The following is a 57,671-nucleotide window of genomic DNA, read 5'->3' as shown; positions in this document are numbered from 1 at the left end:
GAACGCTTGTTCATAAGGATGTCCCTGAGGGCGCATTTGTCGGGGGGAACCCGATGCAATTGATCTATACCAAGGAAGAACAAAGGGAGCGTAAGAATAGGGATTAACAGAGGGGGATATGCGGTGAATGAAGAAATCATTGACCACTATCATTGCTGTGCATCATGCCGCCATTTTCGTATCCAGACAGGAGAAGGCAAAAGGGTGACGATGTGTTCCCGGCTTGGCTATGAAACAAAACCGGGTTATCAATTTAATTGTTGGGACCCGAAGCCCCGTGTCAAGCGGGCAATGGAACGAAAACTGAATAAAGGGTAGAAAAAGGTGTCTGACAATGTGTGCCAGACACTTTTTTCTCGTTTAAATAACAGAATCTGAGTCCTAAATTGGATGAGTGAAGCTGTTATTCCAGTTTGGAAGTTCTTTCGCGTCTCTTATTAAAGTAAGAAAAACCCAAATCCCATAATGAGGTAGGCTGCTAAGAGGATGGCGCCTTCAAACCAGTTGGTGTCTCCATCATTGGTAATGGCAATCGTTAGGAAAACAGCTAGGATCATTACGATAAGCTCCGGCACTGAGAAAATCAGCGGCATAAATGTCGGGAACGCGAGTGACAGCAAAACAAGCAGAGGTGCAACAAACATGGCGATCTGCAAGGTTGAACCTATGGCAATTTCTACTGTCACCGTCATACGGTTCTTGTAAGCCATCAGAATAGCCGAAGCATGTTCTGCCGCATTGCCGACGATAGCAACAATTATGACCCCGATAAACAATTCCGTCCACCCAAACGATTTGGCAACAGGCTCGAAGGTATGGACAAGATTTTCACTAATATAACCAACAGCGATTGTTGCTCCAGCCAGAACGGTGATCGCCTTCCAAGCGCTCCACTCGGGTTCCTCTTCACCGTCATGTTCAGCCTCATCCGCCGATTGTTTATAAACACCCCGATGTGTGACAAGCTTGAAAAATAACGCAGCCAAATAAATAATAATCATGACAATTGAAATTCCAATGCTTAAAATTTTGGCGTCAGCTTCCCCAAGCTCCATGGAAAAAATTAGCGGGAAAACAAAAGAAACAACAATAGCAAAGATCAGCATCCCCGCATTATGCCTTGCCTCGTAAATATTAAAGCGCTGGCGTTTATATTTTAAACCGCCAACGAAAAAGGACAGCCCTCCAACCAAAAGCAGGTTGCCGATGATCGAGCCTGTAATTGAAGCCAGCACAACGTTGATCAAACCCGCTTTTATGGCAAAAATTGAAATGATCAATTCCACCGCATTTCCGAACGTTGCATTCAGCAGCCCGCCAATTGATGGGCCTGCAACAATAGCTAAGCTTTCGGTAGCCCGGCCCATAAAGCTTGCCAGCCCAACAATCGTAACGCAGTCCAATATAAACATTAAAATCGGCGGCCAATGCAAGAAACTTCCGACAACTGAAACGGGTACACCAATAATAATCAAAATTAAAAATATCCGGTTCAACGTTTTACCTCCTTCATTCCTTTTCCCGTAAATAATAATGCATTTGATATGTAGTTTTTTTTCAATAAACATGAAAGATAACCAAAAAAAGGGGCACTCTTATTATAATACTTTAAGAATGATTATATAAGGTAAATTGGAAAAGTCTGATTTAGTATAAAATGGCGCTTTTCTTTAAAAAACTATTGACAGATAACAAGAGTTCTTGTAATATACAATTTATCTTTATTGTATTAGCATATTAGCGAACTAAAGCATTTGGATTATTAAATATAAGGATGATAGCTATGACAACACCCTTCATGTTTGAAAAACCGTTGGGCCTGCGCGACACATTGCCCGCAGTGCAAAGCATTCTTAATAAAATAAAGCAGGAATGCCACACAGAGGTTGAAAAGTGGGGATATGATTTTATGGCAACGCCGGCTTTAGAATACGATGACACCGTTGGAAGGGTTTCAGCGATCACAAATAATCAGCTTTTCAAACTGCTTGATCGCCAGGGACATACGGTTGTTCTAAGACCTGATATGACAGCCCCCATTGCCCGTGTCGCTGCATCAGGCCTAAAAGAGCATCCGTTGCCGCTGCGCCTCGCCTATACAGCAGCGTTATTTCGCGCTCAACAAAATGAAGGCGGCCGTCCGAGTGAGTTTGAACAGATTGGCGCTGAACTTATAGGGGACGTCACACCGTATGGCGATGCTGAAATGATTGGTCTTATGGTCAAATTGTTAAAACTAAGTGGACTGGAAAATATAAGCATAGCAGTAGGGCATATCGGATTTGTTGATGCCTTGCTGAAGGACGTTGCACCCGACCAGGACTGTGTCAATAAGCTGAAGAACTTTTTATATGAAAAAAATGACGTTGGTTTTAAGGAATATACGTCTTCTTTAAAGTTATCCAAGGACAATAGAAAACGGCTGTTGACCTTCGTTGAATCAAGGCGGTGTGACAATCAAGAGACACTTGCTGCAATACAAGAGCTGCTTCCACAGCCATACGGCCAAAAGGTTTATCAAGACGCAACTGAACTATTAAGGCTGTTAAAGGTCTACGGTGTGAGTGACATGATTGATTTGGATGTGACATTAGTCAGTCACCTCAGCTACTATACTGGCTTTGTTTTCGAAGGATATGGCGGGAACGGCGGCTTTGCTGTATGCAGCGGAGGCAGGTATGATGAATTGCTGGCAAAATTCGATCGGCCGGCACCTGCCACAGGCTTTGGCATTCGCCTTGATCGGCTGATGGAAGCAGTCGGGTTTGTTTCTAAGGAATCGTACTCAACAAAAACGGCAGTTATTTTCAGTCCGGAGCATTATGCGGAGGCCTATTATACCGCAACCAAAATGCGTTCCGAGGGGGAAGCTGTCGTCTTGCAGGAGCAAACTGGCATTGCGGATTTGAAAACATATACAAAAGGATTCGACCGCGTTTTATTCTATACAGAAAACAGCAAGAGCTGATGAAAGGGGTGATTTTATGTCTGAAACACTGACCATTGCTATGCCCAAAGGCCGGATATTTGAAGAGGCAGCGGACCTTTTAAAAAAGGCCGGATACGAGCTTCCCGTTGAAATAGAAAAATCACGAAAGCTTATTTTAACGGAGGAGTTGACCGGCTTCCGTATCATTTTAGCAAAACCGATGGATGTTCCGACATACGTTGAACATGGTGTGGCGGATCTTGGCATTGCTGGGAAGGATGTTTTACTTGAAGAAAAAAGGGATGTCTATGAGGTTCTTGATCTTGGCATTAGTGTTTGCCGTCTAGCCGTGGCAACCCTTCCCGATTTAAAGCCGGACCCCGTCATGCCAAAGATAGCGACAAAATATCCACATGTTGCCTCAAGATTTTTCCGGGAACAAGGTGAGCAGGTTGAGATCATTACATTGAACGGATCCATCGAGCTTGCTCCGCTGATTGGACTCGCGGACCGTATCGTTGATATCGTATCAACAGGGCGGACACTAAAGGAAAATGGTTTGGTTGAGACAGAAAAATTAGCGGACATAACATCAAGGCTGATCATTAACCCAGTAAGTTACAGGTTAAAGAAAAATAAAATTGACGCGATGATCAAAAGCCTGTCAGCGGTTGTGGAGGGAAATGCTTATGCAATGGATCGAAAACGGTGATTTGTCTTTTTTAGATAACAGGGGCATGAATGGATTCTTGGAGTATGAAAAGGCGGTAAGGGAAATTATCGCTAAGGTCAGAGTGAACGGTGATAAAGCATTGCTTTCGTATACTAAGCAATTTGATCACGTTGATTTAGAAACGTTGCATGCTGACAGCGAACACATTGCAACAGCCTATAGGGATCTGCCGGGCACTTTCATAGAGGTGATAAAAGAAGCAGCGGGCAATATTCGCAGCTTTCACGAGAAACAGAAACCTGATTCATGGGATGTGACACATGCTGACGGGTCACGCCTTGGACAAAGGGTCACCCCCTTGGATGCTGTCGGAGTGTATGTTCCGGGCGGAACAGCCGCCTATCCATCCTCTGTATTAATGGGCGCTATTCCCGCACTCGTTGCCGGTGTCAAAAGAATAGTGCTCGTATCCCCGCCACAGAAGAATGGGGAAATTTCTGATGGTGTGCTTGCTGCAGCTAATGAAATCGGCATAAAAGAAATCTATCAGGTTGGCGGCGCCCAGGCTATCGCGGCCTTGGCATACGGGACTGAGACCATAAAACCGGTAGATAAAATTGTCGGCCCGGGAAACATCTATGTTACGGCAGCGAAAAAAGAAGTATTCGGGACCGTGGCCATTGATAGTTTGGCAGGCCCAAGTGAAATCGTTATTTTAGCGGACGATTCAGCAAACCCTGATTGGCTAGCAGCAGATTTGCTTTCCCAAGCCGAGCACGATCCTTTATCAATGGCTATTCTTGTGACCACATCAAAATCGCTCGGAAAAGCGGTAGAAAGTCATATTCAGAAGCAGGTCCGAAGCCTCCCGAGAGCGGAGATTGCCAAAAAGTCATTAGACGACTTCGGGAAAATTATCCTCGTTGAAGACTATGATGATGGCATTAAAACGGTCAACAAACTGGCACCAGAGCATTTAGAGATTGTTGTTACAAACCCGGAACAGATTCTGCCGGAAGTTAGGCATGCAGGTGCCATTTTCATAGGAGCTTATAGCTCAGAGCCGGTCGGAGATTATTTTGCCGGACCGAATCATATCATACCGACGAATCGAACGGCGAGGTACTCAAGTCCTTTAAGTGTAGAAAGCTTTGTTAAAAGATCAAGCATTATCCAATACAGTTTTGAGGCTATGCAAAACAACGGCCGCAAGATTGCCGAATTTGCCCGGTATGAAGGGTTAGAGGCTCATGCCCGGGCGATTGAAAAAAGGATCCAGGAGTGATTTGAATGACCCGAGACAGCCAAATAGAAAGAACGACATCTGAAACAACCATTGCGTTAAAATTCGACATTGATGGGGAAGGGATCGCTGCGATCGAAACAGGTGTCCCCTTTCTGACGCACATGCTGGATTTATTCACAAAACACGGACTATTTAATTTAAAGGTTAAGGCATCGGGTGATACTGAAGTTGATGACCATCATACAACTGAGGATGTTGGGATTTGCCTCGGACAGGCACTCAAGCAAGCCCTTGGCGATAAAAAAGGGATAAGGCGTTATGGGCACGCCGTAGTCCCTATGGACGATGCCCTTGCGGAGGTTGTTATCGATTTAAGTGACCGTCCTCATTTTGAATGCCGTGGGGAAATCCCCTCACAAAAGGCAGGAACATTTGATACCGAACTTGTCGATGAATTTCTTTGGAAGCTTGCTCTTGAGGCAAGAATGAATCTTCACGTGATCATCCATTACGGCAAGAATACCCATCACATCATCGAAGCTGTCTTTAAAGCATTGGGCAGGGCGCTTGATTCCGCAACACAGATGGACCCAAGGGTGAAAGGGATTCCTTCCACGAAAGGGACACTCGGATGATCGGCATACTGGATTATGGCATGGGTAATCTTCACAGTGTTTGTTCAGCGTTGAAACGTTTGCATGTTCCCTACATTGTTTCATCTAACCATGATGAATTAAGACAATCAAACGGAATAATCCTTCCCGGCGTTGGAGCATTTCGGGATGCTATGGTTTGTCTAAAAAGGGACGGACATATTGCCTTTTTGCGGGAATATGCAGAGAGCAAACCAATGCTGGGGATTTGCCTCGGTATGCAGCTGCTCTTTGATGAAAGTGAGGAAAACGGGCTTACACCGGGATTATCCTTATTAAAAGGACGGGTCATTCGATTTACAGGAAGTGATGTGATGCGTGAGACATATAAAGTGCCGCATATGGGATGGAATCACCTTGATTTTAAAAAGCCTGAGTCGCCGCTTCTCCAAGGTCTTTCAGAGGACTATGCCTATTTTGTCCATTCCTATTATGTCATGACGTCTGATGAAAGCTTATTGATTGCTACGGCCGGATACCATGTTGAGGTGCCAGCCATAGTAGGCAAAGGCCATGTTTTCGGCACCCAATTTCACCCGGAAAAAAGCGGACCGAGTGGACTGGCCATATTAAAGAACTTTTGCAGTTTAGCACAAGGGGGAGTTAGGACATGACATTTACAATATATCCGGCAATTGATCTCCGCGGCGGGAAGTGTGTCCGCCTATATCAAGGTGATTTTCGTCAAGAAACGGTATATCATGATGAGCCGATAGAAATGGCTCGTTCATTTTATGAACAAGGAGCAGAATGGCTTCATCTCGTCGATTTGGATGGTGCAAGATCCGGCAAACCGGTAAATGCCGATATCATCAAAGACATTTCCGCAGCTGTGCCGGTCAAAGTTGAGGTCGGGGGCGGAATTAGATGTATTGAAAATGTTGAGGATTATTTAAAGGCAGGGGTTGACCGGATTATCCTTGGCAGCTCGGCTATTTCTGATCCGGAATTTGTAAAAGAGGCACTAAGGCGGTTTCCGGAACAGGTTGCGATTGGCATCGATGCCAGGGATGGCAGGGTCGCTGCGGAAGGATGGCTCAAAACGTCTGATGTGTCAGCTGTTGATTTAGGAAAAGAACTGGCAGCTGCGGGCGCGAAAACCTTTATTTATACGGATATTTCCCGTGATGGGGCTCTAAAAGGGCCGAACGTGGAGGAAATACAGAGCTTCGCACAAGCAACGGGACAACAAGTGATTGCCTCTGGGGGCGTCTCGGCAATTAGTGATGTGAAGGAGCTTGCTGCCAATGTGTCAGCCGGCATTGCTGGAGCGATCATCGGCAAGGCGCTTTACACGAATGTTTTAACATTGGCGGATGCTTTAGAGGTGGCAAACCATGCTGGCTAAGAGAATCATCCCCTGTTTGGATGTCAAGGATGGCCGGGTTGTTAAAGGCATTCAGTTTGAAGCATTACAAGAAGCCGGAGACCCTGTTGAACTCGCCAAATTTTATAATCGTGAAGGGGCTGATGAGCTCGTATTCCTTGATATTTCTGCATCTTCTGAAGGGCGCGAGACAATGGTTGATGTTGTTCGCCGCGTGGCTGAGCAATTATCCATCCCTTTTACAGTAGGCGGCGGCATAAAGACTTTGGATGATATCAAGCGCATGTTAAGAGCAGGGGCTGATAAGGTATCATTAAACTCATCAGCCGTTCTTAATCCAAGGTTGATTGAAGAAGGTGCCGCATACTTTGGCAGCCAATGTATTGTTGTTGCAATTGATGCGAAATATCATCCCGCAACAGAAAGCTACCATGTGTACACTCATGGCGGGAAACAATTAACCGAGCTTGATGCTATTGAGTGGGCGCAAAAGGCCGTCACATGCGGAGCGGGGGAAATTTTGCTGACGAGCATGGATAAGGACGGCGAGAAATCAGGCTTCCATAGGGAGCTGACACGGGCCGTCAATGATGCAGTCAGTGTCCCGGTCATTGCGTCCGGCGGGGCTGGCAAGGCTAAGGATTTTTACGATGTTTTTACGGATGCTCATGCTGATGCGGCATTGGCCGCCTCTATTTTTCACTTTAAGGAAACATCGATCAGCCATGTAAAGGACTACTTAAAAGCTAAAGGAGTCGTTGTAAGATGACATTAGACAATCTTCAATATGATAGTGACGGCTTAATTCCGGCGGTTGTTCAGGATGCACAGAGCAAAGAAGTGCTGACCGTCGCTTATATGAATCGGGAATCGGTAAAGAAATCGCTTGAAACTGGTGAAACATGGTTCTTCAGCCGTTCTCGTGGGGAGCTATGGCATAAAGGCGCAACATCGGGAAACAAACAGGCGATTGTTGATATTCGCTTTGATTGTGACAAAGACGCTTTAGTTGTAAAAGTGGATCCCCAAGGTCCAGCTTGTCACACAGGTTCATATAGCTGTTTTTCAGGATCTTTATTTGAAGAGCGGGATGAGAAAGATGGCGAGCTTAGTGGAGGACGATTTGACATTTTGAACGAACTTGAGGAAACTATTGCCAAAAGGGAAACTGAAAGACCTGAAGGGGCATACACGACGTATCTTTTCGATGAAGGTGTGGACAAAATCCTAAAAAAGGTCGGGGAAGAAGCGGCCGAAGTCATCATTGCCGCTAAAAACCGTTCAGTCGAGGAACTTGAATGGGAAGCAGCGGATTTATTGTATCACCTCATGGTTCTTCTAAGGGAACAAAAGGTAGGCTTGGATCAAATCTTGAAAGTGCTGGAAAAACGGCATCACTCAACTGCCGAGGCTGGAAATTAAGCTTCGGCTCTTTTGGTTAATCAGAAAGTATAACTTTCAGACGCACATAAGTGCACTGGCTAAAGACGTAACATCCTATTACAACGCCAGTACTAGCACGTCCTGTGCGCCGCAACTACTAATTAACAAAGTTCCAATAAAAAGTATGATTGGTGTCCTTACTTAAAAGCATATGTGTGTTATACTTTTAAAAGAATAAATTTGTCGTTTGATACGGAGGACGTCGTCGATATGAAATCGGAACGGATGTCAAAAAAAGCACGTGTGATTACCTTTCATCCAGATGGAGAATATTACTTTCAAAAAGGAATCACGGCTTATCAAAAGGGGGATTTGCTGCGGGCTTCCAAATATGTAGACCGGGCGATCGCTTTTGAACCAGAAGAAACAGAATACTTATGCCAACAGGCCGCAATATTGTCAGAGCTGGAGGAATATGAAGCGTCGATCGATATATTGCGAAAAGTTGTTATGGAATTAGATGAACATTTAACGGAATGTTATTTTTTTATGGCCAACAATTACGCCTATCTTGGGCGGTTTGAAGAAGCTCTTAAGGAAGTTCGGACTTATATATCCCTAGAGCCTAAAGGCGGTTTCATTCAGGAAGCAAGAGAGCTTTATAAGCTCCTGACGATCGAATCCGGCGGCCTGCACGAGGAAGATGAAGGCTATGTTGCCGAGCATGAGAAAGGACGCCAGGCTCTGGAACGGGGACAATATAAAAAGGCGGTCACGTTGTTTAAAAAAGTGATTGTGGACAGACCATCATTTTGGGCGGCTTATAATAATCTCGCCGTTGCCTATTACTCCCAAGGTAACACACCACAAGCTTACAAGACGATCGAAAGGGTTTTAGAGCAGGATCCGGGTAATGTGCATGCTTTGTGCAATTTGACTACTTTTTACTATCAGCTTAATGAAACGGAAAAGCTTGAAGCATTGCTTCCAAAGATTGATAGTTTGTATCCATTTTTCCCTGAACACCGCAGTAAGCTTGGATCAACCTATCTATTTATAGGTGAATATGAAAAAGCCTTTCATTGGCTGATGTCTGCAGAAAAGGCAGGCATTTACGGAGATCAGGCATTTTATTTTTGGCTTGCACTTGCCAGCTTTCGTGTCGGGCTAAAGGAGCTTGCCATACGGACCTGGAATCAAGCAAATTTCTTTAAGGATCAGCCATTCCACCCATACCAATACGGAAAAGTCAGGGAAATGTTTCTTGCCGATGATGCCAAGGATAATCCTATGGTCCGTTCACTTGTGCATCAGCAGCTTGCGGAAGCAGACAGCAGTACTCATAAGGTCTATTCGCTCTTTTATCTTAGATATTTAGGTGATCAAGCTGCCTATGACCAAATCAAGGCGATAAGCCAAACTAAGGAAAGCCCGCTTGTTAGTGCCATTGCCGCTCGCTTATTAAAGTCAAATGATGACAGCGTTGATATTATGCTGATTCTTGAGGAGCATTTTGGCAATAGCCGGCCGATGATGCAGTATTGTGATTTGTATGGATGGTGGGCGATTGTCTTTGATTTGATTCAGACTGATGATGACATTGAAGCCAAAGCTTGGGCAGCAGCGCTGGCCTATCTTTGGAAAAAGGAAAACGAGATGGCCGAGACCCAATCTCGGATCGCCAAACAATTTGACACGACGGTTTATCAGTTAAGAAAGCATGTTAACCGCCTGCGTGACGGGTTGGACGATCTTAGTTAACAACCGGAATGAGCAGCAACAAGCAGCGTTTTAATAGAAAACCCGCCGCGCTAAATCCTGGAGGGTTTTCTTTGATGTTCAGGAAAAAAAGGCCGCCGTGTGGCTAACTCATTGTGACTTTTGGGTGTTTGCCCGTATATTTTTCCCTTTACCCAAATAGGGAGATACATTTCTTGTGAATTGCGATAAATTGGAAACAGAAACATCTGCTTTTATTTTATCGGACCGTCATTCCGCTATTTGTGCCAAAATGCTATATTTGATGATCGAATAGGACTGTGGTTCCGTTATTCGGGGATTTAAGGGGTCAAATGAGTGGATTTTGAGCAAATAATGGAATCTAAGTCCTATAATGAATGAGTGAAGCTTTTATTGTAGTTTGTAAGGTCATCGGTCATCGTCCGCGCTATGTTCGATAATGACTTAACTAAATATGGTGTGTAAAAATAAAATAATTCCTTCTCTAATTTCCCCTGAGCAAATTTGTAGACGACACGTGGCGTCTCTTATAGCATAGAATTGTAATTAGAAGAAAAAATAAAATGCACAGAAGATGGTTAACATGGGAATGATCCATCATCTTGTAAAGGAATGATCTGACATGACAACAGAAAAAATTTATGACGTGATCATTGCAGGCGCAGGACCTGCCGGAATGACAGCTGCTGTGTATGCCTCCCGTGCCAATTTAGATACACTGATGATTGAACGCGGTATTCCAGGTGGGCAAATGGCTAATACCGAGGATGTTGAAAATTACCCTGGTTTTGAGCAAATCCTGGGACCCGACCTCTCAAACAAAATGTTTGAGCACGCGAAAAAGTTCGGTGCGGAATATGCCTACGGCGATATTAAAGAAATCCGGGACGGTGAAGATTACAAAACTGTTGTGGCCGGGAATAAGGAATATAAGGCCTTGTCGGTTATTATTGCAACCGGTGCGGAATATAAAAAAATTGGTGTCCCTGGTGAACAAGAACTCGGCGGACGCGGTGTTTCTTACTGTGCGGTTTGTGATGGCGCCTTTTTCAAAAATAAAGAGCTGATTGTTGTTGGCGGCGGCGATTCTGCCGTTGAAGAAGGCGTTTACCTTACCCGCTTTGCAAAGAAAGTCACTATTGTTCACCGCCGTGATGAATTAAGGGCACAAAAGATATTGCAGCAACGCGCATTTGACAATGAAAAAATCGACTTTATTTGGAATCACACTGTAAAAGAAATTCATGATGTAAACGGCAAGGTCGGCAAGGTCACTTTAGTAAATACTCAGGATGGCACAGAGCAGGATATGGCTATTGACGGCGTATTCATTTATATTGGCATGCTGCCGCTAAATCAGTCCGTATTAAATCTCGGCGTAACGAATGAAGCCGGATATGTCGTCACAAATGAACAAATGGAGACAAAAGTCCCTGGGATTTTCGCAGCAGGCGACATCCGCGAAAAAGAACTTCGTCAAATTGTAACAGCTACTGGAGATGGGAGTATCGCTGCTCAATCTGCTCAAAAGTTTGTCGAAGGGTTTAAAGAAAAGTCAAAAGTCTCATGACTTTAATACGTAAAAGCCTTAAAAAGTTACCCTCCCTTAATCCAGTTGTAACACGGATGAAATATACATGGGTTATAGTAGTAAATAAGAAATTGACCCCCTTTTAATAAAATTTTTTTAAGACATGGGCTTCCGCGCTCATGTCTCTTTTTTTACCTTAAAAAACCCGTTTACACCGAGGAATGGCCCTAAAGAAAACTCGCCGATTGGCGAGCCTTTGGTGAAGACAGAGGCGTAGTTGCGACGCATAGGACGTGCTAGTACTGGCGTTGTAACAGGATGTTACGCCTTTAGCCAATGCACTTATGTGCGTCAGAAAGGCTACTACTGCCTGCCACCTCGTCTACGGTGCCTTGCGACGAAGCGAAGTGGAGGAGCACTATACTTTCTGATTAACCTATGAAAAACAAGGTGTCTGTCTCTTTGTGAAGGCCAATTGTTTTTAGTATAATAAAACAGAGGTGAGTCTTGTGCAAAGAGTAACCAACTGTTTATTACAAAAAGACGATCATGTCTTAATGTTAAAAAAACCAAGACGGGGCTGGTGGGTGGCGCCCGGCGGGAAGATGGAAAGCGGAGAATCCGTCAAGGATACCGTGATTCGTGAATTCCGGGAAGAAACAAGCCTTTACTTGCAAAACCCTGTATTAAAAGGTATTTTTACGTTTGTCATAAAGGAAGGTGAACACATCGTTTCCGAATGGATGATGTTTACTTTTTATGCAGACCAATTCGAAGGCCAAATGGTGGAAAAAAGTGTGGAAGGTGATCTGGAATGGCAGCAGACTGACCATTTTCAAGAATTGCCGATGGCAGAGGGTGACCGTCATCTCCTGGACTATGTCCTGCGCGGTCACGGCATGATCTTTGGCACCTTTCATTACTCACCAGATTTTGAGCTTTTAAGTTATAGATTGGACCCAAGCTAGATCATGTTTTTACAACAAAGGGGGTAGGAATGATGAGTGAAGATATTCAAGTTGTCATTATAACAGGGATGTCTGGGGCGGGGAAGACAGTTGCGACCCAAAGCTTTGAAGACCTCGGCTTTTTCTGCATCGATAATTTGCCTCCGACACTGCTGCCAAAGTTCATTGATCTTATTGAGGAATCAGGCGATAAACTAAATAAGCTTGCTCTAGTGATGGATTTGCGCGGCAGAGAATTTTTCGATTCGCTTTTTGAATCCATTGACGGATTGAGCAAAAACGAAAATATTAAGCCCAAAATTCTTTTTTTGGATGCAAAGGATCAGGTGCTTGTTCGCCGCTACAAAGAGACAAGACGGACCCATCCTCTGTCACCAACAGGGCGGCCTGTTGAAGGGATCAAGCTTGAGCGTGATATGCTCGAACAAATGAAAGGCATTGCGCAAAATTATATAGATACCACCGAGTTAAAGCCGGCAGAGCTGCGTGAAAAAATCATAAGTCAATTCAGCAGTAACAAAACACAGTCTTTCTGTGTCAACGTGCTGTCTTTTGGTTTTAAATACGGCATACCTATCGACGCCGACCTTGTCTTTGATGTCCGTTTTTTACCAAATCCATATTATATTGAACATATGAGGGACAGGACGGGATTAGAAGCCGATGTAGCTGATTATGTTTTTAAATGGACGGAAGCAAAACAATTTTTGCAGAAATTAATGGATTTGTTAACCTTCATGCTGCCGCAATATAAGCGTGAAGGCAAAAGACAGCTCGTTATCGCCATCGGCTGTACGGGAGGAAAGCATCGTTCTGTTGCTTTAGCGGAGCAGATTGCCCGAAACATCTCATCAGACTATCCGACACATGTTTCCCACCGTGATGTCACCAAAGGAAACATTAAGTTATGACAAAGCAATATAAAGTGGTAGCTATTGGCGGTGGAACCGGTTTATCGGTCCTCCTTAGGGGTTTGAAGAAGCAGCCATTGGATATTACTGCTATTGTAACTGTGGCAGACGATGGCGGAAGCTCTGGGCTTTTGCGCAATGAGCTGCAGATTCCTCCCCCCGGAGACATTCGTAATGTCCTTGTCGCATTGTCCGAAACCGAACCAATGTTCGAACAATTATTGCAACATCGGTTTGAAAATGGCAACGGACTTAGCGGCCATTCACTCGGCAACCTTTTAATTGCCGCATTAACATCGATTACTGGCGATTTCGTGATGGGAATACGGGAATTAAGCCGAATTTTAAATGTGAAGGGCAAGGTGCTTCCTGCGGCAAACCAGAGCATTGTATTGGGCGCGGTGATGAGTGACGGCTCAATCGTTGAAGGTGAATCACAAATCCCAAAATCCAACAAAAAAATCGAACGCGTTTTTTTAAAGCCTAGGAACATCGAGCCTCTGCCCGAAAGTATCGAGGCAATCCGCGAGGCTGATCTGATTGTCCTCGGACCTGGAAGTCTGTATACAAGTGTATTACCAAATTTATTGGTTCCTGAACTGGCGCACGAAATAGGCAAAGCGAAGGCGAAGAAGGTCTATATTTGCAACGTGATGACCCAACTTGGGGAGACTGACCGATTTTCTGCATCAGACCATGTTAAGGTACTGATGGATCATGTATCGGATGATTTTCTGGATTATGTCATCGTCAATAACACGACGATCCCGAAACGCATTCAAGATCGCTATGCGTTAGAAGGCGCCCGTCCGGTCATGCATGACAAAAAGAAATTGCAGGAGCTGGGGTTAAATATTGTTAGTGATCGCATTATTAAATATGATCATTCAGTCATAAGACACGATGAAGAAATTGTCACAAAGTGGCTCATGTCACTTTTGCCGGCTATTAAAGTCAGGTAAAGCAAAATTTAAGGGGTGGACCCATGTCTTTTGCAGCCGAAACAAAAAAGGAACTCACCCAGATGGACGTCAAGGCATGCTGCGCTAAATCGGAGCTTGCTGCTTTAATCCGAATGAATGGTTCCATATCTATTATGAATAAACAATTAAGTCTAGATATTTCAACAGAAAATGCAGCGATCGCAAGGCGAATATATACGCTAATAAAAAAGAGTTATGATTATTCAATTGAATTGCTTGTCAGACGAAAAATGCGGTTGAAAAAAAATAATGTTTACATCGTCAGGGTTAAGGAACATGCGAAAGCAATGCTGCACGATTTGAAAATTATAGATGATCACCTTATGTTCACAAGAGAGATAGACCCGTCATTGATTAGGAAGCCATGCTGCCGCCGCTCCTATCTGCGGGGCGCCTTTCTGGCAGGAGGTTCGCTCAATCATCCCGAGTCCTCATATCACCTTGAGATTTTTTCAAGCTACGAAGAATATACAAAGTCACTTGCTGAATTAATGAATCGCTTTGATTTGAATGTAAAGATGTTGCCGCGGAAAAACGGTTATATCATTTACATGAAAGAGGGCGAAAAGATTACCGAATTTTTGAGTATCATTGGCGCCCATCAGGCCCTTCTTTATTTTGAAGATATCAGGATTGTTAAAGACATGCGAAATTCAGTGAACCGTCTCGTGAACTGTGAAACAGCCAATTTGAATAAAACGGTCAGCGCTGCAATGAAGCAAATTGAGAATATTCGTCTCATTGAGCAAGAAATGGGACTTGACCAGCTGCCCGAGAGGCTAAGAGAAATTGCTGAGTTAAGGGTCAAGCATCCTGATGTCACACTTAAAGAGCTTGGGGAACTGGTACAGGGTGAACGAATTAGTAAATCTGGCATTAATCACCGCTTCCGCAAAATTGAAGCGATTGCCGATAAAATACGAAAAGGGGTGCCTATTCTAAAAGGAAAAGGCATATAGGAGGTTAAGGTCATTGGTAGAAAAAGAAATGACGGTGAATTTGAAAAGTGGTTTGCAAGCGAGACCCGCAGCCTTATTCGTTCAAGAAGCGAACAAATTTAATGCCTACATCTATTTGGTTAAGGGTGGAAAGAAAGTCAATGCTAAAAGCATCATGGGCATTATGAGCCTTGCTGTGGGAGCTGAAGCGCCGGTTACTCTTATTGCTGAAGGTGCTGATGAAACCGAAGCTGTGGCGGCATTACAAGCTTTTGTAAGTCAAGAACATATTTAAGGCAAAGAAAAAGCCTTCCGGTTTCGGAAGGCTTTTCTATCTGTTATTTTGTTAATACGTCATCAATCAGACCGTATTTTTTTGCATCCTCTGCGCTCATGAAGTTGTCGCGGTCTGTGTCGCGGTCAATGACCTCGATAGGTTGACCGGTTCTCTCGGAAAGAATTTTATTAATCGTTTCGCGCATTTTAATAATGCGCTTGGCATGGATCTCGATATCGGTTGCTTGACCTTGGGTTCCGCCAAGCGGCTGGTGTATCATGACTTCACTGTTTGGCAGACCAAACCGTTTGCCAGGCTCGCCGGCTGCAAGCAAGAATGCCCCCATCGATGCAGCCATACCGATACAAATGGTAGATACTTTCGGTTTGATATGCTGCATGGTGTCATAGATTGCCATGCCCGCGGAGATTGATCCGCCTGGGCTGTTAATATAAAGGGAAATATCCTTTTCGGGATCTTCCGCAGCCAAGAATAACAGCTGAGCAACGATGGCGTTTGCTACATTGTCATCAATTGCGCTCCCAAGCATTATAATCCTATCTTTTAATAGACGGGAATAAATATCATATGCGCGTTCTCCCCGGTTTGTTTGCTCAATGACTGTAGGAATTAAAGGCATCGAACATCCTCCTTTTCATTATCTTTTTCATTTTTTGGCATCTTTTTCTTAACTTGATTTCATCATACCCTATTGGTCAGGATAGGTCAAATTAAACACTTGAAATTATGTAAGGTTTTTCTCTAGGGGGGCCTATAAACCATCTTACCCTGATTGTATCGCTTTTAAACAGGGGCCAAGCCCGGGTTTTTAGCCCCGGGCTTGGCCCCTCTTTGCTGGTTTATTTTGGATCAAATCCTGCTGCCTTTAGGGATTGCTCAATCCACTCAGGCTGCATGATTCTATGGTTAAACACAACAGTCACTGTTTTTTTCTCGGGATTCATTTTGTAGTCTTTAATGCCGATGATTTTGCTTAAGGCATTTTCCATTTTCTCCTCACAGCCGCTGCACGATAAATTCACGCCGGTGAAAACAGTTTCATCACTCGTGGCTTGTGTATTGTGGCTGTGTTCAAGACCAAAGAAAACACCAAGCCCCAATAGAGATGCACATAACATACCGATCATCAAACTTTTTTTGGACATGCTGATTCCTCCGTTTCGTTGGTATGCATTTATAGGTAGGTTGGTTTTGATTTGTCATTTTTATTCAATATCAATCATTTTCCAAATTAATGAATATTAAAAAAGCCCTTTCCATAAATAAAAATTTTCAGTAAAATAGGAAGGTAACTTTTTTTTTTAATGGGTATGGCAACATGAAAAAGTTGTAAGCGCTTCATAATTGGCAAACATCCTAGAACAACATGGAGGGATTGAAGGAGATGCAGCAGCAAAGACAGGAAAACCTTGACTTACAACAGTCAACAGGAGGATCAAATAGTTTAAAACGCGGTTTGAAATCGCGGCATTTAACAATGATTGCAATCGGTGGGTCCATCGGTACTGGGCTATTCCTTGGAAGCGGGTCCGCCATTCATACGGCCGGTCCCGGCGGGGCGTTGTTAGCCTATGCTGTTATTGGCATGATGGTTTATTTCGTTATGACAAGCCTTGGGGAGATGGCGGCCGTCATGCCGACAAGCGGTGCCTTCAGTACGTATGGCACTAAGTTCATTGATCCGGCTTTTGGGTTTGCCCTTGGCTGGAACTATTGGTACAGCTGGGCGATGACTCTGGCGGCAGAGCTTTCAGCGGCAACGCTTGTCATGAAGTTTTGGTTTCCTAACAGCCCGTCGTTTCTTTGGAGCGGTCTGTTTTTAATAATTATTTTTGCGCTGAATTATTTATCTGTAAAGGGTTATGGTGAAGGAGAGTATTGGTTCTCCTTTGTCAAAGTGACAACCGTCATTATCTTCATTATCGTGGGATTATTGATGATCTTTGGTATCATGGGAGGCAAAGCCATTGGATTCAGTCATTTTACTGCCGGCGATGCGCCTTTTTCTGGAGGGTTCTTTGCGACTTTAGGGATCTTTCTAGCCGCGGGTTTTTCTTTTCAAGGGACTGAAATTGTCGGTGTAGCTGCCGGTGAAAGCGAGAATCCCGCAAAGAACGTTCCAAAGGCGGTCAAGAGTACTTTTTGGCGGATTTTCCTTTTTTATATTTTGGCGATCCTGATTATCGGGTTAATCATCCCCTACACAAGTAAGAGTTTGCAGAGCGACAGCATAATGGTAAGTCCTTTTACTTTGGTTTTCCAAAGAGCTGGACTGGCCTTTGCGGCTTCAGTCATGAATGCCGTTATCTTAACTGCTGTATTATCCGCCGGCAATTCAAGCCTTTATGCGTCGGCACGCATGATTTATGCTATGGCAAAGAATGGACAGGCACCGCGTGTTTTTGGCCGGCTTAATAAACGCGGCGTTCCTGGTGCAGCCATTATATTGACCGCGGTTGTTGGTATGTTTGCCTTCTTTGCCTCAATCTATGGGGATGGGGAAGTCTATATTTGGCTGATGAACTCAGTTGGTGTAACCGGATTTATTTTCTGGGTGGGCATTGCAGTCAGCCACTACAGGTTCCGAAAGGCCTATTTAGCACAGGGATATACTCTAGATAGGCTGCCTTATCATTCAAAGTTTTATCCTTTCGGTCCAATTTTCGCATTCGCGGTCTGTTTAATTGTTATTTTGGCACAGGACTACCAAGCCTTTCTTTCCAATAATATTGATTGGGGCAGCGTTATTGCTGCATATCTAGGTATTCCGCTCTTCCTTATCCTATGGTTCGGTTACAAATTCATAAAGAAAACAAAAGTAGTGCCATTGAAAGAATGCGAGTTTGATTTTGACGAGACATTTTAAATAAATTTAAAAGGGCGGCATCCGGGAAATCCGAGATGCCGTCCTTTAAATTAAAAAAATCCTTTCATCGGCGAAAGGATTTGATGTGTATGTATAATATGGCGCGCTCGGAGGGATTCGAACCCCCGGCAGACGTGGTACCGGAAACCACCGCTCTATCCAGCTGAGCTACGAGCGCTTATTGTATAAAGGTTAAAAGGCTGACAACGACTATTATACGATAAAATTCCGTTTTGCACAAGCATAATTTTTCTTTCTTCAAATTGGGCTAATGCTATGCAAGGCAGGGGCCCCTTTTGTAACACACAGAGTAAAAATAGGTTAACGTATTAGACAAGATGACCCGCTCCAACATAGTTTAGTAGTGTATTAACTATTTAAGGGGGAATTAAAATGACTTGGTGCCCGCCAAAACAATTACAAAACACAGCACAATGCCCGCCAAAACAACTAGAAGGCATAACCGATCCTACAAAACAAAATGTATTAGATGTTTATCAGCCATACGTTCTGAATCATTTCCATCCAGAGCATACACAGGTAAATGTGCACCAAATTTATCAGCATCAGCACCATTACCCGCATACAGTTTCATATTGCTGCGATGTTCAGCATCAGCATGTGAATTGCGGATGTCCAACCGCCATTTCGCCTGATCAGTTTTGTAGGTAAGGTTAAGTAACAAAGTGGAGATTAAGGTGTGGGAGTAGCAACATGACTGCCACACTTTTTTTCTTACACTTGTGGACAACCCTAGATCTAAGGACCTATTGGCCATAAATCCATTTAAAAATCCAGTAGCAAAACAACCATGATCAACGACCTAATATTTTACAATTGGGTGACGTTTTAACGGCATCCATTGAAAAATAGTGTTAAGAGGATCAACAATGGAAAGTGCAGACGAAAGCTAAAGCCTGCAAAAAAAATAGGAGATGGTAATGATGTGTGGTATTGCTGGATGGATTGACTTTACGAGAAATCTGACACAAGAACAAGCTATATTAAAAGACATGGCAAATACCATAGAGCACCGCGGACCGGATGCTGAAGGCTATTGGTTGAACGATCATGCCGCTCTGGCGCACCGCCGGTTGATTGTTATTGATCCTGAAGGCGGCACCCAGCCGATGACCTGCAGGGAAGGTGGCGAGCTTTACACATTAACCTACAATGGGGAAATTTATAATTATAAAGAATTAAAACGGAAACTTGAAGCAAAAGGGCACAGGTTCCAAACAACATCGGATACCGAAGTGCTCCTGCACGCGTACATAGAATGGAAAGAGGCATGTGTAGAACACCTAAATGGCATTTTTGCCTTTGGTATTTGGGATGATCAACGCAGGCAATTTTTTATGGCGCGCGATCACCTCGGTGTTAAGCCCCTTTTTTTCGCGCAAAGAGAGCAATCAATGATATTTGGTTCTGAAATCAAAGCGATACTCACACATCCAATGGTTGATGCTGAAGTCGACAAAGACGGCCTTGCCGAAATCTTTGCTTTAGGGCCAATGCGCACCCCTGGTGTGGGTGTATTCCGCGGGATTAACGAGCTTCGGGCAGGCCATTATATGGTCGTTAAGAAAAGCGGTGTTTGCATCAAGCCTTATTGGCAGCTCAAGAGCAAGCCTTTTGAAGATACAGTTCATTCAAGCACGGAGAAAGTTCGTGAGCTTTTGTTAGATACTACCCACAGGCAGCTTTTATCTGATATGCCTTTAGTTACGATGCTTTCGGGGGGACTTGATTCGAGTGCTCTAACAGCGATTGCCGGGGATATTTTTCAAAAAGAGGGCAGGACCCTCCATTCTTATTCGCTCGACTTCGTTGACAGCGAAAAGCACTTTGAGCAGGATCTTATGCACGTTGACCGTGATACACCATACATTTATAAGGTGGCCGAATCGGTCGGAACTGAACATCACGAAATGGTTCTTGGTGCCGGTGAACAGGTTGATCATCTTTTAAAACAAATGTATGCACGGGATTTGCCTGGTTTGGGTGAGATGGAGACATCTCTCTACTTGCTTTTCAGAGAAATGACAAAGGACGCAACCGTCGCCTTATCCGGGGAATCTGCTGACGAAGTGTTCGGCGGCTATCCGTGGTTTTATAAAGAAGAGTTCCTGAATGCTGATACCTTTCCTTGGATGATCCAGGCAAAGGGGCGGAGTGGCATCTTAAATAAAGAAGCTTTTGACCATATTAGACCGGAAGCCTACGTCAAACGGCGATATAATGAAGCTATATCTGAAGTTCCTGAGCTTGCTGGCGAGAGCAACATCGATGCGAAGCGCAGGCAGATGCAATATCTAAATTTGACGAGATTTCTTCCATTTATGCTTGATCGGAAAGACAGGATGAGCATGGCAGTAGGGTTTGAAGTCAGGGTGCCGTTCTGTGATTATCGGATCGTTGACTATTTGTGGAATGTGCCGTGGGAAGTTAAGTCGGTGGACGGTATGGAAAAAGGGTTGTTAAGACGAGCGCTTGACGGCTTGTTAATCGACGACGTCCGTACAAGAAAGAAAAGCGCCTACCCATTTAATCAGAACCCCGCTTATTTGAAAGGGGTATCTGATTGGATGAAAAATATTTTAAACGATACGAACGCTCCGGTCTTTGGTCTTATTGATAAGGCGATGATATCAAAGATCGCCGAGGGACGGGGTGAGATGAAACCCCAGCTAGCTGCAAGGATGTTTGACTACCTTATTCAAGTGAATGAATGGCTGAAGACTTATCAAATAAAACTAGTTTAAAAAATTCACCCCTGGATACCTGTCTAGGGGCTTTTCCTCCTTACAGAAAAAAACTGTTTGTCATCCTAAAAAAAGCGTTGTATGATAGAGGATATTGCCCAAATCGTGATGTAAAGGAGATGATGACTTAATGAGTTCTGACAGTCCTTCGAGTCCTGAACCCGAAACCGAACATGAGGAAGTTTTCGTACCGGCTGTAATTTGCCGCTCTTTAAGTTTTCACCCTTTGAAGAGTTGGGTATCGATGTGCTTCCTCTCATCATGAGGAGGTGGCCAAATGTTAGATATTTATTTGACTGATGAACTTGGCAAGTTGAACAAAACCGAAACATTAACTAAAGGATGCTGGATTAATTTAACCAATCCTACTGAAGAAGAAATTAGCTTTGTAGTTGAAAACACAGAAGTGCCGCTCGATTTTATCAAAGACCCTTTGGATGATGATGAACGGTCGCGTATCGAGAAGGAAGAGGACAGTGTTCTAACGATTGTGGATATTCCTGTAACAGTAAAGGACGAAACGGACTCAGCGCTGTACGATACGATCCCTCTCGGCATTATCGTGACACCATTTTACTTTATTACTGTCTGTCTTCAAGAAAACCTTATTATTAATAGCTTTATTGAGAAAAAAGTAAAAGGCTTTTTTACTTATAAAAAAACCCGGTTTACCTTGCAGCTTTTATATGTTATGTCAAGCTTTTATTTGAAATATTTGCGGCAGATTGACCGGAAAACAACGACGATTGAACACGAACTTCGCCAATCAATGAAAAATAAAGAGCTTTTCAGCCTGCTAAGCTTGGAAAAAACGCTTGTATACTTTATGACATCGCTTAAAGCGAATAACATCGTGATGGAGAAAATGACCAAACAGCATTTTCTCAAAATGTACGAAGATGATCACGATCTGTGGGAGGATGTCATTGTAGAGTTAAAGCAAGCCATCGAAATGTCAGAAGTCCATAGTAATATCCTTAGCGGCATGATGGATGCCTATGCTTCTGTTATTTCAAATAATGTGAATGTTGTCATGAAGTTTTTGACGACTGTCACGATTGTGCTGTCATTGCCGACCATGGTTGCCAGTTTCTTCGGCATGAACGTGCCGGTGCCTTTTAAAGAAAATCCGCATGGCTTTGCAATAACAATGGTTATTGCTATTTGTCTATCAAGTATTACAGCACTTATATTCTGGAAGAAAAAATATTTTTAGTATTAAGCAGCTCCTCTTTTGGGGCTGTTTTTTTTAGATTATTTCACCGGGATTTCCCGACATTTTGGCATTTTTCAATACATCCATGCATAGAAAGGAAACAAATGGCACCATTTTTGTTGCCCTTTTTATTAGACAAAGAATAGCCAGAAGAAATGTAAGCGTTTATAATAATGATAGAGGGTGATGTGCATGGCATTAGATATGATGCAAACACAGACACTGAAGCTTAAGATGGCGCCGGCTTTGTACCAGTCCATTTCTTTGCTTCAGTACAATAATCAAGAGCTCTATCATTTTGTTCGTGAACAAGCGTTGGAAAATCCTTTGCTTCAGGTTGATGATTCACCGTATACACCGGTGAAATCGACTGTTGAGTGGCATTCGGATAAAAGCAAGACGGATATTATTGAGGAAACAGCCACGGGCCATTCCGATTTTCGTGATGTCCTGTTTACTCAGCTTCGCCATATAACGAAAGATCAGAACATTATAAAAGCTGCTGCCTATCTGATTGACAGCCTAAATGACTACGGTTATTTGGATGAGCCGCTCGAATTGCTCGCAGATGATTTAAATTTGGATGAGTCGATTATGGAGCAAGCATTAGAGGTTATTCAGCAATTTGAACCTGCCGGAGTAGGCGCGCGTGACCTGCAGGAGTGTCTGCTTTTACAGCTTTCTAATAATGTGAATAGCAGTGAAGTCGCTGAAGATATCGTTAGGGATTTCATAGATGTGTTTTTGACAGAAGATTGGGAAACGCTTGCGGATCAGCTCCAAGTCCCGCTGGAAGACATCCATTCTGCGGTTGAAGAAATAAAGTCACTCGATCCTAATCCAGTGGGTGAACTTGATCAGAAGCCTGTTGAATATGTGAGCCCCGACGTGATAATAGATAAAGTAGAGGGTCGCTTTTATTGTACGATGGCGGATCGCTGGTTTCCTAATGTAACGATTGACTTGCAATATTATAAAAACTACCGTTCGGCGGATGATCGGGAAACACGGCGCTTCTTGCAAAAAAAGCTTGATGAGGCGAAGTGGCTGCTGTCAGGCCTCTCAAGAAGAAAGCAAACATTGCTTGCGGTCACTGAGGCCATCGTCCACCGGCAACATGACTTTTTAAAGAACGGGGTTCTGGAAATGCTGACGCCGATGACGTTAACCGTGATCGCGGACGATTTGGGAATCCATGAATCAACGGTAAGCCGGACTGTTAAAAACAAGTATATCCAAACACCTTATGGATTGATGGCATTGAAGGATTGGTTTGTAAAAGGAATGAGAGCGGCCGGCGGTGATATATCGGTCCATCGGATTAAATCATTGATTGAACAGATGATCTCATTTGAAAACCCGGCAAAACCGTTATCAGACCAAAATATTGCCACACAATTGGCCGAGAAAGGCTTGAACATATCAAGGCGGGCGGTGGCAAAGTACCGCGGAGAATGCGGGATCCAATCATCGTCGAAACGCAAGCGGAAGGAAAAGTAGTATGGCAAAGCAGGAAAGAGAGATTATTCTATACACCAAGCGGGATTGCCCTTTATGTGAAGAGGGAAAGGCTGTCTTAGCCATCCTTTGCAATGAATCCGGCGAGACATTTCGAGAAGTGGATATATACACAAATGATACATTTCTGGAAAAATACCAACTCATGATTCCGGTTGTAGCTGTTGATGGCAAAGATGTTGCGTGGGGGCGATTATCTTTTGCATCGCTTGTTGAATACTTTAATTAAAAAGCACCGGCTGCAGAGCCGGTGCTTTTACACATGATAAAAAATTTTAAAAAAATAATAAAGATTGATACTAAGGGAAAGAAAACGCTTTAATTATCACAAGCTTTAATAGTTGTAAACATTTGGCTTGAAAAGTTCATAAAAAGTTTGGTATTATATTTTTGTAGTTGATGGGACATAATTTGACTGCGTGGGACCTTTTAAGTCCATAATGTGTGGGCCAAATGATCTTCGCCTTCAAAGGAGGATGCTATGGAGCGTTTACTTGATATGCAGAAAAAGCTTATACCTGACGTTTTGGATGTCATGTCGACACGTTACCGCATCCTTCAGTCGGTCCATTTTCTTCAGCCGATCGGCAGAAGGACGCTGTCGGTGAACCTTGGCATTACAGAACGGGTTCTTAGAGGCGAAGTCACCTTTCTTAGCCAGCAGGGTCTGATTCACATGTCCAAAAATGGTATGAGCTTAACATCGGAAGGAGAAAAGATGGTGCTTTCCTTAGAAGATGTTATGAAGGATGTATCAGGCTTGAAACATTTGGAGAAACAATTAGAGACTGTTTTGGATGTACCCAGTGTCGTTATTGTACCCGGTGACAGTGATCATAATCCTGAGGTCAAGAACGAAATGGGGTTGGCATGTGTACAAGAAATGGAACGGTGTCTTAAGCCGGAAAGCATTATTGCTGTAACAGGCGGCACGACCCTGGCGGCTGCGGCGGAAATTATGCATCCTCTAAAAAAGAAGGCACTGGAGAATGTACAATTTGTGTCAGCAAGGGGAGGTCTTGGTGAGCAGGTTGAAAATCAAGCCAATACAATTTGCGCAAAAATGGCTGAAAAAGCGGAGGCAAGTTATCATTTGCTCCACGTTCCCGATCAATTAAGTGAAGAATCCTATCTTACCTTAATTGAGGAACCAAGTGTTCAAAAATCAAACCAGCTGCTTCAATCAGCTACAATGATCATTCATGGGATCGGTGATGCTAAGACCATGGCGCTTCGAAGAAATTCAAGCCAGGCGTTGCTTAACAAGATTGACCATGAACACGCTGTTGCTGAAGCTTTTGGCTACTACTTCGATCAAGATGGAAGGGTTGTCCACAAAGTAAAGACGATCGGCATGCAGCTTGAAAGCTTGTATGATAATCGGACGGTGATCGCTATCGCAGGCGGCCGCTCTAAGGCTAGAGCTATCCAGGCTTATTTTAAGAAAGGCCCCGATTCGATCCTTATTACTGATGAAGGTGCCGCAGAAGAAATACTTAGTTTAATTTAAAAATTTATATATAATCCTAAGGAGGACATAAATTATGACAGTTAAAGTTGGTATTAATGGTTTTGGACGAATAGGACGTAACGTTTTTCGCGCAGCATTAAATAATCCCGATGTTGAGATTGTCGCGGTGAATGACCTGACTGATGCAAACATGCTTGCACATCTTTTGAAATATGATACGGTACATGGTGAGCTTCCGGTAAGTGTCACTGTTGACAACGATAATCTTGTTGTTGACGGCAATGTCATTCAAGTATTAGCCGAACGTGACCCTGCACAGCTAGGCTGGGGTAATCTTGGAGTTGACATCGTGGTTGAATCGACTGGCCGCTTCACAAATCGTCAGGATGCAGCTAAGCACATTGAAGCCGGAGCAAAAAAAGTTATCATTTCAGCCCCTGCAAAAGAAGAAGATATTACGATTGTTATGGGGGTTAACGATGACCAGTATGACCCCGCTAAGCATGATGTGATTTCTAACGCTTCATGTACAACAAACTGTCTCGCACCATTCACTAAAGTGCTAAATGATAAATTTGGCATTAAGCGCGGCATGATGACAACGGTTCATTCTTACACAAATGATCAGCAAATTCTCGATTTGCCGCATAAGGATTACCGCCGTGCCCGTGCAGCAGCGGAAAATATTATTCCAACATCAACAGGTGCTGCCAAAGCCGTTTCTCTTGTTTTACCTGAACTGAAAGGTAAATTAAACGGGATGGCGATGCGTGTACCGACACCTAACGTCTCAATTGTTGATCTTGTTGCTGAGCTTGACAAGAACGTAACAGTCGACGAAATTAACGCGGCACTTAAAGAAGCTGCTGAAGGCGAACTGAAAGGTATCATGGATTACAGTGAAGAACCGCTCGTGTCCAAAGACTATAATGGCAACACGTATTCATCAATTGTTGATGCACTGTCAACCATGGTTATTGAAGATAATATGGTAAAGGTTGTTTCATGGTATGACAATGAAACAGGTTACTCAAATCGTGTTGTCGATTTAGCCGATTATATTGCTAAAAAAGGTTTATAAAGAAAACTTGCCGATTGGCAAGCCATTAATAGACGAAAGCCTTAGTTGCGACGCACAGGACGTGCTAGTACTGGCGTTGTAACAGGATGTTACGCCTTTAGGCAGTGCACTTATGTGCGTAAGAAAGTGTATACTTTCTTATTAACTAGGAGAAAGTTTTTCACTTTCTTGATGTATAATATACAATGGTAAAGAGGAGACACGCTCTCCTCTTTATCACATTCATAAACCATTTTGACAAGGCTAAAAGGAGGTCCGCTTTTCATGCAAAAGAAATCGATTCGTGATCTTGATTTAAATGGCAAGACGGTATTTTGCCGTGTTGATTTTAATGTGCCATTAGATGACGGGGCCATCACTGATGATACAAGAATCAGAGCCGCTGTGCCGACGATTCAATATCTATCAGAACATGGCGCCAAGGTCATTCTTGCATCGCATTTAGGTCGCCCTGATGGGGAAATAACAGAATCCTTGCGTCTTGATCCAGTTGCTAAGCGACTTAGCGATTTACTTGGAAAAGCTGTTATCAAGACGGATGAGGTAATCGGAGAAGAAGTACATAATGCGAAGAGAGAGCTTGAACTAGGGGATGTCATGCTGATTGAAAATGTCCGATTCCATCCTGGTGAGAAGAAAAACGATCCCGAACTCAGCAAAGCTTTTGCAGATCTTGCAGATATCTACGTCAATGATGCATTTGGCGCTGCCCACAGAGCCCACGCATCAACCGCGGGCGTTGCAGAACATCTGCCTGCAGCGGCTGGCTTGCTATTAGAAAGAGAGCTTGAGGTTCTCGGCAAAGCGCTGGAGAATCCTGAACGTCCGTTTACAGCAATTATTGGCGGCGCAAAGGTCAAAGATAAAATCGGTGTGATTGACCATCTGCTGGACAAAGTGGATAATCTCATTGTCGGCGGCGGGCTTGCCTACACATTTATTAAAGCAAAAGGCTATGAGGTAGGTAAATCTCTTCTTGATGAAGAAAAAGTCGATTTGGCAAAATCCTTTATGGAAAAGGCTGAAAAAAAAGGTGTCCGTTTTTATACACCGGTTGACGCCGTTGTGGCGGACGACTTCTCGGAAAGCGCGAATACCCAAGTCGTTTCCATAGAAGCGATCCCGGAAGATTGGGAAGCGCTCGACATTGGACCCAAAACCTCTGAGTTATACAGTGATGTTATTCGTAAGTCTAAGCTCGTCGTTTGGAACGGCCCAATGGGTGTATTTGAAATGGACAAGTTTTCCAAAGGGACAAAAGCCGTTGCTGAAGCATTGGCAAACGCCGAAGATGTCTATTCTATTATTGGCGGAGGCGACTCAGCAGCAGCGGTTGAAAAGTTCCATTTAGCGGATCAAATGAGCCACATTTCAACGGGCGGCGGTGCGTCGCTTGAACTCATGGAAGGCAAGATCTTACCGGGCGTTGCTGTTTTAAATAATAAATAAATTTTGAATGACTATAAAGGAAGGTGTAACCATGCGGAAACCAATCATAGCAGCAAACTGGAAAATGCATAAAAAGCTTTCTGAAGCCAAAGCCTTTGTAAAAGAAGTAAAGGGGCTTGTTCCTCCTGCGGATTCAGTTGATGCTGTCGTGTGTGCTCCAGCACTATTTTTAAGTAACCTAATTGAAGAAACTGAAGGACGGGACTTGAAGGTTGGCGCACAAAATATGCATTTTGAAGAATCAGGCGCCTTTACCGGTGAAATCAGCCCGATGATGCTGGCTGATATTGGGGTTGACTATGTTGTCATCGGCCACTCAGAGCGGCGCGCCATGTTCGCTGAAACGGATGAGTCAGTTAACAAAAAGGTCCACGCTGCCTTCAGACACAATATCATCCCGATTGTTTGTGTCGGCGAGAGCCTGGAAGAACGGGAAAACGGTGATATGAAACAGGTTGTCAAACAACAGGTAACAAAAGCGTTAGACGGACTAAGCGCCGATGAGGCAAAAGTTGTCGTTGTTGCCTACGAACCCATCTGGGCGATCGGCACCGGAAAATCCGCTTCGGCCGAAGATGCCAATGAAGTGTGCCGTTTCATTCGTCAAACGCTCGTGGACCTTTATGATCAAGTGACAGCAGACGAGGTGCGAATTCAATACGGCGGCAGCGTCAAACCGGAAAATATTCAAACGTTTATGGCCCAATCTGATATTGACGGTGCGCTTGTTGGCGGAGCGAGTCTCGTAGCGAAATCATTTTTACAGCTATTAGAAGGTGCCCATAATGACTAAAAAGCCTCATGCACTCATCATTCTCGATGGCTTCGGTCTTCGTGAAGAGGATAAGGGCAATGCGGTTGCACAAGCTAAGAAGCCGAATTTCGACCGCTATTGGACTCATTATCCCCATGCTACATTAAGAGCCGACGGAGAATATGTCGGACTGCCGAAAGGGCAAATGGGCAACTCTGAAGTCGGGCATATGAATATCGGCGCTGGCAGGGTCGTTTACCAGAGCCTAAGCCGTGTGAATCTATCCATTGAAAAAGGTGAATTCTTTGAGAAGGATACCTTTTTGGAAGCAATGAAATGGGTTAAGGAGAAGGGAACGAATCTCCATCTTATCGGTCTTCTATCTGACGGTGGTGTGCACAGCCATATTGACCATATGTTCGCACTAATGAAGCTTGCAGGTATGGAGGATGTCAACAATCTTTACATTCACGGCTTTCTAGACGGCCGCGATGTAGATGAAAGATCCGCAAAGAAATACATCGAGCAAACACAAGAGAAATGCGCTGAATATGGTGTCGGCGAAATTGCAACGCTGTCAGGACGCTATTATGCTATGGATCGGGATAACCGCTGGGACCGGATTGAGAAAGCCTATTGTGCAATGGTCTATGCTGATGGGCCGGATTATACTGATCCGATAGAAGCAGTTAACGATTCTTACAAGAATGGCATTTATGATGAATTTGTCATCCCATCCGTTATGAAAAAAGAGGATGGTTCACCCGTGGCAACTATTCAAGATGGCGATGCGATCATCTTTTTCAATTTCCGGCCGGATCGAGCCATTCAAATTTCTCAAGTGTTTACGAACGATGATTTCCGGGGATTTGACAGGGGTAAGAAATTTCCGAAAGACATTCATTTTGTCACACTTACACATTTCAGCGAAACGGTTAAAGGAACAGTGGCTTTTAAATCCTCGAGCCTTGACAATACTGCTGGTGAAGTGATCTCACAAAATGGGTTAAACCAATTGAGAATCGCGGAAACCGAAAAATATCCGCATGTTACCTTCTTCTTCAGCGGCGGACGCGAGGAGGAATTTCCGGGTGAAGAGCGAATACTTATTCCATCGCCAAAAGTAGCGACTTATGACCTGCAGCCGGAAATGAGTGTCTACAAAGTGACAGATGCGCTGTTGAAAGAAATCGAGGCGGACAAGCATGATGCGATTATTTTAAACTTCGCTAATCCTGATATGGTCGGCCATTCGGGTAAGCTTGAACCGACGATCAAGGCGATTGAAGCTGTGGATGATTGTCTTGGTAAAGTTGTGGATGCCATTATTGCAAAAGGCGGCGATGTTATCATTACCGCTGATCACGGTAATGCTGACGAGGTTGTTACGCTCGAAGGCAACCCGATGACAACCCATACAACCAACATCGTTCCATTGATTATAACGAAAGATGGCCTTAATCTTAGAAAAGATGGCATTTTAGCAGATTTATCACCAACCTTGCTTGACCTTTTGAATGTTGAACAGCCGAAAGAAATGACAGGCAAAACCTTGATTAAACATAATGAATAGGAGAGATAACACATGTCTATGATCGTTGATGTATACGGCCGTGAGGTGCTGGATTCCCGCGGTAACCCGACTGTTGAAGTTGAAGTTTATTTGGAATCAGGAATTGTTGGGCGCGCTTTAGTGCCAAGCGGGGCCTCTACAGGTGAATATGAAGCGGTGGAACTGCGCGACAATGATAAAGACCGTTATATGGGTAAAGGTGTCCTGAAAGCTATCGAAAATGTGAATGACATCATTGCGCCGGAATTAGCGGGTTTCGATGCCCTTGACCAGGTTGCGGTTGACGAAGCGCTAATTGAGCTTGACGGCACTGATAACAAAGGCAAGCTTGGCGCCAACGCCATCCTTGGCGTATCAATGGCTGTCGCTCATGCCGCAGCAGCTTACCTTGATTTGCCGCTTTATCGATATCTTGGCGGCTTTAATGGCAAGACATTGCCGACACCGATGATGAACATACTTAATGGCGGCGAACATGCTGACAATAATGTTGATATTCAAGAATTCATGGTTATGCCGGTGGGTGCGGAAAGCTTCCCCGAGGCACTTCGTATGGGAGCAGAAATCTTCCATAACCTGAAAAAAGTACTTAAAGATAAAGGCCTGAACACGGCTGTCGGGGATGAAGGCGGCTTTGCGCCGAACCTTTCTTCCAACGAAGAAGCGATTCAAACGATATTAGAAGCTATTGAAAAGGCGGGATACAAGCCTGGCGAACAGGTGAAGATCGCCCTTGATGTTGCTTCCTCTGAACTTTATAACAATGGCAAATATGAATTTAAAGGTGAGGGTGTAACAAGAACGTCCGACGAAATGATTGCTTTCTATCGAGATTTGCTTGATAAATACCCAATCGTTTCAATCGAAGACGGCCTTGATGAAAATGACTGGGACGGTTGGCAGAAGCTTACTCAAGAGCTTGGCAGCAGAGTTCAGCTTGTCGGTGATGACTTATTTGTTACCAACACAAATAAGCTTTCTGAAGGGATTGAGAAAGGCGTCGGCAACTCTATTCTGATTAAAGTGAACCAAATTGGCACGCTGACAGAAACGTTCGATGCGATTGAAATGGCGAAGCGGGCCGGCTATACAGCTGTTGTTTCTCACCGTTCGGGTGAAACGGAAGATACAACCATCGCTGACATTGCCGTCGCAACGAATGCGGGGCAAATTAAGACAGGCGCTCCTTCACGAACTGACCGGGTGGCCAAATACAACCAGCTGCTTCGGATCTCTGACGAATTACTAGGGCAAGGCCAGTTCGCAGGCGAATCTGCCTTCTATAACCTTAGATAGATCTTTAGATAAGGGTCAGGCCCGGGTCTTTATACCTGGGCCTGGCCCTATAAACTATTGCTTTATCCTTTATTTTATGGTAAATTCAAGTTAGTTTTTGCTATGGAGGTGGAGCGGAATGCATGCCGCTTTAATTACCGTACTGGTCATTGCAGCCATTGGAATTATCCTTTTTGTATTATTACAATCTAGTAAGAGCGACGGTTTATCAGGGGCCATTACTGGCGGGGCTGAGCAGCTCTTTGGAAAGCAAAAAGCGCGCGGAATGGATGCCGTGCTCAATCGCATTACTGTAGTGCTTGTCGTTATTTTTTTCGTAGATGCCTTTCTATTAGGATATTTTTTTTAATAAAGCAGCAGCCGCCAGGCATGCTGTTTTATTTATCCAAAAAATAAAATAAATCAATGAAAATTGTGTCATGCTATAGATAGATAAAAGGAGAGAAATCACGTATGAAAATTGTACCGCCAAAACCATTTACTTTTAAAGCAGGGGAACGTGCCGTCCTGTTGCTTCACGGTTTTACCGGGAATTCATCGGATGTAAGAATGCTTGGGAGATACTTGCAGGATAAGGGTTATACTTGCCATGCTCCGCATTACAAAGGCCATGGTGTTCCCCCTGAAGAGCTTTTACATACAGGTCCCGATGATTGGTGGCAGGATGTTAAAAACGGTTATGAGCATTTAAAATCATTAGGACATAAGGAGATAGCCGTTGCCGGTTTATCACTAGGAGGGGTATTTTCTCTTAAATGTGGTTACACTTTTCCGGTAAAGGGTATTGTCACCATGTGTGCGCCAACGAATGCCAAGACTGAAGAAAAAATGTATGAGGGCGTTTTGGCGTATGCCGAAGAATATAAGAAATATGAAGGCAAAAAGGCCGAGCAAATTAAAGAAGAAATGAATGACTTTAAAAAGATATACATGACAACTTTAAGGAATTTGCAGGATCTTATTAAAGATGTTCGCCGGCATATCGACATGATTTATGCACCGATCTTTGTCGTACAAGCACGTCATGATGAAATGATCGACACGGAAAGCGCCAACATTATTTATAATGAAGTCGAATCTGATGATAAAGATATCAAATGGTACGAGCACTCAACACATGTCATAACATTAGGAGACGAGAAGGAACAGCTGCATAAGGATATTTACAGCTTTTTAGAGGAGCTGGACTGGTCCGACTCGTAATAACCGGGAGGTATAAGATTGACCGAAGAGAGAATGCAAGAGATATTGGCTTATATGCGGGAAGAAGCGTACAAGCCTTTAACAATAACCGAACTGGAGGAAGTTTTCGAATTAACCGATTCGGAGGATTTCAAAGCCTTTATCAAAACATTAAATATGATGGAAGACAAGGGCTATATTGTAAGGACACGCAGTAACCGCTATGGTGTTCCAGAAAAAATGAACTTGATCCGCGGCAGGGTCCAAGGCCACGCCAAAGGCTTTGCCTTTATCATTCCAGATGAAGACACGTCTAATGACGTCTACGTGTCCCAAGGTGACCTGGGTGGTGCGATGAACGGCGATACGGTAATCGTCCGCCTCGCACATGAATCCTCGGGAGACCGGCCTGAAGGGATGGTTATCAGGATTATTGAACGCGGTGTAACGAAAATAGTTGGGACATACAGTGACAGCAGGCACTTTGGCTTTGTCATTCCAGACGATAACCGCATTCCGGAGGACATTTTTATTCCTAAGGAAGAGGCGGCCGGCGCAGCAGAAGGTCACAAAGTAGTCGTCCAGATCACAAAATATCCAGAGGGCCGCATGAAAGCGGAAGGACGCGTCATTGAAATCCTTGGCCACAAAAACGATCCGGGTATCGATATTTTATCAATTATTTATAAGCATGGTCTGCCACTGGAGTTTCCAGATGAAGTCATGAACGAAGCGAAAGCAGCTCCTGATGAGATTGATCCCGAGGAACTAAAGGGCCGCCGTGATCTAAGAAACGAGACAATCGTAACGATTGACGGCGAAGATGCCAAAGACTTGGATGATGCGGTTAATGTGATTAAGCTTGATAACGGCAACTACAAGCTTGGTGTTCATATTGCCGATGTCAGCTATTACGTTAAAGAAGGATCGGCGTTAGATGAGGAAGCATTTGACCGCGGCACAAGCGTCTATCTCGTTGACCGTGTCATCCCAATGATCCCGCACAGGCTCTCCAATGGGATTTGCAGCCTTAATCCGAAAGTCGACCGGCTTACGATCAGCTGTGAAATGGAAATGACGCCATCGGGGAAAGTGGTGAATCATGATATTTTCCCAAGCGTCATTCGGACAACGGAGCGAATGACCTACACAAATGTTCGAAAAATATTGCTTAAAGAAGATGACGAAGTCCTTGAACGCTATAAAGACCTCTTGCCGTTTTTTGACCAGATGGGTGAGCTTGCGAGCATTTTAACTGAAAAACGGCGCCAGCGCGGTGCTATTGATTTTGATTTTACTGAAGCAAAAATTATTGTTAATGACGAAGGGAAGCCTGCGGATGTTGTTATTCGTGAACGGTCCGTAGCTGAACGGCTCATCGAAGAATTCATGCTTGCCGCTAATGAAACGGTCGCCGAGCATTTTCATTGGCGAGAGCTTCCATTCATTTATCGGATTCATGAAGAGCCAAACCCAGAAAAACTGGAGAAGTTTTATAATTTTGCGGTGAACTTTGGCTATGTCGTCAAAGGAAGTGTCGACAATATCCATCCGAGAACACTGCAATCACTGCTTGAAGAGGTCAAGGGTAAACCCGAAGAACCGGTGATCAGCACGGTGATGTTAAGGTCGATGCAGCAGGCCAAATATTTTCATGAAAGTCTTGGACATTTCGGCTTGTCGACGGAATTTTATACACACTTTACATCGCCAATCCGCCGGTATCCCGACTTGATTGTCCACCGTTTGATTCGCAAGTATTTATTTGAGAAACAGACGGATGAAAAGACAAAGTATTATTGGGAAAAAGAGCTTCCGGAGATAGCAAGGCATACATCAGCAAGAGAAAGACGGGCGGTTGATGCCGAACGTGAAACCGATGATTTGAAAAAGGCTGAATATATGCAGGATAAAATTGGCGAAACGTTCGAAGGCATGGTCAGCGGCGTGACGAATTTCGGACTCTTCGTTGAGCTGCCGAATACCATTGAAGGCCTTGTCCATATCAGCTATCTGACTGATGATTATTATCATTATCGCGAGGAGCATATGGCACTTATCGGTGAGAGAACCGGCAATGTCTTTCGGATTGGCGATGAGATTGAAGTGCGGGTGATCAGTGTCAATCTTGATGAGCGTTCCATTGACTTTGAAATTGTCGGGATGAAAGCGAGAAAGCCGCGTGAACGCAAGGCACGCCCAACCGTGATTCAGGGCGGCGGCGGAAAAAACACCACTCGGAAAAAGAACGATAAGGAAGGCAGCAGAGGCGGTAAAGGCGACAAAAATGGAAAAGGCAAAGGCAACAAAGAAAACACAAAAAAGCCAAAGAAGAAAAAGCCTTTTTACCAAGATGCCAAAAAGAAAAAAAGGCGCGGAAGATAGGGGAAACTTAGCGAAAGCTGGGTTTCTTTTTTTTTTAGAAAACTGTAGTGTCCGGTAAATAGTTGGAAACCCAAAGCTACTATATGAGTGGGTGAAACTGTATTTTTTTAAGGCGATGAAAGCCCAAGGCCGACAAAAAACGTGCCCGAGGTCGTTCATAGTGGCGATGAAAGCCCAAAGGTGGTAAAAAAACGTGCCCGAGGTCGTTCATAAGGTCGATGAAGACACTAAATAATGAGTGTGAGAAAGGCCTTCATCACGCCTTTTTAAGGAAAATGTGAGACCATCCGCCGAATGAAAATTTTTATTTGACTATCATGTATATACAAGATAAAATAGTAATAAAAATATGTATATACAAATTTCCGACAAACATAATCAATGTAAGCGTTTAAAAAAGAGGAGGTCCATTTAAATGCTAAATAAATTGTTTGGCAAGAAGCATAAGCAAACGGAAGAACATATCCTGGCCCCGGTCGGCGGGGAAGTGGTAGCAATTGAGGAAGTGCCGGATCCGACCTTTTCTCAGAAAATGATGGGCGATGGGGTCGCGATCAAGCCAAACGAAGGAAAAGTCGTTGCTCCGTTTGACGGCGAAATCATGCAGCTGTTCCCGACCAAGCACGCAGTCGGGATAAAGGGCAAGTCAGGCCTGGAAGTTCTGATTCACATTGGTTTGGAAACGGTGTCATTGGACGGAGAAGGATTTGAAGGTCATGTCACAGCTGGTGACAAAGTGAGAGCAGGGGATACGCTTGTTACCTTCGATCTTGGCATGATAAAAGAAAAAGCGGCAGATACGATCACACCCATTGTTATAACAAACATAGACGCAGCCGAAGCATTGGACAAAAAAATCAATGCAGCCGCAAAATCAGGAGAAACCGAGGTTATGTCGGTAACTGTTAAATCTTAGGCATTTATTTCCGTATACCGGGAGGGGAAAAAGAATGGCGATTAAGAAAGAAGCTGTTGAACAAATCATAGAGGGCGTCGGCGGCAAAGAAAATATTTCGGCTGCTACGCACTGTGTCACAAGGCTAAGGTTTGCGTTGAAGGATGAAAGTAAAGTTGATAAAGAAAAGCTGGGAAATAATAGTCTCGTTAAAGGGTCCTTTTCAGCAAATGGCCAGTTTCAGGTCGTCATAGGGCAAGGTACGGTTGATAAAGTTTATGACCTAATGGTTGAAATGACGGGGATTGGCCAAGCGTCAAAAGAGGATATAAAGAATGAGGCAGCGAAAAAGCTAAATCCGCTTCAGAAAGCGGTAAAAACCCTTGCTGACATCTTCATCCCCATTCTGCCAGCCATCGTCACAGCCGGTTTGTTGCTCGGTTTGAATAATATTCTGGCGGGAAAAGGCATCTTTTATGCTGATAAATCCTTTATCGATGTTCATGCAAACTGGAAGGGCTTTGCCGAGATGATTAACCTTATTGCGAACACAGCCTTCACCTTCCTGCCGGGTCTGATCGGCTGGTCGGCTGTGAAACGGTTTGGGGGTAATCCGCTTCTTGGTATTGTCCTCGGGCTCATGCTCGTCCATCCGGATCTCCTTAATGCCTATTCCTATGCAGATGCTTTAAAAAATGGCAATGTCCCGCAATGGAATCTATTTGGCTTTCATTTTGATAAAATCGGCTATCAAGGCCAGGTTTTACCGGTGCTTGTATCCGCTTATGTTCTGGCAAAATTGGAGATTTTCCTGAAAAAGAAAATACCCGATGCTTTTCAGCTGCTGCTTGTTGCACCAATCGCACTGCTTTTAACCGGATTTATTGCATTTATTGTTATTGGTCCAGTCACGTTTGCTATTGGCAACTGGATTACTGATGGCATCGTCGCTGTATTTGATCACTTTGGCTGGCTTGGCGGCCTGGTCTACGGTGGTGTCTATGCTTTGCTTGTTGTCACCGGCATGCATCACACCTTCCTTGCTGTCGATTTTCAATTGATTGTATCGACAGGCGGAACATTCTTATGGCCGATTCTTGTTATGTCAAATATTGCCCAAGGCTCCGCGGCACTCGCCATGCTATTCCTTGCGAAAGATAAAAATCTGAAAGGGATGGCTGGAACGTCGACGATTTCTGCCTATCTTGGGATTACCGAACCTGCTATGTTCGGTGTCAACCTTCGTTATAGGTATCCATTCATCTGCGCCATTATCGGTGCAGCACTAGCAGGCATGACGCTCGCGATTAGCCACGTTAAAGCAGAATCTATTGGGGTTGGCGGGATACCGGGTATTCTGTCGATTTACCCTCAGTATTGGCTGACTTTTGCAATAGGGATGGCCATTTCCATCGTTGTCCCATTTGTCTTGACGCTTCTTTACGGCAAATTTAAAGGAGAAAAAGCGTAATTCAGGGCTGGTAAGCTTTTTTATAAACAACTTGAGACTTTAACAAAGATGTATTTGGTGGTGGGAAATATGGTTGAACCTTGGTGGAAGAAGGCTGTTGTATATCAGATCTATCCGAAAAGCTTCAAGGATACAACGGGGGACGGCTTAGGAGATATCCAAGGTATTATTGAAAAGCTTGATTACCTAAAAGAACTTGGGGTTGATGTCATTTGGCTGACCCCGATTTACAAATCGCCTCAGCACGATAATGGTTATGATATCAGTGATTATTTTCAGATCGATGAACGGTTCGGCGCCATGGCTGATTTTGAACAATTATTATCAGAAGCCCATAGCCGAGGCATTAAATTAATTATGGATATGGTTGTTAATCACACATCAATCGATCATGTCTGGTTCCATAAAGCAACAGCTTCCAAAGGCAGCCCTTATCGGAATTATTACATCTGGAAGGATCCTGTGGATGGTCATGAACCAAATAATTGGCAGTCAAAATTTGGCGGATCGGCTTGGGAGTATGATGTGAAGACAGAGCAATATTATTTGCATTTATATGATGTCACACAGGCTGATCTGAATTGGGAAAATGAGGCCGTTCGCAAAGATGTGTACGATATGATGCACTTCTGGTTTGATAAAGGGGTGGACGGCTTCCGACTTGATGTCATTAATGTTATATCTAAAGACCAAGACTTTCCTAATGATGACGGTTCGGTAACACCCGGTGACGGCCGCAAATTCTATACTGATGGACCGCGGGTGCATGACTATCTCCATGAAATGAATACCCATGTTTTCGCCAAGCATGATGCCATGACAGTCGGGGAAATGTCTTCGACGTCCATAGAAGATTGCATAAAATATACAAATCCAGAAAGCGCTGAACTTGACATGGTTTTTAATTTCCACCACTTGAAGGTGGATTATCCGGATGGGGAAAAATGGGAGATAGCTGATTTTGATTTTGTGACTTTAAAGAAAATCCTTTCCGAATGGCAGACCCGAATGAATGAAGGTGGAGGATGGAATGCATTGTTCTGGTGCAATCACGACCAGCCCCGAATCGTCTCAAGATACGGTAATGACGGTGAATTTAGGGTTGAATCGGCGAAAATGTTGGCAACAACGATGTATATGATGCAAGGCACCCCTTATATTTATCAAGGGGAAGAGATCGGCATGACCAATCCTGATTTTGACCGATTGGAAGATTACCGTGATGTTGAAACGCTTAATATGTATGAGATTTTAAAAGGCGAAGGGAAATCCCATAGGGAAATCATCAATATTCTGAAGCAAAAATCGAGGGATAATTCACGGACACCTGTGCATTGGAATAGTGATCCGAACGGCGGTTTTACAACCGGTACGCCGTGGATCAATTCGGCTGCAAATGCCAATCAGATCAATGTTGCAAAAGCTTTGGAAAATCGCGATTCTGTTTTTTATCATTATCAAAAACTGATTGAATTGAGAAAAACACACAACATCATCACATACGGTGATTATCAGCTGATCCAAGGCGACCATCCCGACCTCTTTATTTATATAAGGAGCTGGCAAAACGAAAAGCTGCTTGTAATCAATAACTTTTACGGAAAGACAAGCCAATGTCATTTGTCTGATGATGTGCATGCGAACGGGTTCGAGAGCGAGATTCTTATCTCAAATTATCGTGATTCCGCTGAGGATTATCGAAGAATAACTTTAAGACCATATGAATCAGTGGTCTATCATTTGAAAAGGAAATAAGCATAATATTTGACGGCGCCGGCCTGCCAGCCTGCACCGTCTCTTTGTCCCTTCTATAAAACATGATACAATACAATATGGTGATAAAGATGAGAGAAAATAAGTTTTTGGCAATATATAATGAAATCGCAAAGAAAATTCGGGATGGCAAACCAAGCCCGGGCCAATTGCTGCCATCCGAGCATGATTTAACTGAAGAATATAATACATCCAGGGAAACGATCCGTAAGGCGCTAAATTTGTTATCGCAAAATGGCTATATTCAAAAAATGCGCGGCAGGGGCTCCATCGTTTTAGATGTCAGCAAATTTGATTTCCCTGTATCTGGGCTCGTCAGTTTTAAGGAATTAGCTGATAACTTCGGGTTAAAGTGGGGAACGCACGTTCATGAACTGGTGCTTTTGAAGCCAGACGAGTGGTTGAAAAAAGAACTGCAAATGACCGGCAAAGAAGAAGTCTGGAAGCTTGTCAGATCAAGGGAAATAGATGGCGAACGGATCATCTTGGATAAGGATTTTATCAAGAAGGAATTTGTGCCGACACTCACAAAGGATATTAGTGAGAAGTCCATCTATGAGTATTTTGAAAATGACTTGGGGCTTGTGATTAGCTTCGCAAAAAAAGAAATAACCGTTGAAGAGGTTACTGAGGAAGATCAAACCTGCTTGGATTTGATGGGCTACAAACATGTTGTTGTCGTCAAAAATCACGTCTACTTGGAGGATGCCAGTCTTTTGCAAATGACAGAATCTAGACACAGGCTGGATAAGTTTCGATTCGTTGATTTTGCAAGGAGAGAACATCGCGCCTAAGCTTGCAGCGTTATCCTGATTCATATTATAATAAAGATTACGCATGCAGATGCCTGAGGGGGGAAAAAGCTATGACTAAGACTGAAAGCCGTGTGCTTGCACAAAATCGCCGGGCGAGACATGATTACTTTATTGAGGAAACATTTGAAGCGGGCATCGTCCTTCAAGGTACGGAGATCAAATCGGTTCGAAAAGGCTCCGTCAACTTTAAAGATGCTTTCGCGCGCGTGGAGCATGGCGAAGTCTTCCTCCACAATATGCATATCAGCCCTTATGAGCAGGGCAACCGCTATAATCATGACCCGCTTAGAACGAGGAAGCTCTTGCTTCATAAAAAAGAAATCAACAAGCTGCTCGGCAAATCAAAGGAAACGGGCTACGCGATTATCCCGTTAAAAATGTATATCAAACACGGCTATGCCAAAGTCCTGATCGGCATTGGCAAAGGTAAAAAGAATTACGATAAGCGTGATACATTGAAAAAGAAATCAGCACAGCGTGAAATCGAGAAAGCCTTTCGGGAACGCCAAAAAATGTAAGGTGGTTGCGATTTTAGGTCAAGTGTGCTATTATAATACATGTAACTTGATCTGACTGAAACGCCAGTCCTTTTATTAAAAGTGCGATGTGTGAGTTAAGTGCACTTTTCAAAAAGGAGAAACGGACTTTTTGAATTTCCTTTAAGGGGACGTTACGGATTCGACAGGGGTAGGTCGGGTTTAAGTTGCGAGCCGAGGGGGTCGGCCTCGTTAAAACGCCAAAGCCTATAACTGGCAAAGAAAACAACAACCTCGCTTTTGCTGCGTAAGTAGCATAGCGGTTCCTCCCTCCATCGCCCATGTGGTAGGGTAAGGGACTCAACTAAGTGGGATACGCCGGACGCCCGCCTCCTGAGGGCTATGGAAGAGAACAATCGGGATAGCGGCACTGAAGCCTGTCGATAGGCCGGCGTGACCGCGAAACGCTAATATATCGACTACGCTCGTAGAAGCTTAAATTACGATATCTCTGGACGTGGGTTCAACTCCCACCGTCTCCACCAATACATAATGTTGGTGGTTTTTTGTCGTTTAGGAAACTATAGAATGTCAAAACCATTAGATGTGGCACACGAGACTTGGGTTATGAAAGATATGAATGATTGGTTGTAAGGGTAACACAAATCCTGTTTTTGTATGTTTCACTTGTAAGAGCCTTTTTTGTCACAAAAAAATATACAGATGTTGGTTCGATAAACACCAGGACATGATCTTTGATGTTCCCCAATAGAGAGTATTCCTCTTTTGAATTGTTATAAATTGGGGATCGGACCATCAGCACCTATTGTTAGGATTTTTATCGGACTGTGGTTCCGTTATTTGGTCTTTCAAGAGGTCATTTGAGTGGAATAAGAGCAAAAAGCGGAATCTGAGTCCTATAATTTCACAAAAGCGGCACTTTTCTTACAAATAGCGGAATCTGAACCCTATAATGAATGAGTTAAGCTTTTATTTCAGTTTTTAAGTTCTTCCGCGTCCTTTTCCATTTGCTATGACTAGGATTCTCTTATTTTTTGCTTTTGGTAAAAATTCTACATTCTCTATACAAATGGACTAAAAAGCCTGAACCCAGATTCTTGGATTCAGACTCAATTTTTTTTAGCTGTATTATGAACGGCCCGTTATCTGGACTGGTCCGGGTCATCTATTCTCGTCTTGGTTAGGTAAAAAACCAAGCACAAGATTGTTATTAGAAAGATTGCGCTAGTGCCTACTGTACCTAGACCAAGTCCACCGGCATGACGTGGCTGTGAAAGAAAGTCGCCGAGAGAGGCGCCGAAAGGACGGGTTAAGATGTAGGCTATCCAGAAGGCTAGCACTGCATTCAGCTTAAAGAAATAGTAGGCGATTGTAACCGCCGCGATTAGTGCTGCAAACATTAACGCTGATTTCCAATAACCTAAGTTAATGCCCTCTGCTATAAGATCGCCTGCTGATGTACCTAAGGCGAAAGTGAACAAGATAGCCAACCAGTAGAATGCTTCTCGTTTGGTTGTGTGTATAGAGTGAATGGACAGTGTCTTCTCGCTCATATACCATGCCGCAAAGGTCGCCAGCAATAGGAGGCTGAAGATGATGGTGGTCGTCTTAAGGGGGACCCCGAGATTGTCCACAAGGTTGTCAGATCCTAATGTACCGACAACGCTGATCAGTACGACTGCAAGCCAGTAAATCCTTGGTACATACTTTAATGACCTAAATTGGAAGAACAGTGTGATGAGCAAAAGGCCGCCCATGACCAAAGTCGTGTTGGTCAAACCCAAGTTCAGCTTTTCGTTTAGTAAGTCTGCGGCTGTCTCGCCAACGGTGGTTGCAAGGATTTTGATGATCCAGAAGTAGATCGTGATTTCCGGAACCTTGTTTAACATTTGCCGTCCTAACGATGGGGCGGCTTCGGCTTTATTAGAAATAGATGGATTTCCCCTATTATTCTGATCCTTACCATACTGTTCCATTTATGATCCTCCTTATTTTTTATTTGCTTTTCCAGGCTTTTTTTAGATTTGAAAAATACTTCAGCAAGATAAGTGTTTAAATTACCAGGTAATGATAAATCCCCCCACCAAAATTGCCGTATTTTTAGATACAATTAACGGACATGTTATGAGGGGAAAAAGTTCATTACGGGAAGATCCTAAACTAAAATGAAAACTAACACCCGATGAAAAGCCGATCTTCTTTAGTAAGAAGAACGGCTAGTGCAAATGAAAAAATCACGCATTTAATCGGCAGTCATTAAAACCAGAAAGAACATTTATTATTCTTTTTCGTTATCTTTGTCTCCAGATTCTATTTTAAGAAGTGAGCCATTGGTTGCGTCCACTTTTACCTCTTTAACTGTGTTATTATTTTTAATAACAACATTAAAGTTAACGCGGCCATTTTCGTTTTCTAATTCAACTTGTTTGACTTGGCCTTTTACAGACGCTAAAGCCGTTTTTACAGCTGCCTCCTTCGATATTTTAGCAGCCTTTTTCAGTTGTTGCTGCTCCTTAGCATCAGAAACCTCGCCATCACCGTCGCCTTTGTCTTCCTTTACTTGCTCTTGATCATCTGCAACCTCGCCATCACCGTCACCTTTATCTTGCTTTACCTGTTTCTGGTCATCAGCCATTTCACCGTCACCATCACCCTTATGAGAGTGATTGGCAGCTATTTTTGTTGAAGCGTGAGCGTCAGTGACCGGAAAGTGGAAACTTTGAAAAGCAATACCTCCACCGACAATGGCGAAGGATAGCCCGGCAATAAGTAAAGGCTTTTTGTACATGTGAAAACCTCCCAATAGTTTTTTCTTACACTCTTAATTTACCCTTAGAAAATGAGAGGAATAAGGATATTCAAATGATAAATTGATGAGAAACTTCTCATTATTTTCTCACTTTAATTTTGTTAATTTTTACTTGCAAAAAGGTACAATGGAGAAAGAGCATAAAATGGGGGGGGCAAAATTGAATCCGCTATCTATTCTGCTTGTTGAAGATGAAGAGAATGTAGCACAGTTTATTGAGCTTGAGTTAAGGCATGAAGGTTATGACGTTACTCGTGCAGACGATGGTGAGGCAGCTTTAGAATTCTTCCGAGAAGGTAATTGGGATTTGTTATTACTGGATTGGATGCTCCCGAAGCTTGATGGATTAGAAGTTTGCCGTCGGATAAGAAAGAAAAGCAATACTCCCATCATTATTCTGACAGCTAGAGGGCATATTGGGGATAAAATTGCTGGGTTAGACACTGGTGCTGATGATTATATTACTAAACCCTTTGAAATTGAAGAGTTACTGGCACGCATAAGGGCTGTAACAAGAAGAAATAACCTAAATTCAAATCCGCAAAAAGGTGAAACACTTCAAATCGCTGATCTTGAAATGGATAAATCCAGACGGTTGGTTAAGAGGAACAGCACTGTAATCGATTTAACACCGCGAGAATTCAATTTATTACAGTTTTTAATGGAACATGAGGGAAAGGTCTTGGACCGTGAATGGCTATTATCAGCCGTATGGGGTTATGACTTTATAGGAGAAACCAATGTTGTTGATGTCTATATACGTTATCTGAGAAATAAATTAGACCGGAACTATACACCGAAATTAATTCAAACCGTCCGTGGCGTAGGTTATGTTTTAAGGCCGTCTGATTAACATATATAACACGGAGGTTTTATCTATTGAAACAACCACTTCGAAAGTATGTCAAAAGGACAAATACTCTAATGTACCGTTTTACAATTTGGTATGTTTTGAGCCTACTCTTCGTTACAATAATGATCGGTTTAATTATTATTGTAACAGTAAGTTACCTTTTGTTTAATAATACTCGACATGAAATTAAAGTCATACAAGATAAATTGCTGCTCGCATCAAAGGAAAAAAACGTTGACTGGCAAGAGGCTATTGATAGTCTCCTCTATCCAAATTACGGGAATTATTATGTGAAGGTTTCTAACGCAAATGGTAAAGGGCTTTATTATTCACATGGATGGAAACGTACATTTGAGAGTAACCATACCGAAGCAGTTCAGAAGAATTGGTTAAAACAGATCCTCTGGAACAAGGATCGAGGACTATTCCTTGCAAGTTCGACCCCTTGGACACAAAAGAACGGAGAAATGGGGACGATTCATGTTGCTGCGCAATTAAATAATATCACGGATTTCCTGACAGTATTAATAAAAATATTATTATTTGCGGCTGCATTTGGAATTTTTATGGGCTCATTATTAATTTACTTTTTAACCAAGAGAAACATCCGTCCTCTAATAGAAATAACAAATTCCGTCAGTTTAATGAGGGATTCCTCAGATCTTAAGAAACGGGTACCAGTGCCTAAAGAACCAACCGAATTAACTGAGTTGTCAACAGTATTTAATACACTTTTAGACAAGCTTGAAGACCAATTTGAACGGGAAAAAAGTTTTGTGGCAAATGCCTCTCATGAATTAAAAACACCGATAACGGCTTTAAGAGGTCATTTAAACCTCTTAAAAAGATGGGGAAAGCATAATCCAAAAGTCCTTAAGCAGTCACTTCAAGCTATGGATATTGAGGGTGAGCACATGCAACGATTGGTTCACCAATTATTAAAACTAGCTCAATCAACCAATCCGATAGGTATAACTAGACAGCAAGTAAGGGTTGAATCGGTCATCGCAGATTCAATAAAACAGCTTAAGCCAATTTTAAATAACAAAAAGATTATAATGAACGTGAATTCTAGTGTTGAAGTCATTGGAGATCCTAATCAGTTGAGGCAAGTCACCAATATTTTATTAGAAAACGCCTTGAAATATACGAATGAAGGGGACACCATAGAAATATATTTGTCGGAGTCGCGGGATAAGGATTGCGCTGTCTTTAGTGTCAGTGATACAGGAATCGGGATTCCAACTGGGGAAAAGTCCAGGATATTCGAAAGGTTTTATCGTATTGATAAAGCCCGATCCCGAAAAACAGGCGGAACAGGGTTAGGGCTCGCCATCGCAAAAGAAATTGTTGACAATCATAACGGCTATATTGAAGTCGACAGCACGATCGGGATCGGAAGCAAATTTTCAGTTTTCCTGCCTTTGCCGGGAGGTACAACCGAAAAAAACAGCGAATAATTGAATTATCTAAACATAGGGTGAATCAAATGGATCGGTCATCAAATAATTGGAAACAAAAAGCCAAAAAGCTTAAATCAGAATTGTATACGCTTTATTTAGCAAGCAAACATTATAAAACACCTTGGTACTGTAAAGCTTTGGCTCTTTTAATCATTGCCTATGCATTAAGTCCGATTGATCTTATTCCGGACTTTATACCTGTGTTAGGTTATCTTGATGATGTTATTTTGCTTCCCCTTGGGATCTATTTTACCTTTAAATGGATTCCACAAGAAGTAATAGCAGAATGTCGAGAGCAAGCTAAACAAAAGATACCAATAAATACTGTAACAAAATGGTTTATCGGGACACTAATTATTATTATTTGGCTAGCTATTTTAGTTGGCATTGTTTATTGGCTTATGAATTAAGTGAAGTAAAATCATGTAAAATCAAGAAAATACTAAAAAAACTCGCTGATTGGCGGGTTTTTTTTAGTGCTTTTCAATTCCAATCTGTTTGAGTATACAAAACCAAGGCGATTGGGTAAATAGTTGCCAAAAAATGCAATTAAATAAACTTGAACTTTATTCATATGGAAGATGTCTCTTTATTGCAAACAGTAAAAGTAAGCTTTTTTCACTTTAGATACACGGACAGGTCTAGACAGGAGGCAAAATATGATAAGTACATTTATTGAACTAATAAATAGCCATGGATACCTTATATTGTTTCTGTCACTCATGTTAGAGCTTATTGCTTTACCAATTCCAACTGAAATACTTATGAGTTACGCAGGGTACCTCGCATTTAACGGCGAAATGAGTTGGACGCTTAGCATGGTGGTTGGGATATTGGGTAGTGTATCCGGTATGACAATTGCTTATATTATCGGATTGAAATTGGGCTTTCCTTTCTTCCAGAAATACGGACGGTTCGTTCACTTAAGTCCAGAACGCCTTAACAAAATGTCAAACACATTTAATAGATACCGGATACCCCTGCTCCTCTTCGCATGTTTTATTCCCGGTGTCCGTCATTTGACTGGTTATTCAGCTGGTATAAATAGGTTGTCCTTTCGTTCATTTGCCTTTTTTTCATATCTTGGCGCAGCGATTTGGGTCAGCACCTTTGTTACATTGGGCAAGGTATTAGGTCCGCATTATACATTAATTGAAACGTCGGCAGGCAAGGTCATTATTCCTTTAATTTTGATTAGTGCGGCAATGGTTATTTTATATCGTGTGACAAAAGGAACAAGGGTCAGGATAAAAAAATGTCTCCTACACCTTATTAAAGGCCGTTGTTATTACTTCCGTTCCATCTTAAATCAACTTTTTCAGTCTGTTTTAAAACAAAAGTCGCTGTCATTCATACTGAATTCCCGGACGCTGTCAAAATGGCCAATAAAAGCAGTTTTAACTCTTTTTCTGATTTTATTTAAGTTAAAAAGATAACTGACTTTATGTAATGGCGGAAAATGCACGAAAAACTAATGGATTCAGAGTGGGGAGGAACAAAAATGAACCAGCCTATACTCACCATCGTTGTACCGTGTTACAACGAAGCAGAAGTTTTACGGGAAACAAAGAAACAACTGACATCCAAACTAATTCATTTAATAGAAGAAGAATTAATCGCGCCCCAAAGTAAGCTCCTTTTTGTTGATGATGGCAGCAAGGATACAACATGGTCTTTAATCGACGAAATGAATGCAGAGAGCCCTTTTGTGACAGGGCTAAAATTAGCGCGAAATGTTGGTCACCAAAAAGCCCTTCTTGCAGGACTCGAAACGGCACGCAAAAAGTCTGATTGCGTGATTTCAATTGATGCGGATCTTCAGGATGATGTCTCTGTTATTCGCGAGTTTGTAGAAAAATACCGCGCGGGATATGATATTGTTTTCGGTGTTCGTAAAAGCCGCGATAAAGATACATCATTTAAAAAGGTAACAGCTCAAGGCTTTTACCGATTTATGAATCGTTTGGGTATCGATCTTGTCTATAACCACGCCGATTTTCGTTTAATGAGTAAGCGTGCCCTAACGGAACTTGCGCGTTATGGTGAGAAGAACCTGTTTATACGCGGCATTATTCCACTTATCGGCTTGCGGACGACTAAGGTTTTATACGACCGAAAAGAACGTTTAGCTGGGGAATCAAAGTATCCTTTGAAAAAAATGATTAGTTTTGCTTTTGATGGCATCACATCTTTCAGCGTTGTGCCTATTCGAATGATCACCATCATTGGATTTATTTCATTTTTTATTAGCAGTCTAGCTGGCATCTATGTGTTAGCGGTTAAGTTCCTTGGTCAGCCGAATGAGGGGTGGTCATCTCTAATGGTATCGCTTTGGTTTATCGGCGGTCTGTTACTAATGAGTATGGGCCTTATCGGTGAATATATCGGTAAAATTTATGAAGAAACCAAACATCGACCAAGATTTATCATTGAAACAGATCTTTATTCTAATCAGATGAATCAAAGTGTATTAGAAAGCATGGCCTTCAATTCTTGGAAAAGAGCGGATGATGAAATACTCTTTTATTCGTTTTTTAATAGTAGGATGTATTAATACGGCGGTTGGGATGGCGTTAATGTATATTCTTTATCACGGCACCGGATTCTCCTACTGGACCTCTACATTTACAGGTAATGCCATCGGTGCCTGTGTGAGTTTTTATTTAAATAAAATGTTCACGTTTCAAAGTAAGGATCCTATAGGTAAAAATTTTTTTCGATTTGCAACTGTGATTGTCTGTTGTTATGGGCTTTCCTACGGTTTGGGTAAATCGCTCGCATTTTTTATTCTGTCGGAGGGGCGGCTTATACAGGCCTCTTATGCGTCGGATTTAGCTATCCTATTGGGTACGGTGCTCTATACCCTGACAAATTATTTTGGGCAGAAATACTTTGTTTTTAGTTAACCGGGTTAAATCGGCGGCAAGTTGACATAGATCTTTCCGGGATAACTATAACTAAGGCTATTGGGGAGGAACTGAGTTTGGCGCGCACCTTATTAATAATGTTTCATAACAATAAAAGAATATTACTAGCTTTTTTAATTATCCTGATATATGTTGCACCTTATTTCATTCTTGGGCAAAATGCACATGTGCGCATACATGATAACTTAGATTCTAATGTCGCTTGGTATCGCATTTTGGGGCATAGTTCAACATTATTCGCCCCCATTGGGACAACCATTCCTCAGATCATTAATGGTTTACCAAGGGGCGATTTGTACAGCCAATTTTATGGTATTGTTTTGTTGAATGTATACTTACCGCCAATGGTGGCTTACGGCCTTAACGAGCTTATCACCAGAGTATTTGCGTTTATAGGCATGTATTTACTCCTAAAAGATCATTTTTTTAAGAAAGATGCATCGTCTATTATCTTAGTAGGCACAGCGTTGACTTTTGCTTTAATCCCCTTTTGGCCTTCTGGCATGTTGAGCCAGCTTGGCATGCCTTTGGCATTATGGGCTTTTTTGAATATCCGGGCTCGAAAATCAACATGGCGGGATTATCTCATTCTGACGCTGTTGCCCTTTTACTCGACATTCGTGCTGGGATTTTTCTTTTTTCTAAGTGTTATGGGGGTTCTTTGGCTCGTTGATGTCATTCGAAAAAAAGCATGGAACTGGCGCTTTTTCTTTTCGATTGCGTACATGACGATTATTTACTTAGCGATTGAATATCGTTTGGTGTTCTCGCTGCTGCTGCCGCATGAACCGACGAGCCGGACAGAGTTTGTGGAATCGACATTGTCCCTTCAGCATACTCTTTTATTGTTTTTGAAAAATCTAGTGATTGGCCATAACCAGGATCAGGATCTTCATACACCGATCATTCTTCCACTTGTCCTTCTGGTCATTGTCATGATTTGGAGAAAAGGACTTTGGAAGAATGAGAAGACTTTGGTATGGTTGAGCGCATTATATGCAATTCTGTCTCTCTGGTATGCGTTCTGGTTCTATAAAGGCTGGGAGCCATTAAAAGGGGCTTTTACCCTTCTGACTACATTCAATTTCTCAAGATATCATTATTTGCATCCGATGATAATCTACATTGTTTTCGCTTTGGCTCTTCATTTTATTTGGAAAAAAGGGAAAATAGGGCGAAGAATAGTTAAAATCCTTATTGTTCTTCAATTGTTCGTTCTATTTGGATTCAATGATCAGATCCGCTATCATAACGAACCGACATTTAAACAGTTTTATGCCATCCAGCAATTTCAAGATATAAAAAGTTATATAAATAAACCAGTATCCTCTTACCGGATAGCAAGTATTGGGATCCACCCTGCTATCGCCCAATATAATGGCTTTTATACACTGGATACTTACAATAACTTTTACCCATTAAGCTATAAGCATAAATTCAGGGAAATTATTGCCAAGGAATTGGATAAAAACAAGATGCTTAAGAATTACTATGATAATTGGGGAAGCCGCTGTTATATATTTGTAGATGAACTTGGTAAGAATTATATGTTTACGAAGGATTCAAATAAACAAATAGATAACCTTGAACTTAATATAAAACCATTCAAAAAAATGGGAGGGGAATACATCTTTTCCGCCTTGCCAATCGAACACCCAGAGAAAACGGGTTTAAAGCTTGAGAAAATTTTTCGATCTGATGAATCAGCCTGGACGATTTATCTATATAAGGTGAGATCAGCCACCAAAGCCTAATGGAAAAAGAAAAACTTTTTAAAGACATTATTGTATTAATGTAAATTCTATGACCTACTTTTCGTTATTTTTTCTAGTGGAAGGAAGTGAGATTTCGACTATGCATCAACTTGTAGAATGGTTTGGTTCCTTGGCCACCGCATTGATCTCCGAAATGGGCCATTGGGGGATTTTTATAGGGATGATCCTTGAAAGTGCCTGTATTCCTTTACCAAGTGAAGCTATTATGCCCTTTGGTGGTTTTATGGCTGCGCAGGGAACACTAAATTTTTGGCTTGTAATTCTGGCCGGCATCTTCGGGAATCTCGTTGGTTCTTCTATTGCTTTTTGGATCGGGAGAAAAGGGGGGTATGCTTTTCTTCAGAAATATGGTCATTATGTATGGTTAAATGAACATCATTTAAAAAAAGCTGAGTACTGGTTTGAAAAGTTTGGGGGTTGGGCTGTTTTTCTCGGACGAGATTTACCAATCATTCGAACCTTTATTTCTTTACCGGCGGGAATCGCTCATATGAATTTCAAAAGATTTATGTTGTTCACTTTATTTGGCTGCATACCATGGAATATTTTATTAACTTATGTAGGGTGGAAACTAGGAGACCATTGGCAAGAAGCCCGTCCTTACCTGCAACCGCTAAGCTATATTGCCCTTATTCTTATCCTGTTATGGGGCGGTCAATTGATCTACAAGAACGTCCTTAGGAAACAGAAGGGGTAGCATTATCCTTTCGATAGTTTACCTTATTAAAAGATAAAACCAGCTCTTCCCATTCAATAAGGGGAGAGCTGATTTATTTTAAAAGTTTACACGTGCAATTCAAACTGCTTGGAATAGAGATTTGCATACGCTCCGCCTCTTGCAATCAGCTCATCATGCGAACCTTGTTCCACAATCCCGTCTTTTGTCAGGACGATAATCCGTTCGGCATTGCGGATCGTGGATAGGCGATGGGCAATAACGAGGGTGGTACGTCCTTTTGCTAACAATTCCAGTGATTCCTTAACGATGCTTTCGCTCTCGTTATCAAGTGCACTTGTGGCCTCATCGAAAATTAGCACTGGCGGATTTTTCAAGAAGACGCGGGCGATGCTGAGCCGCTGCTTTTGCCCGCCGGACAGCATGACACCACGCTGGCCTATACATGAGTGGTAGCCATTTGGCAAGCTCATGATAAAGTTATGAGCATTGGCATGCTTGGCTGCAGCGATGATATCTTCATCGCTCGCTGCCGGATTTCCGTAGCGAATGTTTTCCATCACCGTTCCCGCGAAAAGATAAACATCCTGTTGAACAATGCCAATTGTTTTCCTTAAGGACTCCAGGTCAAGATCCCGGACATTGATCCCATCCAATAACACTTCCCCGTCTGTTACATCATAAAAGCGGGGAATGAGCGAGCACAATGTCGTTTTTCCCGCACCAGACGGACCAATCAATGCAACGTACTCCCCTGGCAGGACTTGAAGCGACATGTTTTCCAGGACATCGTCCAAATGGTCCTCGTATCGGAAGGAAACGTGCTTGAACCTAATGTCGCCGCGAACGTCTTGCATAGTTACGGCATTTGGTTTGTTTTCGATTGACGGTTTCAGATTTATGATTTCCATAAAGCGCTGGAAGCCTGTGACGCCTTCTTGAAATTGCGTGCTCATATGCGTCAGTTTCTGAATGGGCTCAATCATAAAGTTGATATACAGTAAAAAAGTGATCAGATCAGCTAAATCTAATGTGCCCCGGGCAATAGTGATGCTGCCGAATATGATCACTGTGACCGTAATCAGTTGGAGGAACGTTTGAATCCAATTGTAAAAGACAGCTTCTGTTTTATAGAACTTTTTTCTGCTGTCAAGGAAACGATTATTTTCCCGGTTGAACTTGTTGACCTCGAGACCCTCGTTGGCAAACGATTTTACAACACGAATACCTGAAAGACTATCTTCCGACTGGGCGTTGACGTCGCCAATTCTCTCTTTATTTCTTCTTAAAGCCTTGTTCTCGGCCTTATTAAAATATAATGAGAGGACACCTAACACTGGCAGAAAGCAGAATACAATAATCGTTAATGGGGCGTTAATAAAGAACAAAATGAAAAACGCGCCTATAAAGCGAACGAAATAATTGATATAGTCTTCTGGTCCGTGATGATACAACTCGGAAAGCAAGAGCAGGTCATTGGTTAAACGAGACATGAGCTGACCCGTCTTTTCTTTATCGTAAAAGCCGAAGGAAAGCTTTTGCATGTGTGCGAACAGCTCACTTCGCAGATCACTTTCCATGCGAGCACCGATTTCATGTCCTTTGTAGTCCACAAAGTAGTTCCCGATATTCTGAATAGCAACGATGACAAGCATCAGCCCGAGAATCCAATACACTTTATTTAACGCGGTTGATAAATCTTCTGCCAGAACATCTTTCGTAATATAACGTACGAGCAACGGAAACACCAAAGTCAAAGCGGATGTGATAAAGGCAGTGGCCAATACGGTAAGAAAGATTTTTAAATACGGTTTGTAATATGAAAGGAATTTTTTTACTGGAAAATCCATGAGTTACCCCTTTATGTGTTATTTCAATGAACACATATAAGGGGGCACACCATAAGTGCGGGCTATGCCTCTGTCTTCACGAAAGGCTCGCCAATCGGCAAGTTTTCTTTAGTTAATCAGAAAGTATAACTTTCTGACGCACATAAGTGCAACTATGCCTCTGTCTTCACCAAAGGCTCGCCAATCGGCAAGTTTTCTTTAAGAAAGTGTTCCACCCTTATATGTTTGTACGGTTAGATTTGTCATGTTTTTCATGTGAATGGCCTCCCTGTTTGTTATTAGTTTCATTTTAATCGATTTTATGGAGGTATTAAATAGGCGACTTTTTTTATAAAAGACTTTACCTCGGATAATTAATTTTTAATTCCTAGTTGACAAATTGGAATAATTGCAGTTTAATATATAATAACAATACAATACAATCAGAAATGACTGATCGGAAAAACCGAAGGTCTCTAACGAAAATGGTTAGGGGCCTTTTTTCTATATAGAATAAGTTAATCCTTATAAAGAGTTGGGGGAGGAACCTGGTCCATTGATCCCACAGCAACCTGTCCTTTTATAGAAGGTAGAAGGTGCTAAGTCCAGCAGGCAGCGGCCTGAATGATAAGGGACGGAATCATTCCTCTTCCTTATCGAAGAGGATTTTTTAATTTTAAAAGCTATATGAAAAAATGCGAGGTGGAATCTTTGAACTTACAGGTCATGAACAGTCCATTTAATCAAGAACAAACAGAGAGCCTTAATCGGCTTCTCCCGACACTGACGGAGGCGCAGAGAATCTGGCTGAGCGGGTATCTGGCTGCGCCGCAGACAATAGCATCGCCGGTTGCCGCAGGTCTTGCTGTACAGAATACATTATCATCCCAAAATGAAGTTCAAACTGCCACAAGGGAAGTGACATTACTCTTCGGATCCGAGACGGGCAATGGGCAAACGCTTGCTGAGGAGCTGTCCAAGAAATTAGCGGAGCGGGATTTTAAAGTGACGCTTTCTTCGCTCGACGATTTCAAGACGAAGGATTTAAAAAAAGTGCAAGACTTGCTGATTGTAACAGCTACACATGGGGAAGGTGATCCGCCTGATAATGCGCTGTCTTTCTATGAATTCATTAACAGCAGACGGGCGCCAAAACTAAAGGACGTACGGTTTTCAGTGTTATCGCTTGGAGATCAGTCCTATGAGTTCTTCTGTCAGACCGGTAAGGATTTTGATAAACGCTTGGAAGAGTTGGGCGGTGAACGCCTGTACCCGCGGGTCGATTGCGATGTTGATTTTGACGAATCCGCTGCAGAGTGGATAGAAGGTGTCCTAGGGACATTGGGTGAGGGGCAACAGGCTAAATCCGCCGGTGAGACTCTCCTGGCACAACAACAAGCCGGAGCTGGGTTACTAACTGAAGAACAGCCCGCCTATACAAGATCAAACCCATTCAGAGCAGAAGTCTTAGACAACTTGAATCTCAACGGGCAAGGATCGAACAAGGAGACACGCCATCTGGAATTATCACTGGATGGATCAAATCTTGCGTTTGAACCAGGTGACAGTCTTGGTATTTACCCTGAGAATGATCCCATCCTAGTAGATAAGTTAATCAACGAGATGAACTGGAACCCTGAAGAGACCGTTCCGGTAAATAAACAAGGGGATATCCTTTCCTTACGTGAAGCCCTGCATACACACTTTGAGATCACAAGGCTGACAAAGCCCTTGCTAGAGCAAGCCGCGAAGCTCTTTAACAACAATGGGCTGAAAGAACTGCTCGCTCCTGGACAGGAGGAAGAACTTAAGGCTTATCTTGAGGGGCGGGATGTGCTTGATTTGATACAAAATTTTCCGCCTGAGGAACTGCCGCCTGGTGATTTTATCAAAACGCTTCGGAAAATCCCGGCTCGCCTCTATTCGATTAGCAGCAGTTCTAAAGCGAATCCGGATGAAGTGCACATTACTGTCGGAACAGTCAGATACAATGCACACGGCCGGGACCGGACCGGTGTCTGCTCTGGGCAATTTGCGGAACGAACCCAGCCTGGAGAAGTCGTACCTGTCTATATTCAGCGCAACCCGAATTTTAAATTTCCTGCCGATCGTGACACACCGGTGATCATGATCGGACCCGGCACTGGTGTCGCCCCCTTCAGATCTTTCCTTGAAGAACGGGAGGAGGACGGTGTTAAGGGGAAAACGTGGCTTTTCTTTGGTGATCAGCACTTTGCCACAGACTTCCTTTATCAGGTCGAATGGCAAAAGTGGCTCAAAGAAAGCATCTTAACGAAAATGGATGTTGCCTTCTCCCGCGATACAGATGAGAAGGTGTATGTGCAGCACCGTATGTTAGAAAAGAGCCGCGACCTCTACCAATGGCTGAAGGAAGGAGCCAATGTCTATATTTGCGGCGATGAGAAATATATGGCAAATGACGTCCATGAGACATTCATTGCGATCCTTGAAAAAGAAGGCGGTATGAGCCACGAGGAAGCTGAAGAATATCTAAATGACATGCGGCGGCAGAAGCGTTATCAACGTGATGTTTACTAGATTATAAAGATAATTTGAAAGGAGCAACGAAAAATGACAGAACATAAATTTCCAGCAAATGATGGACCTCCGAGCGACCTTGAGCGAATTAAAGAGGACAGCAACTACTTGCGGGGATCCATTGCTGAGGGGCTAGAAGACCCGATCACTGCCAGCATTTCCGATGATGATACGAAACTGTTGAAGTTCCATGGCAGTTACCAGCAGGATGACCGCGATTTGCGCAATGAGCGGCGGAAGAAGAAGCTTGAGCCAGCATATCAATACATGATCCGGGTCCGTGCACCAGGAGGGGTGGCGACACCGGAACAGTGGCTGGCAATCGACGATATTGCTCAAAAGTATGGTAATGACACTCTGAAAGTGACGACGAGGCAAGCCTTCCAAATGCACGGTATACTAAAGTGGAATCTTAAGAAAACATTTCAGGAAATTAATGAATCCCTGATGGACACGCTGGCTGCCTGCGGTGATGTCAACAGGAATGTGATGTGCAACCCTAACCCTTACCAATCCGATGTTCACTCGGAGGTGTATGAATGGTCCAAGAAACTCAGTGGATACCTGTCTCCGAGGACCAACGCCTATCACGAAATTTGGCTGGATGGTGAAAAGGTCGTAGACAGCCGCGAAACGGAGGAAGAGGTTGAACCAATGTACGGCACCTTTTATTTGCCGAGGAAATTTAAAATCGGCATAGCGGTTCCCCCATCAAATGATGTGGATATCTTTTCCCATGATCTTGGCTTTATCGCCATATTGGAAGATGGAGAGCTGAAAGGCTTTAATGTTGCCGTCGGCGGCGGCATGGGGATGACTCATGGGGATACGGCGACCTATCCACAGGTCTCACGGGTGATCGGCTTCATTCCGACCGATAAAATTATTGAGGTAGCAGAAACAGTGATTACGATCCAGCGTGATTACGGCAATCGCTCAAACAGGAAGAACGCCCGCTTTAAGTACACCATTGATGCCAGAGGTCTTGATTGGTTTAAAAATGAATTAAACGAAAGGTTAGGATGGCAGCTTGAAGAGACGCGTGCCTTTACTTTCGAGCATAATGGCGACCGTCTTGGCTGGGTTGAGGGTGATGGCAAGTGGCACCTTACTCTATTCATCCAAAACGGCAGGGTCAAAGATTTTGAAAACTATCCGCTTATGACTGGTCTGCGGGAAATCGCCAAAGTCCATACGGGGGATTTTCGGCTCACCCCGAACCAGAACGTGATTATTGCCAATGTCACAAGCGAGGACAAGGACAACATTGCTAGGCTGGTCGAAAAGTATCGCCTCACCGAAGGAAAACATTATTCCGCATTGCGCAGGAATTCAATGGCTTGTGTGGCTTTTCCGACTTGCGGGCTCGCTATGGCAGAATCGGAACGTTATCTTCCTTCTCTGCTGGATAAGCTCGATGTGATCTTAGATGAAGCCGGCCTGCATGAGGAGGAAATCGTTATTCGGATGTCAGGCTGCCCTAACGGCTGTTCCCGCCCTGCCCTGGCTGAAATTGCCTTTATCGGCAAAGCCCCTGGAAAATACAACATGTATCTTGGGGGAGGGTTCGCCGGAGAACGCTTGAACAGGCTTTACCGTGAGAATATTGGTGAAGAGGAGATCCTGGAAAGCCTGCGACCAATCCTTCTTCAGTATGCCAAGGAACGGCAGGAGGGCGAACATTTTGGTGATTATGTCATACGTGCGGGTTATGTCGAAGAAGTTCGTTCCGGACTGGACTTTCACGCAGTAACAAAAAGCTAAAGCATGTGTAAAAAGCCGGTTGCCTTGTGTTAAGGGCAATCGGCTTTATTTTGTTAAATGAAAACCCTAGGCTAGGCCTAGGGTTCAGGAAAGCTTTTAGCGATGTATCAAAAAAAGCCCCTCTTAGTGCTAAAATAAACTTTGGTTCGCCAACCAAATTTATCGAACAAGGAGGGACCTTTTTATGTCATCTGACGTTAACAGTTTAGCACATACAAAATGGAATTGTAAGTATCATATTGTTTTTGCACCAAAGTATAGAAGACAAGTTATATATGGAAAACTGAAAAAAGATATAGGGATGATCTTGAGACAATTATGTGAAAGAAAAGGTGTAGAAATTATAGAAGCAGAAGCTTGTAAGGATCATATTCACATGTTAGTAAGTATTCCACCAAAGATAAGTGTATCTTCTTTTATCGGGTATCT

The 57,671-nt window shown here is 43.1% G+C and carries 54 protein-coding genes, 1 tRNA gene, 1 other RNA gene and 1 riboswitch (1 of these 57 running past the window's edge); of the genes, 49 read left to right on the top strand and 7 right to left on the bottom strand.

The annotated features are described in order from the left end of the window. Both EV207_RS14725 and EV207_RS14720 read left to right on the top strand, forming a co-directional pair. Positions 1-107: the 3' end of an acyltransferase gene (locus EV207_RS14725; protein WP_132746913.1), read on the top strand. 406 nt of this gene lie to the left of the window's left edge; only the last 107 of its 513 coding nucleotides appear in the window; its start codon lies beyond the left edge, outside the window; its stop codon occupies positions 105-107. Between the two features lie 16 nt (positions 108-123). Beyond that, the gene (locus tag EV207_RS14720) at positions 124-318 is read left to right on the top strand and encodes a hypothetical protein (RefSeq protein WP_243647094.1); all 195 of its coding nucleotides are present in this window, start codon (positions 124-126) and stop codon (positions 316-318) included. A gap of 119 nt (positions 319-437) precedes the next feature. On the opposite strand, the gene cax is transcribed toward EV207_RS14720, so the two are convergent. Then, the gene (cax, locus tag EV207_RS14715) at positions 438-1,496 is read right to left on the bottom strand and encodes a calcium/proton exchanger (protein ID WP_243647093.1); all 1,059 of its coding nucleotides are present in this window, start codon (positions 1,494-1,496) and stop codon (positions 438-440) included. 287 nt (positions 1,497-1,783) lie between these two features. Here cax and EV207_RS14710 point away from each other — a divergent pair, with 287 nt between their 5' ends. From EV207_RS14710 to EV207_RS14640, 15 genes are all read left to right on the top strand, one after another. After that, positions 1,784-2,968 carry an ATP phosphoribosyltransferase regulatory subunit gene (locus EV207_RS14710; RefSeq protein WP_243647092.1) on the top strand — a complete coding sequence of 395 codons (1,185 nt, stop codon included), beginning with the start codon at positions 1,784-1,786 and terminating at the stop codon, positions 2,966-2,968. Between the two features lie 16 nt (positions 2,969-2,984). Next, positions 2,985-3,641 (top strand): ATP phosphoribosyltransferase, encoded by a 657-nt coding sequence (gene hisG / locus EV207_RS14705; protein WP_132746911.1) that lies wholly within the window; start codon positions 2,985-2,987, stop codon positions 3,639-3,641. After that, positions 3,613-4,887, top strand: a complete 1,275-nt coding sequence (gene hisD, locus EV207_RS14700; RefSeq protein ID WP_207902959.1) for a histidinol dehydrogenase — start codon at positions 3,613-3,615, stop codon at positions 4,885-4,887. The genes hisG and hisD overlap by 29 nt, the downstream gene beginning before the upstream one ends. Before the next feature lie 5 nt (positions 4,888-4,892). Continuing rightward, the gene (gene hisB, locus EV207_RS14695) at positions 4,893-5,483 is read left to right on the top strand and encodes an imidazoleglycerol-phosphate dehydratase HisB (protein ID WP_132746909.1); all 591 of its coding nucleotides are present in this window, start codon (positions 4,893-4,895) and stop codon (positions 5,481-5,483) included. Continuing rightward, entirely contained in the window at positions 5,480-6,115 is a 636-nt protein-coding gene (hisH, locus tag EV207_RS14690; protein ID WP_132746908.1) for an imidazole glycerol phosphate synthase subunit HisH, read from the top strand. Before hisB ends, hisH begins: the two co-directional genes overlap by 4 nt. Then, positions 6,112-6,849: a 1-(5-phosphoribosyl)-5-[(5-phosphoribosylamino)methylideneamino]imidazole-4-carboxamide isomerase gene (hisA, locus tag EV207_RS14685; RefSeq protein WP_132746907.1), complete on the top strand. Its 738-nt coding sequence runs from the start codon at positions 6,112-6,114 to the stop codon at positions 6,847-6,849. Before hisH ends, hisA begins: the two co-directional genes overlap by 4 nt. After that, entirely contained in the window at positions 6,839-7,597 is a 759-nt protein-coding gene (gene hisF, locus EV207_RS14680; protein WP_132746906.1) for an imidazole glycerol phosphate synthase subunit HisF, read from the top strand. The genes hisA and hisF overlap by 11 nt, the downstream gene beginning before the upstream one ends. Continuing rightward, entirely contained in the window at positions 7,594-8,250 is a 657-nt protein-coding gene (gene hisIE / locus EV207_RS14675; RefSeq protein WP_132746905.1) for a bifunctional phosphoribosyl-AMP cyclohydrolase/phosphoribosyl-ATP diphosphatase HisIE, read from the top strand. The genes hisF and hisIE overlap by 4 nt, the downstream gene beginning before the upstream one ends. Before the next feature lie 231 nt (positions 8,251-8,481). Beyond that, on the top strand, positions 8,482-9,972 hold the full coding sequence (locus tag EV207_RS14670) for a tetratricopeptide repeat protein (protein ID WP_132746904.1): 1,491 nt from the start codon (positions 8,482-8,484) through the stop codon (positions 9,970-9,972). A 601-nt stretch (positions 9,973-10,573) separates the two neighbouring features. After that, complete coding sequence (gene trxB, locus EV207_RS14665) at positions 10,574-11,521, top strand: thioredoxin-disulfide reductase (RefSeq protein ID WP_132746903.1); 948 nt, start codon at positions 10,574-10,576, stop codon at positions 11,519-11,521. A gap of 470 nt (positions 11,522-11,991) precedes the next feature. Continuing rightward, a complete protein-coding gene (locus tag EV207_RS14660) occupies positions 11,992-12,450 on the top strand; it encodes an 8-oxo-dGTP diphosphatase (protein ID WP_132746902.1) in 459 nt (152 codons plus the stop codon). A gap of 29 nt (positions 12,451-12,479) precedes the next feature. Next, the gene (gene rapZ, locus EV207_RS14655; RefSeq protein ID WP_424511374.1) at positions 12,480-13,361 is read left to right on the top strand and encodes an RNase adapter RapZ; all 882 of its coding nucleotides are present in this window, start codon (positions 12,480-12,482) and stop codon (positions 13,359-13,361) included. Further along, complete coding sequence (locus EV207_RS14650) at positions 13,358-14,323, top strand: gluconeogenesis factor YvcK family protein (RefSeq protein WP_132746901.1); 966 nt, start codon at positions 13,358-13,360, stop codon at positions 14,321-14,323. The genes rapZ and EV207_RS14650 overlap by 4 nt, the downstream gene beginning before the upstream one ends. Positions 14,324-14,346: 23 nt before the next feature. Next, complete coding sequence (gene whiA / locus EV207_RS14645; protein WP_132746900.1) at positions 14,347-15,303, top strand: DNA-binding protein WhiA; 957 nt, start codon at positions 14,347-14,349, stop codon at positions 15,301-15,303. 13 nt (positions 15,304-15,316) lie between these two features. Then, complete coding sequence (locus EV207_RS14640) at positions 15,317-15,577, top strand: HPr family phosphocarrier protein (protein ID WP_132746899.1); 261 nt, start codon at positions 15,317-15,319, stop codon at positions 15,575-15,577. Between the two features lie 43 nt (positions 15,578-15,620). Here the strand turns inward: EV207_RS14640 and clpP are convergent, their stop codons facing one another. Both clpP and EV207_RS14630 read right to left on the bottom strand, forming a co-directional pair. Then, positions 15,621-16,199: an ATP-dependent Clp endopeptidase proteolytic subunit ClpP gene (gene clpP, locus EV207_RS14635; RefSeq protein ID WP_132746898.1), complete on the bottom strand. Its 579-nt coding sequence runs from the start codon at positions 16,197-16,199 to the stop codon at positions 15,621-15,623. A 220-nt stretch (positions 16,200-16,419) separates the two neighbouring features. Further along, on the bottom strand, positions 16,420-16,725 hold the full coding sequence (locus tag EV207_RS14630) for a heavy-metal-associated domain-containing protein (RefSeq protein ID WP_132746897.1): 306 nt from the start codon (positions 16,723-16,725) through the stop codon (positions 16,420-16,422). A 239-nt stretch (positions 16,726-16,964) separates the two neighbouring features. Here EV207_RS14630 and EV207_RS14625 point away from each other — a divergent pair, with 239 nt between their 5' ends. Next, a complete protein-coding gene (locus EV207_RS14625; RefSeq protein WP_132746896.1) occupies positions 16,965-18,446 on the top strand; it encodes an amino acid permease in 1,482 nt (493 codons plus the stop codon). Positions 18,447-18,545: 99 nt separating this feature from the next. Here the strand turns inward: EV207_RS14625 and EV207_RS14620 are convergent. Further along, positions 18,546-18,624 (bottom strand) — tRNA-Arg (locus EV207_RS14620). A gap of 215 nt (positions 18,625-18,839) precedes the next feature. On the opposite strand from EV207_RS14620, the gene EV207_RS14615 reads away from it, so the two are divergent. The 20 genes from EV207_RS14615 (at position 18,840) to ssrA (ending at position 41,111) form a co-directional block, all read left to right on the top strand. Then, a complete protein-coding gene (locus tag EV207_RS14615; RefSeq protein WP_132746895.1) occupies positions 18,840-19,118 on the top strand; it encodes a CotD family spore coat protein in 279 nt (92 codons plus the stop codon). 272 nt (positions 19,119-19,390) lie between these two features. Beyond that, complete coding sequence (asnB, locus tag EV207_RS14610; RefSeq protein ID WP_132746930.1) at positions 19,391-21,211, top strand: asparagine synthase (glutamine-hydrolyzing); 1,821 nt, start codon at positions 19,391-19,393, stop codon at positions 21,209-21,211. A gap of 277 nt (positions 21,212-21,488) precedes the next feature. Further along, positions 21,489-22,427: a magnesium transporter CorA family protein gene (locus tag EV207_RS14605; RefSeq protein ID WP_132746894.1), complete on the top strand. Its 939-nt coding sequence runs from the start codon at positions 21,489-21,491 to the stop codon at positions 22,425-22,427. A gap of 192 nt (positions 22,428-22,619) precedes the next feature. Next, the gene (gene rpoN / locus EV207_RS14600; RefSeq protein ID WP_165886961.1) at positions 22,620-23,927 is read left to right on the top strand and encodes an RNA polymerase factor sigma-54; all 1,308 of its coding nucleotides are present in this window, start codon (positions 22,620-22,622) and stop codon (positions 23,925-23,927) included. A 1-nt stretch (position 23,928) separates the two neighbouring features. Then, a complete protein-coding gene (locus EV207_RS14595; RefSeq protein WP_132746892.1) occupies positions 23,929-24,174 on the top strand; it encodes a glutaredoxin family protein in 246 nt (81 codons plus the stop codon). Between the two features lie 252 nt (positions 24,175-24,426). Beyond that, a complete protein-coding gene (locus EV207_RS14590) occupies positions 24,427-25,455 on the top strand; it encodes a sugar-binding transcriptional regulator (RefSeq protein ID WP_132746891.1) in 1,029 nt (342 codons plus the stop codon). Positions 25,456-25,489: 34 nt separating this feature from the next. Next, the gene (gap, locus tag EV207_RS14585; RefSeq protein ID WP_132746890.1) at positions 25,490-26,497 is read left to right on the top strand and encodes a type I glyceraldehyde-3-phosphate dehydrogenase; all 1,008 of its coding nucleotides are present in this window, start codon (positions 25,490-25,492) and stop codon (positions 26,495-26,497) included. Between the two features lie 264 nt (positions 26,498-26,761). Beyond that, positions 26,762-27,946: a phosphoglycerate kinase gene (locus tag EV207_RS14580; protein WP_132746889.1), complete on the top strand. Its 1,185-nt coding sequence runs from the start codon at positions 26,762-26,764 to the stop codon at positions 27,944-27,946. A gap of 31 nt (positions 27,947-27,977) precedes the next feature. Beyond that, a complete protein-coding gene (gene tpiA / locus EV207_RS14575; RefSeq protein ID WP_132746888.1) occupies positions 27,978-28,739 on the top strand; it encodes a triose-phosphate isomerase in 762 nt (253 codons plus the stop codon). Continuing rightward, positions 28,732-30,273 (top strand): 2,3-bisphosphoglycerate-independent phosphoglycerate mutase, encoded by a 1,542-nt coding sequence (gpmI, locus tag EV207_RS14570; protein ID WP_132746887.1) that lies wholly within the window; start codon positions 28,732-28,734, stop codon positions 30,271-30,273. Before tpiA ends, gpmI begins: the two co-directional genes overlap by 8 nt. Before the next feature lie 12 nt (positions 30,274-30,285). Beyond that, on the top strand, positions 30,286-31,569 hold the full coding sequence (eno, locus tag EV207_RS14565; RefSeq protein ID WP_132746886.1) for a phosphopyruvate hydratase: 1,284 nt from the start codon (positions 30,286-30,288) through the stop codon (positions 31,567-31,569). 118 nt (positions 31,570-31,687) lie between these two features. Continuing rightward, positions 31,688-31,918 carry a preprotein translocase subunit SecG gene (gene secG / locus EV207_RS14560; protein ID WP_132746885.1) on the top strand — a complete coding sequence of 77 codons (231 nt, stop codon included), beginning with the start codon at positions 31,688-31,690 and terminating at the stop codon, positions 31,916-31,918. A 104-nt stretch (positions 31,919-32,022) separates the two neighbouring features. Beyond that, the gene (locus EV207_RS14555; RefSeq protein WP_132746884.1) at positions 32,023-32,772 is read left to right on the top strand and encodes an alpha/beta hydrolase; all 750 of its coding nucleotides are present in this window, start codon (positions 32,023-32,025) and stop codon (positions 32,770-32,772) included. A gap of 33 nt (positions 32,773-32,805) precedes the next feature. Further along, positions 32,806-35,136 carry a ribonuclease R gene (gene rnr / locus EV207_RS14550; protein ID WP_132746929.1) on the top strand — a complete coding sequence of 777 codons (2,331 nt, stop codon included), beginning with the start codon at positions 32,806-32,808 and terminating at the stop codon, positions 35,134-35,136. Between the two features lie 415 nt (positions 35,137-35,551). Further along, entirely contained in the window at positions 35,552-36,052 is a 501-nt protein-coding gene (locus EV207_RS14545; RefSeq protein ID WP_132746883.1) for a PTS sugar transporter subunit IIA, read from the top strand. A 34-nt stretch (positions 36,053-36,086) separates the two neighbouring features. After that, a complete protein-coding gene (treP, locus tag EV207_RS14540; RefSeq protein ID WP_132746882.1) occupies positions 36,087-37,502 on the top strand; it encodes a PTS system trehalose-specific EIIBC component in 1,416 nt (471 codons plus the stop codon). 69 nt (positions 37,503-37,571) lie between these two features. Next, entirely contained in the window at positions 37,572-39,257 is a 1,686-nt protein-coding gene (gene treC / locus EV207_RS14535; protein WP_132746881.1) for an alpha,alpha-phosphotrehalase, read from the top strand. An 89-nt stretch (positions 39,258-39,346) separates the two neighbouring features. Then, complete coding sequence (gene treR, locus EV207_RS14530; protein ID WP_132746880.1) at positions 39,347-40,069, top strand: trehalose operon repressor; 723 nt, start codon at positions 39,347-39,349, stop codon at positions 40,067-40,069. 71 nt (positions 40,070-40,140) lie between these two features. Beyond that, entirely contained in the window at positions 40,141-40,608 is a 468-nt protein-coding gene (gene smpB, locus EV207_RS14525; protein ID WP_132746879.1) for an SsrA-binding protein SmpB, read from the top strand. A gap of 145 nt (positions 40,609-40,753) precedes the next feature. Further along, positions 40,754-41,111, top strand: a transfer-messenger RNA (tmRNA) gene (gene ssrA / locus EV207_RS14520). A 618-nt stretch (positions 41,112-41,729) separates the two neighbouring features. Here the strand turns inward: ssrA and EV207_RS14515 are convergent. Both EV207_RS14515 and EV207_RS14510 read right to left on the bottom strand, forming a co-directional pair. After that, positions 41,730-42,563: a COG4705 family protein gene (locus EV207_RS14515; RefSeq protein WP_132746878.1), complete on the bottom strand. Its 834-nt coding sequence runs from the start codon at positions 42,561-42,563 to the stop codon at positions 41,730-41,732. 302 nt (positions 42,564-42,865) lie between these two features. Further along, positions 42,866-43,375, bottom strand: a complete 510-nt coding sequence (locus tag EV207_RS14510) for a PepSY domain-containing protein (RefSeq protein WP_132746877.1) — start codon at positions 43,373-43,375, stop codon at positions 42,866-42,868. Between the two features lie 181 nt (positions 43,376-43,556). Here EV207_RS14510 and EV207_RS14505 point away from each other — a divergent pair, with 181 nt between their 5' ends. The 8 genes from EV207_RS14505 to EV207_RS14470 all read left to right on the top strand — a co-directional run bounded on the left by EV207_RS14505 (position 43,557) and on the right by EV207_RS14470 (position 51,111). Continuing rightward, positions 43,557-44,249: a response regulator transcription factor gene (locus tag EV207_RS14505; RefSeq protein ID WP_132746876.1), complete on the top strand. Its 693-nt coding sequence runs from the start codon at positions 43,557-43,559 to the stop codon at positions 44,247-44,249. Positions 44,250-44,275: 26 nt separating this feature from the next. Continuing rightward, positions 44,276-45,709 (top strand): sensor histidine kinase, encoded by a 1,434-nt coding sequence (locus EV207_RS14500; protein ID WP_132746875.1) that lies wholly within the window; start codon positions 44,276-44,278, stop codon positions 45,707-45,709. A gap of 29 nt (positions 45,710-45,738) precedes the next feature. Next, a complete protein-coding gene (locus EV207_RS14495; RefSeq protein WP_132746874.1) occupies positions 45,739-46,122 on the top strand; it encodes a YkvA family protein in 384 nt (127 codons plus the stop codon). Between the two features lie 249 nt (positions 46,123-46,371). Beyond that, on the top strand, positions 46,372-47,148 hold the full coding sequence (locus tag EV207_RS14490) for a DedA family protein (RefSeq protein ID WP_132746873.1): 777 nt from the start codon (positions 46,372-46,374) through the stop codon (positions 47,146-47,148). Positions 47,149-47,213: 65 nt separating this feature from the next. After that, positions 47,214-48,266 (top strand): glycosyltransferase family 2 protein, encoded by a 1,053-nt coding sequence (locus EV207_RS14485; RefSeq protein ID WP_132746872.1) that lies wholly within the window; start codon positions 47,214-47,216, stop codon positions 48,264-48,266. Then, complete coding sequence (locus EV207_RS14480; RefSeq protein WP_341539806.1) at positions 48,220-48,618, top strand: GtrA family protein; 399 nt, start codon at positions 48,220-48,222, stop codon at positions 48,616-48,618. Before EV207_RS14485 ends, EV207_RS14480 begins: the two co-directional genes overlap by 47 nt. Positions 48,619-48,716: 98 nt before the next feature. Then, entirely contained in the window at positions 48,717-50,393 is a 1,677-nt protein-coding gene (locus EV207_RS14475) for a DUF6044 family protein (protein ID WP_132746927.1), read from the top strand. A 100-nt stretch (positions 50,394-50,493) separates the two neighbouring features. Then, positions 50,494-51,111, top strand: coding sequence for a DedA family protein (locus tag EV207_RS14470; RefSeq protein WP_132746871.1), 618 nt, complete (start codon positions 50,494-50,496; stop codon positions 51,109-51,111). 86 nt (positions 51,112-51,197) lie between these two features. On the opposite strand, the gene EV207_RS14465 is transcribed toward EV207_RS14470, so the two are convergent. After that, positions 51,198-52,940, bottom strand: coding sequence for an ABC transporter ATP-binding protein (locus EV207_RS14465; RefSeq protein WP_132746870.1), 1,743 nt, complete (start codon positions 52,938-52,940; stop codon positions 51,198-51,200). Positions 52,941-53,441: 501 nt separating this feature from the next. Then, positions 53,442-53,553: riboswitch (SAM riboswitch) on the top strand. A gap of 77 nt (positions 53,554-53,630) precedes the next feature. Here EV207_RS14465 and EV207_RS14460 point away from each other — a divergent pair. The 3 genes from EV207_RS14460 to tnpA all read left to right on the top strand — a co-directional run. Continuing rightward, positions 53,631-55,478: an assimilatory sulfite reductase (NADPH) flavoprotein subunit gene (locus tag EV207_RS14460; protein WP_132746869.1), complete on the top strand. Its 1,848-nt coding sequence runs from the start codon at positions 53,631-53,633 to the stop codon at positions 55,476-55,478. 33 nt (positions 55,479-55,511) lie between these two features. Further along, positions 55,512-57,242: an assimilatory sulfite reductase (NADPH) hemoprotein subunit gene (cysI, locus tag EV207_RS14455; protein ID WP_132746868.1), complete on the top strand. Its 1,731-nt coding sequence runs from the start codon at positions 55,512-55,514 to the stop codon at positions 57,240-57,242. A 184-nt stretch (positions 57,243-57,426) separates the two neighbouring features. Beyond that, positions 57,427-57,671: IS200/IS605 family transposase (gene tnpA / locus EV207_RS14450; protein WP_132746867.1), on the top strand; the 245-nt coding region annotated here is incomplete at its 3' end.

Source organism: Scopulibacillus darangshiensis, assembly GCF_004341035.1.
In the GTDB taxonomy this organism is placed as follows: domain Bacteria; phylum Bacillota; class Bacilli; order Bacillales; family Sporolactobacillaceae; genus Scopulibacillus; species Scopulibacillus darangshiensis.
Note: the sequence above shows the minus strand (reverse complement) of the source record. Positions and strands in the feature narration are given on the sequence as shown.

Excerpts from the sequence above, each read along its gene's own strand:
- EV207_RS14710 (WP_243647092.1), top strand. The coding sequence starts at position 1,784 with ATGACAACACCCTTCATGTTTGAAAAACCGTTGGGCCTGCGCGACACA.
- hisG (WP_132746911.1), top strand. The coding sequence starts at position 2,985 with ATGTCTGAAACACTGACCATTGCTATGCCCAAAGGCCGGATATTTGAA.
- hisD (WP_207902959.1), top strand. The coding sequence starts at position 3,613 with ATGCTTATGCAATGGATCGAAAACGGTGATTTGTCTTTTTTAGATAAC.
- hisB (WP_132746909.1), top strand. The coding sequence starts at position 4,893 with ATGACCCGAGACAGCCAAATAGAAAGAACGACATCTGAAACAACCATT.
- hisH (WP_132746908.1), top strand. The coding sequence starts at position 5,480 with ATGATCGGCATACTGGATTATGGCATGGGTAATCTTCACAGTGTTTGT.
- hisA (WP_132746907.1), top strand. The coding sequence starts at position 6,112 with ATGACATTTACAATATATCCGGCAATTGATCTCCGCGGCGGGAAGTGT.
- hisF (WP_132746906.1), top strand. The coding sequence starts at position 6,839 with ATGCTGGCTAAGAGAATCATCCCCTGTTTGGATGTCAAGGATGGCCGG.
- hisIE (WP_132746905.1), top strand. The coding sequence starts at position 7,594 with ATGACATTAGACAATCTTCAATATGATAGTGACGGCTTAATTCCGGCG.
- EV207_RS14670 (WP_132746904.1), top strand. The coding sequence starts at position 8,482 with ATGAAATCGGAACGGATGTCAAAAAAAGCACGTGTGATTACCTTTCAT.
- trxB (WP_132746903.1), top strand. The coding sequence starts at position 10,574 with ATGACAACAGAAAAAATTTATGACGTGATCATTGCAGGCGCAGGACCT.
- rapZ (WP_424511374.1), top strand. The coding sequence starts at position 12,480 with ATGATGAGTGAAGATATTCAAGTTGTCATTATAACAGGGATGTCTGGG.
- EV207_RS14650 (WP_132746901.1), top strand. The coding sequence starts at position 13,358 with ATGACAAAGCAATATAAAGTGGTAGCTATTGGCGGTGGAACCGGTTTA.
- whiA (WP_132746900.1), top strand. The coding sequence starts at position 14,347 with ATGTCTTTTGCAGCCGAAACAAAAAAGGAACTCACCCAGATGGACGTC.
- clpP (WP_132746898.1), bottom strand. The coding sequence starts at position 16,199 with ATGCCTTTAATTCCTACAGTCATTGAGCAAACAAACCGGGGAGAACGC.
- EV207_RS14630 (WP_132746897.1), bottom strand. The coding sequence starts at position 16,725 with ATGTCCAAAAAAAGTTTGATGATCGGTATGTTATGTGCATCTCTATTG.
- EV207_RS14625 (WP_132746896.1), top strand. The coding sequence starts at position 16,965 with ATGCAGCAGCAAAGACAGGAAAACCTTGACTTACAACAGTCAACAGGA.
- EV207_RS14615 (WP_132746895.1), top strand. The coding sequence starts at position 18,840 with ATGACTTGGTGCCCGCCAAAACAATTACAAAACACAGCACAATGCCCG.
- asnB (WP_132746930.1), top strand. The coding sequence starts at position 19,391 with ATGTGTGGTATTGCTGGATGGATTGACTTTACGAGAAATCTGACACAA.
- EV207_RS14605 (WP_132746894.1), top strand. The coding sequence starts at position 21,489 with ATGTTAGATATTTATTTGACTGATGAACTTGGCAAGTTGAACAAAACC.
- rpoN (WP_165886961.1), top strand. The coding sequence starts at position 22,620 with ATGGCATTAGATATGATGCAAACACAGACACTGAAGCTTAAGATGGCG.
- EV207_RS14595 (WP_132746892.1), top strand. The coding sequence starts at position 23,929 with ATGGCAAAGCAGGAAAGAGAGATTATTCTATACACCAAGCGGGATTGC.
- EV207_RS14590 (WP_132746891.1), top strand. The coding sequence starts at position 24,427 with ATGGAGCGTTTACTTGATATGCAGAAAAAGCTTATACCTGACGTTTTG.
- gap (WP_132746890.1), top strand. The coding sequence starts at position 25,490 with ATGACAGTTAAAGTTGGTATTAATGGTTTTGGACGAATAGGACGTAAC.
- EV207_RS14580 (WP_132746889.1), top strand. The coding sequence starts at position 26,762 with ATGCAAAAGAAATCGATTCGTGATCTTGATTTAAATGGCAAGACGGTA.
- tpiA (WP_132746888.1), top strand. The coding sequence starts at position 27,978 with ATGCGGAAACCAATCATAGCAGCAAACTGGAAAATGCATAAAAAGCTT.
- gpmI (WP_132746887.1), top strand. The coding sequence starts at position 28,732 with ATGACTAAAAAGCCTCATGCACTCATCATTCTCGATGGCTTCGGTCTT.
- eno (WP_132746886.1), top strand. The coding sequence starts at position 30,286 with ATGTCTATGATCGTTGATGTATACGGCCGTGAGGTGCTGGATTCCCGC.
- secG (WP_132746885.1), top strand. The coding sequence starts at position 31,688 with ATGCATGCCGCTTTAATTACCGTACTGGTCATTGCAGCCATTGGAATT.
- EV207_RS14555 (WP_132746884.1), top strand. The coding sequence starts at position 32,023 with ATGAAAATTGTACCGCCAAAACCATTTACTTTTAAAGCAGGGGAACGT.
- rnr (WP_132746929.1), top strand. The coding sequence starts at position 32,806 with ATGCAAGAGATATTGGCTTATATGCGGGAAGAAGCGTACAAGCCTTTA.
- EV207_RS14545 (WP_132746883.1), top strand. The coding sequence starts at position 35,552 with ATGCTAAATAAATTGTTTGGCAAGAAGCATAAGCAAACGGAAGAACAT.
- treP (WP_132746882.1), top strand. The coding sequence starts at position 36,087 with ATGGCGATTAAGAAAGAAGCTGTTGAACAAATCATAGAGGGCGTCGGC.
- treC (WP_132746881.1), top strand. The coding sequence starts at position 37,572 with ATGGTTGAACCTTGGTGGAAGAAGGCTGTTGTATATCAGATCTATCCG.
- treR (WP_132746880.1), top strand. The coding sequence starts at position 39,347 with ATGAGAGAAAATAAGTTTTTGGCAATATATAATGAAATCGCAAAGAAA.
- smpB (WP_132746879.1), top strand. The coding sequence starts at position 40,141 with ATGACTAAGACTGAAAGCCGTGTGCTTGCACAAAATCGCCGGGCGAGA.
- EV207_RS14515 (WP_132746878.1), bottom strand. The coding sequence starts at position 42,563 with ATGGAACAGTATGGTAAGGATCAGAATAATAGGGGAAATCCATCTATT.
- EV207_RS14510 (WP_132746877.1), bottom strand. The coding sequence starts at position 43,375 with ATGTACAAAAAGCCTTTACTTATTGCCGGGCTATCCTTCGCCATTGTC.
- EV207_RS14495 (WP_132746874.1), top strand. The coding sequence starts at position 45,739 with ATGGATCGGTCATCAAATAATTGGAAACAAAAAGCCAAAAAGCTTAAA.
- EV207_RS14490 (WP_132746873.1), top strand. The coding sequence starts at position 46,372 with ATGATAAGTACATTTATTGAACTAATAAATAGCCATGGATACCTTATA.
- EV207_RS14485 (WP_132746872.1), top strand. The coding sequence starts at position 47,214 with ATGAACCAGCCTATACTCACCATCGTTGTACCGTGTTACAACGAAGCA.
- EV207_RS14480 (WP_341539806.1), top strand. The coding sequence starts at position 48,220 with ATGATGAAATACTCTTTTATTCGTTTTTTAATAGTAGGATGTATTAAT.
- EV207_RS14475 (WP_132746927.1), top strand. The coding sequence starts at position 48,717 with ATGTTTCATAACAATAAAAGAATATTACTAGCTTTTTTAATTATCCTG.
- EV207_RS14470 (WP_132746871.1), top strand. The coding sequence starts at position 50,494 with ATGCATCAACTTGTAGAATGGTTTGGTTCCTTGGCCACCGCATTGATC.
- EV207_RS14465 (WP_132746870.1), bottom strand. The coding sequence starts at position 52,940 with ATGGATTTTCCAGTAAAAAAATTCCTTTCATATTACAAACCGTATTTA.
- cysI (WP_132746868.1), top strand. The coding sequence starts at position 55,512 with ATGACAGAACATAAATTTCCAGCAAATGATGGACCTCCGAGCGACCTT.